This is a genomic window from Qipengyuania flavescens (assembly GCF_029688735.1).
GTDB lineage: Bacteria > Pseudomonadota > Alphaproteobacteria > Sphingomonadales > Sphingomonadaceae > Qipengyuania.
Map to the genome: position 1 here is coordinate 1 of NZ_JARULD010000002.1, position 57,671 is coordinate 57,671.

General features: G+C 63.1%; 44 protein-coding genes, 3 tRNA genes, 3 rRNA genes and 1 pseudogene (1 of these 51 running past the window's edge). 25 read left to right on the forward strand and 26 right to left on the reverse strand.

Going from position 1 to position 57,671, the window contains the following annotated elements; genetic code table 11:
* From P8R33_RS05215 to P8R33_RS05240, 6 genes and pseudogenes are all read right to left on the reverse strand, one after another.
* A pseudogene (locus P8R33_RS05215) lies at nucleotides 1-203 on the reverse strand (hypothetical protein); the annotation flags it as partial.
* A 17-nt stretch (nucleotides 204-220) separates the two neighbouring features.
* Entirely contained in the window at nucleotides 221-1,195 is a 975-nt protein-coding gene (ribD, locus tag P8R33_RS05220) for a bifunctional diaminohydroxyphosphoribosylaminopyrimidine deaminase/5-amino-6-(5-phosphoribosylamino)uracil reductase RibD (RefSeq protein ID WP_278327946.1), read from the reverse strand.
* Nucleotides 1,176-1,631 carry a hypothetical protein gene (locus tag P8R33_RS05225; RefSeq protein WP_278327947.1) on the reverse strand — a complete coding sequence of 152 codons (456 nt, stop codon included), beginning with the start codon at nucleotides 1,629-1,631 and terminating at the stop codon, nucleotides 1,176-1,178. The genes ribD and P8R33_RS05225 overlap by 20 nt, the downstream gene beginning before the upstream one ends.
* A gap of 41 nt (nucleotides 1,632-1,672) precedes the next feature.
* Nucleotides 1,673-2,395, reverse strand: a complete 723-nt coding sequence (locus P8R33_RS05230) for a M48 family metallopeptidase (protein ID WP_278327948.1) — start codon at nucleotides 2,393-2,395, stop codon at nucleotides 1,673-1,675.
* The gene (locus P8R33_RS05235; RefSeq protein ID WP_278327949.1) at nucleotides 2,392-2,853 is read right to left on the reverse strand and encodes a YcgN family cysteine cluster protein; all 462 of its coding nucleotides are present in this window, start codon (nucleotides 2,851-2,853) and stop codon (nucleotides 2,392-2,394) included. Before P8R33_RS05235 ends, P8R33_RS05230 begins: the two co-directional genes overlap by 4 nt.
* Complete coding sequence (locus tag P8R33_RS05240) at nucleotides 2,841-3,434, reverse strand: SCO family protein (RefSeq protein WP_278327950.1); 594 nt, start codon at nucleotides 3,432-3,434, stop codon at nucleotides 2,841-2,843. The genes P8R33_RS05235 and P8R33_RS05240 overlap by 13 nt, the downstream gene beginning before the upstream one ends.
* Nucleotides 3,435-3,521: 87 nt before the next feature.
* Between P8R33_RS05240 and P8R33_RS05245 the strand changes: the two genes are divergently transcribed.
* The 5 genes from P8R33_RS05245 (at nucleotide 3,522) to ssb (ending at nucleotide 7,677) form a co-directional block, all read left to right on the forward strand.
* Nucleotides 3,522-4,124, forward strand: a complete 603-nt coding sequence (locus tag P8R33_RS05245; RefSeq protein ID WP_278327951.1) for an ankyrin repeat domain-containing protein — start codon at nucleotides 3,522-3,524, stop codon at nucleotides 4,122-4,124.
* Entirely contained in the window at nucleotides 4,111-4,803 is a 693-nt protein-coding gene (locus P8R33_RS05250; RefSeq protein ID WP_278327952.1) for a COQ9 family protein, read from the forward strand. Before P8R33_RS05245 ends, P8R33_RS05250 begins: the two co-directional genes overlap by 14 nt.
* Nucleotides 4,804-4,966: 163 nt before the next feature.
* Nucleotides 4,967-5,206 (forward strand): FeoA family protein, encoded by a 240-nt coding sequence (locus P8R33_RS05255; RefSeq protein WP_278327953.1) that lies wholly within the window; start codon nucleotides 4,967-4,969, stop codon nucleotides 5,204-5,206.
* Nucleotides 5,203-7,065 (forward strand): ferrous iron transporter B, encoded by a 1,863-nt coding sequence (gene feoB, locus P8R33_RS05260; protein WP_278327954.1) that lies wholly within the window; start codon nucleotides 5,203-5,205, stop codon nucleotides 7,063-7,065. The genes P8R33_RS05255 and feoB overlap by 4 nt, the downstream gene beginning before the upstream one ends.
* Nucleotides 7,066-7,146: 81 nt before the next feature.
* Nucleotides 7,147-7,677, forward strand: a complete 531-nt coding sequence (ssb, locus tag P8R33_RS05265) for a single-stranded DNA-binding protein (RefSeq protein WP_278327955.1) — start codon at nucleotides 7,147-7,149, stop codon at nucleotides 7,675-7,677.
* A 50-nt stretch (nucleotides 7,678-7,727) separates the two neighbouring features.
* On the opposite strand, the gene P8R33_RS05270 is transcribed toward ssb, so the two are convergent.
* The 3 genes from P8R33_RS05270 to P8R33_RS05280 are packed head-to-tail and all read right to left on the reverse strand — an operon-like array spanning nucleotide 7,728 to nucleotide 9,809.
* Entirely contained in the window at nucleotides 7,728-8,705 is a 978-nt protein-coding gene (locus P8R33_RS05270; RefSeq protein WP_278327956.1) for an acyltransferase family protein, read from the reverse strand.
* Between the two features lie 52 nt (nucleotides 8,706-8,757).
* On the reverse strand, nucleotides 8,758-9,294 hold the full coding sequence (locus P8R33_RS05275) for a YceD family protein (protein WP_278327957.1): 537 nt from the start codon (nucleotides 9,292-9,294) through the stop codon (nucleotides 8,758-8,760).
* The gene (locus P8R33_RS05280; protein WP_278327958.1) at nucleotides 9,291-9,809 is read right to left on the reverse strand and encodes a ubiquinol-cytochrome C chaperone family protein; all 519 of its coding nucleotides are present in this window, start codon (nucleotides 9,807-9,809) and stop codon (nucleotides 9,291-9,293) included. Before P8R33_RS05280 ends, P8R33_RS05275 begins: the two co-directional genes overlap by 4 nt.
* A 174-nt stretch (nucleotides 9,810-9,983) precedes the next feature.
* Between P8R33_RS05280 and P8R33_RS05285 the strand changes: the two genes are divergently transcribed.
* From P8R33_RS05285 to P8R33_RS05305, 5 genes are all read left to right on the forward strand, one after another.
* On the forward strand, nucleotides 9,984-10,445 hold the full coding sequence (locus tag P8R33_RS05285; protein ID WP_278327959.1) for an outer membrane protein assembly factor BamE: 462 nt from the start codon (nucleotides 9,984-9,986) through the stop codon (nucleotides 10,443-10,445).
* Between the two features lie 48 nt (nucleotides 10,446-10,493).
* The gene (gene hslV, locus P8R33_RS05290; RefSeq protein WP_278327960.1) at nucleotides 10,494-11,054 is read left to right on the forward strand and encodes an ATP-dependent protease subunit HslV; all 561 of its coding nucleotides are present in this window, start codon (nucleotides 10,494-10,496) and stop codon (nucleotides 11,052-11,054) included.
* Nucleotides 11,055-11,061: 7 nt separating this feature from the next.
* Nucleotides 11,062-12,360, forward strand: coding sequence for an ATP-dependent protease ATPase subunit HslU (gene hslU / locus P8R33_RS05295; RefSeq protein ID WP_278327961.1), 1,299 nt, complete (start codon nucleotides 11,062-11,064; stop codon nucleotides 12,358-12,360).
* Between the two features lie 98 nt (nucleotides 12,361-12,458).
* The gene (locus P8R33_RS05300; RefSeq protein WP_278327962.1) at nucleotides 12,459-13,055 is read left to right on the forward strand and encodes a methyltransferase domain-containing protein; all 597 of its coding nucleotides are present in this window, start codon (nucleotides 12,459-12,461) and stop codon (nucleotides 13,053-13,055) included.
* Entirely contained in the window at nucleotides 13,052-13,897 is an 846-nt protein-coding gene (locus tag P8R33_RS05305; RefSeq protein ID WP_347569032.1) for a glycosyltransferase family A protein, read from the forward strand. Before P8R33_RS05300 ends, P8R33_RS05305 begins: the two co-directional genes overlap by 4 nt.
* Before the next feature lie 6 nt (nucleotides 13,898-13,903).
* Here P8R33_RS05305 and P8R33_RS05310 read toward each other — a convergent pair whose 3' ends face one another.
* Nucleotides 13,904-15,409 (reverse strand): SulP family inorganic anion transporter, encoded by a 1,506-nt coding sequence (locus P8R33_RS05310; protein WP_278327963.1) that lies wholly within the window; start codon nucleotides 15,407-15,409, stop codon nucleotides 13,904-13,906.
* A gap of 117 nt (nucleotides 15,410-15,526) precedes the next feature.
* Nucleotides 15,527-17,833, reverse strand: coding sequence for a tail fiber protein (locus P8R33_RS05315; protein ID WP_278327964.1), 2,307 nt, complete (start codon nucleotides 17,831-17,833; stop codon nucleotides 15,527-15,529).
* 396 nt (nucleotides 17,834-18,229) lie between these two features.
* Here P8R33_RS05315 and P8R33_RS05320 point away from each other — a divergent pair, with 396 nt between their 5' ends.
* On the forward strand, nucleotides 18,230-21,073 hold the full coding sequence (locus P8R33_RS05320) for a M16 family metallopeptidase (RefSeq protein WP_278327965.1): 2,844 nt from the start codon (nucleotides 18,230-18,232) through the stop codon (nucleotides 21,071-21,073).
* Here the strand turns inward: P8R33_RS05320 and P8R33_RS05325 are convergent, their stop codons facing one another.
* The 4 genes from P8R33_RS05325 to P8R33_RS05340 form a co-directional block, all read right to left on the reverse strand.
* Nucleotides 21,074-22,888 carry an ABCB family ABC transporter ATP-binding protein/permease gene (locus tag P8R33_RS05325; RefSeq protein ID WP_278327966.1) on the reverse strand — a complete coding sequence of 605 codons (1,815 nt, stop codon included), beginning with the start codon at nucleotides 22,886-22,888 and terminating at the stop codon, nucleotides 21,074-21,076.
* A 46-nt stretch (nucleotides 22,889-22,934) separates the two neighbouring features.
* Nucleotides 22,935-23,876, reverse strand: coding sequence for a retroviral-like aspartic protease family protein (locus P8R33_RS05330; protein ID WP_278327967.1), 942 nt, complete (start codon nucleotides 23,874-23,876; stop codon nucleotides 22,935-22,937).
* 61 nt (nucleotides 23,877-23,937) lie between these two features.
* Nucleotides 23,938-25,395: a lipopolysaccharide biosynthesis protein gene (locus tag P8R33_RS05335; protein WP_278327968.1), complete on the reverse strand. Its 1,458-nt coding sequence runs from the start codon at nucleotides 25,393-25,395 to the stop codon at nucleotides 23,938-23,940.
* Nucleotides 25,396-25,399: 4 nt separating this feature from the next.
* Nucleotides 25,400-26,299: a glycosyltransferase family 2 protein gene (locus P8R33_RS05340; RefSeq protein WP_278327969.1), complete on the reverse strand. Its 900-nt coding sequence runs from the start codon at nucleotides 26,297-26,299 to the stop codon at nucleotides 25,400-25,402.
* A 703-nt stretch (nucleotides 26,300-27,002) separates the two neighbouring features.
* On the opposite strand from P8R33_RS05340, the gene P8R33_RS05345 reads away from it, so the two are divergent.
* From P8R33_RS05345 to P8R33_RS05380, 8 genes are all read left to right on the forward strand, one after another.
* A 16S ribosomal RNA gene (locus P8R33_RS05345) occupies nucleotides 27,003-28,491 on the forward strand.
* Nucleotides 28,492-28,674: 183 nt separating this feature from the next.
* A tRNA-Ile gene (locus P8R33_RS05350) sits at nucleotides 28,675-28,751 on the forward strand.
* Between the two features lie 15 nt (nucleotides 28,752-28,766).
* A tRNA-Ala gene (locus P8R33_RS05355) sits at nucleotides 28,767-28,842 on the forward strand.
* A gap of 266 nt (nucleotides 28,843-29,108) precedes the next feature.
* Nucleotides 29,109-31,896, forward strand: a 23S ribosomal RNA gene (locus P8R33_RS05360).
* Between the two features lie 113 nt (nucleotides 31,897-32,009).
* Nucleotides 32,010-32,124 (forward strand): 5S ribosomal RNA (rrf, locus tag P8R33_RS05365).
* Together the 16S, 23S and 5S rRNA genes with 3 tRNA genes alongside form the textbook arrangement of a ribosomal RNA operon.
* A 112-nt stretch (nucleotides 32,125-32,236) precedes the next feature.
* Nucleotides 32,237-32,313: transfer RNA gene (locus tag P8R33_RS05370), tRNA-Met, on the forward strand.
* A gap of 108 nt (nucleotides 32,314-32,421) precedes the next feature.
* On the forward strand, nucleotides 32,422-32,910 hold the full coding sequence (gene moaC, locus P8R33_RS05375) for a cyclic pyranopterin monophosphate synthase MoaC (RefSeq protein ID WP_278327970.1): 489 nt from the start codon (nucleotides 32,422-32,424) through the stop codon (nucleotides 32,908-32,910).
* Nucleotides 32,903-34,555, forward strand: coding sequence for an acyl-CoA dehydrogenase family protein (locus tag P8R33_RS05380; protein ID WP_278327971.1), 1,653 nt, complete (start codon nucleotides 32,903-32,905; stop codon nucleotides 34,553-34,555). Before moaC ends, P8R33_RS05380 begins: the two co-directional genes overlap by 8 nt.
* Here the strand turns inward: P8R33_RS05380 and P8R33_RS05385 are convergent.
* Entirely contained in the window at nucleotides 34,552-35,187 is a 636-nt protein-coding gene (locus P8R33_RS05385; RefSeq protein ID WP_278327972.1) for a TetR/AcrR family transcriptional regulator, read from the reverse strand. The genes P8R33_RS05380 and P8R33_RS05385 overlap by 4 nt on opposite strands.
* 73 nt (nucleotides 35,188-35,260) lie before the next feature.
* On the opposite strand from P8R33_RS05385, the gene P8R33_RS05390 reads away from it, so the two are divergent.
* Genes P8R33_RS05390 through P8R33_RS05405 form a run of 4 tightly spaced genes read left to right on the forward strand, consistent with a single transcriptional unit; the run spans nucleotide 35,261 to nucleotide 39,537 of the window.
* A complete protein-coding gene (locus tag P8R33_RS05390) occupies nucleotides 35,261-36,397 on the forward strand; it encodes an ABC transporter permease (protein WP_278327973.1) in 1,137 nt (378 codons plus the stop codon).
* Complete coding sequence (locus tag P8R33_RS05395) at nucleotides 36,397-37,131, forward strand: ABC transporter ATP-binding protein (protein WP_278327974.1); 735 nt, start codon at nucleotides 36,397-36,399, stop codon at nucleotides 37,129-37,131. The genes P8R33_RS05390 and P8R33_RS05395 overlap by 1 nt, the downstream gene beginning before the upstream one ends.
* Before the next feature lies 1 nt (nucleotide 37,132).
* Nucleotides 37,133-38,131 carry an efflux RND transporter periplasmic adaptor subunit gene (locus P8R33_RS05400; RefSeq protein WP_278327975.1) on the forward strand — a complete coding sequence of 333 codons (999 nt, stop codon included), beginning with the start codon at nucleotides 37,133-37,135 and terminating at the stop codon, nucleotides 38,129-38,131.
* A complete protein-coding gene (locus P8R33_RS05405; RefSeq protein WP_278327976.1) occupies nucleotides 38,128-39,537 on the forward strand; it encodes an efflux transporter outer membrane subunit in 1,410 nt (469 codons plus the stop codon). The genes P8R33_RS05400 and P8R33_RS05405 overlap by 4 nt, the downstream gene beginning before the upstream one ends.
* Before the next feature lie 81 nt (nucleotides 39,538-39,618).
* On the opposite strand, the gene P8R33_RS05410 is transcribed toward P8R33_RS05405, so the two are convergent.
* From P8R33_RS05410 to P8R33_RS05430, 5 genes are all read right to left on the reverse strand, one after another.
* Nucleotides 39,619-41,277 carry a TonB-dependent receptor domain-containing protein gene (locus tag P8R33_RS05410; protein WP_278327977.1) on the reverse strand — a complete coding sequence of 553 codons (1,659 nt, stop codon included), beginning with the start codon at nucleotides 41,275-41,277 and terminating at the stop codon, nucleotides 39,619-39,621.
* Nucleotides 41,222-42,580, reverse strand: coding sequence for a TonB-dependent receptor plug domain-containing protein (locus tag P8R33_RS05415; RefSeq protein WP_278327978.1), 1,359 nt, complete (start codon nucleotides 42,578-42,580; stop codon nucleotides 41,222-41,224). Before P8R33_RS05415 ends, P8R33_RS05410 begins: the two co-directional genes overlap by 56 nt.
* A gap of 247 nt (nucleotides 42,581-42,827) precedes the next feature.
* Nucleotides 42,828-45,566 (reverse strand): TonB-dependent receptor, encoded by a 2,739-nt coding sequence (locus P8R33_RS05420; RefSeq protein ID WP_278327979.1) that lies wholly within the window; start codon nucleotides 45,564-45,566, stop codon nucleotides 42,828-42,830.
* 160 nt (nucleotides 45,567-45,726) lie between these two features.
* Nucleotides 45,727-47,763 (reverse strand): 3-hydroxyacyl-CoA dehydrogenase NAD-binding domain-containing protein, encoded by a 2,037-nt coding sequence (locus P8R33_RS05425; RefSeq protein ID WP_278327980.1) that lies wholly within the window; start codon nucleotides 47,761-47,763, stop codon nucleotides 45,727-45,729.
* Between the two features lie 10 nt (nucleotides 47,764-47,773).
* A complete protein-coding gene (locus P8R33_RS05430; protein ID WP_278327981.1) occupies nucleotides 47,774-49,009 on the reverse strand; it encodes a serine hydrolase domain-containing protein in 1,236 nt (411 codons plus the stop codon).
* A gap of 177 nt (nucleotides 49,010-49,186) precedes the next feature.
* Here P8R33_RS05430 and P8R33_RS05435 point away from each other — a divergent pair, with 177 nt between their 5' ends.
* Together P8R33_RS05435 and P8R33_RS05440 are read left to right on the forward strand one after the other, a co-directional pair.
* On the forward strand, nucleotides 49,187-50,923 hold the full coding sequence (locus P8R33_RS05435; protein ID WP_278327982.1) for a class I adenylate-forming enzyme family protein: 1,737 nt from the start codon (nucleotides 49,187-49,189) through the stop codon (nucleotides 50,921-50,923).
* On the forward strand, nucleotides 50,920-52,146 hold the full coding sequence (locus P8R33_RS05440; RefSeq protein ID WP_278327983.1) for a TetR/AcrR family transcriptional regulator: 1,227 nt from the start codon (nucleotides 50,920-50,922) through the stop codon (nucleotides 52,144-52,146). The genes P8R33_RS05435 and P8R33_RS05440 overlap by 4 nt, the downstream gene beginning before the upstream one ends.
* 19 nt (nucleotides 52,147-52,165) lie before the next feature.
* Here P8R33_RS05440 and P8R33_RS05445 read toward each other — a convergent pair whose 3' ends face one another.
* From P8R33_RS05445 to P8R33_RS05465, 5 genes are all read right to left on the reverse strand, one after another.
* Nucleotides 52,166-53,236, reverse strand: coding sequence for an acyl-CoA dehydrogenase family protein (locus tag P8R33_RS05445; RefSeq protein WP_278327984.1), 1,071 nt, complete (start codon nucleotides 53,234-53,236; stop codon nucleotides 52,166-52,168).
* A 19-nt stretch (nucleotides 53,237-53,255) separates the two neighbouring features.
* Nucleotides 53,256-54,467 (reverse strand): acyl-CoA dehydrogenase family protein, encoded by a 1,212-nt coding sequence (locus P8R33_RS05450; RefSeq protein WP_278327985.1) that lies wholly within the window; start codon nucleotides 54,465-54,467, stop codon nucleotides 53,256-53,258.
* Nucleotides 54,468-54,558: 91 nt separating this feature from the next.
* Complete coding sequence (locus tag P8R33_RS05455) at nucleotides 54,559-55,293, reverse strand: 3'(2'),5'-bisphosphate nucleotidase CysQ (protein WP_278327986.1); 735 nt, start codon at nucleotides 55,291-55,293, stop codon at nucleotides 54,559-54,561.
* 88 nt (nucleotides 55,294-55,381) lie between these two features.
* The gene (locus tag P8R33_RS05460; protein WP_278327987.1) at nucleotides 55,382-56,674 is read right to left on the reverse strand and encodes a sugar MFS transporter; all 1,293 of its coding nucleotides are present in this window, start codon (nucleotides 56,672-56,674) and stop codon (nucleotides 55,382-55,384) included.
* Nucleotides 56,675-56,798: 124 nt separating this feature from the next.
* Nucleotides 56,799-57,671: the end of a glycoside hydrolase family 3 protein gene (locus tag P8R33_RS05465; RefSeq protein WP_278327988.1), read on the reverse strand. Its footprint extends 1,497 nt past the window's final position; only the last 873 of its 2,370 coding nucleotides appear in the window; its start codon lies off the right edge, out of view — the gene reads right to left on this strand; its stop codon occupies nucleotides 56,799-56,801.

Genomic DNA, 57,671 nt, shown 5'->3' on the forward strand with positions numbered 1-57,671 from the left:
TCGCTGCCAAGCTGGCGCTGCTCGACAAGCGTCCAGCGGCCGTGCGCCTTGTCCAGCGATGCGAGGCCGATATCGCCACAGGCGATGGACGCGCCGATATCGATCGCCTCCGGATCGAAGGGGCAAGCGACCACGACGCGCAAATCGCCGCGCTGCTCGGCGCTTTCGATGGTGCCGATGGCGGTCACGATACCGGTGAACATGTGTGCAGTATCTCCTGTCAGCGCGTTCGGCTGTAGGCTTGGTAAGTGTCGCTGCCAAGCTGGCGCTGCTCGACAAGCGTCCAGCGGCCGTGCGCCTTGTCCAGCGATGCGAGGCCGATATCGCCCAGCGCGTGTTTGCCTGCGCCGATCATGATGGGTGCGCGGTAGAGTTCGATGCGATCGACGAGGTCCTCGGCGAGAAAACTGGCCGCGACCTGCGCACCGCCCTCGACATAGAGATATTGCACGCCATCCAGCCGGTCGATCTGGCCCGGAGCATTGATGACCTTGACCCCGTCGGGCGGGATACCGCGCGTCAGCAGGATGCGTTGCGGACTGCGGTGTTCCAGTCCGGACAGGCGCACGTCGAGGCGAGGCTTGTCGGCCCGCCAGGTCCCGCCGCCGACCAGGATGGCGTCAGCCAGCGCGCGGCGCGAATGGACATGCGCGCGCGCGGCTTCGCCGGTGATCCACTGGCTCTGCCCGTCGGCCAAGGCGATGCAGCTGTCGAGCGACGTCGCGAGTTTGAGTGTTACGTGTGGCCGGCCCTTGGTGGCGCGGGTGAGATAGCCCGCAAGGCTTGCCTTGGCCTCGGCACTGGGAAAAAGGGTAGCGGCGATACCGGCGGACGACAAACGGGCGATGCCCTCGCTAGCGGTACGCGGGTCGGGATCTTCGACACCGACCACAACTCGCGCAACGCCGGCCTCGATCAGGCGATCCGCGCAGGCCGGCCCGCGCGGCGATCGGTGGGCGCAAGGTTCCAGCGTGACATAGGCCGTCGCACCTCTCGCAGCCTCTCCTGCATGGTCGAGCGCCGCAGCCTCGGCATGCGGTCGGCCGCCTTCCCGCGTCCATCCGCGGCCGACGACGCGGCCGTCCTTGACGAGAACACAGCCGACTGCGGGGTTCGGGCGGCTCAGCGGGCGGCCACGCGATGCCAGCCGCGCTGCCGCCGCCAGCCAGCGTGCGTCATTCGGTTCCGGCTGCAACCGTCTCGCCCGCCTGGTAATATTCCCGCTGGCGCGCTTCGGCTTCCGCCGCTTCGCGCGCATTTTCGACTTCGGCCTCGCGCGCCATCTCATCGACATCGAGCCCGGTCGCGCGGCCCAAGGTCTTGTAAGCCTCGACCTTGCGCTCGAGCAGTTCGGCGCGCTCGGCTTCCCGCGCTTCCTTGCGCCGCTGATTTTCGATGTTGCTGAGACGGATTTCCTCGTCCGTCCGGCCTTCCGCGAAGGTATTGATGAAGGTCACCTTGGGCGGATCGGGCGGGCGCAGATGCGATTCCTGGGACAGCGCAAGAAGCGCGCCGGCCGGGATCATCGCCGACAGCAGCAACAGGGTCCAGCGGAAGGGGCGTGGTTCGCGGACATAGTCCCAGAGGTCGGTGACGCCGGATTTAACGTGGAATCTGCTCTTCAATCGCATGCGGTCAAGATAGGCATGTTTGCTGAACCTTGCCAGTACGCTCAGCCGAAGGCGGCGTAAAGGGTGCGTCCGTGCTGACCGAGCCAGGCGTTCGCATCCTCGATGTTGCCTTCGAACAGCTCGTCCAGCAGCGCGTGGAAGGCGGGCGAATGGTCGAAGTGGACAAGATGCGCGACTTCGTGCGCGACGACGGATCGCCGGACGAAACCGGGCGCTTGCACCAGCCGCCAGTTGAGGCGCAGCACGCCCTCTCTGGAGCAGCTTCCCCAGCGCCGCTTGGCCCGAGTCAGGCGCACGTCGGCGACAGTAAGATCGGCACGGCTGCAGTAGTCCTGCGCGTCTTGGGCAAACAGGCGCTGCGCCTCGGCCTCCAGCCAGCGTTGCAATCTTCTCGTGAGCGTTTCCTGTGGTCCGCCAACACGAACGCCGGTCGTGTCGAGCACGGGTTTGCGGGGATGATCGGCGGACCAGCCGATCCGCACCTCATGACCGCAATATGTGAGCTTCCCTTCGCCGAGTGGATCGCGCCGCTCTGGAACCTTGGCCAGCTGCTCGCCCAGCCAATCGGCGCGCGCATGGGCGAAGGCCAAGGCCTCCACGCTGCGGCACCAGTGCGGCAGGGTGATCCGCACCGCGCTGCCGTCGGGGGCAAGGCGCAGGGTCAGGCGCTTGGCGCGCCGGTTGCGATTGAGTTCGATCGGCAGGACGCGCCCGGCAATCTCGATCTCCGGCTCCAGCGCTTCGCGGCGAAGCCAGTCGATCACGCCGCCTGGTCCTCGTCCTCATCGCCCCAGTCGACGACGTGGTGTTCGAGCGGCCCGGCCTCGGTTTCCGGGATCACGCGACCGGCCACCGACACGCCAGCGCGCACCACATCCTCGCGGTCGCCGCTGATCAGATAATGCCAGGGCCGTAGCGGCTGTCCTTCGGCACGCAGGCGATAGGCGCAGGTCGGCGGCAGCCATTCGACCTTGTCGACGATCCTGAGCGTAAGCTGCAGGCAATCGGGCACGAAGGCCTTGCGCCGCTTGTAGTCCGTGCAGCGCGCGCTCTGGCAGTCGAGCAGCTTGCAAGCCACATTGGTGTGCTCGATCTCGCCCGTATCCTCGTACTCGACCTTGTGCAGGCAACAGCGTCCGCAGCCATCGCACAGCGCCTCCCACTCGGCCTGGTCGAGTTCGGCCAGCGGCCGTTCCCAGAAGCGGTCCCTCAGCGCACCCATTTGTCCAGTTCCGTGGCGACTGCTTCGGCTCCTTCGTCGGTCGGCAGGGTGGCGAGCGGTTCTCCTTCCGGTCCGAAGAGCAGGGTGACATTGGTGTGATTGACCAGATAGCCGCCGGCCTCGGTCTCCTCGCCCTTGGAGAAGCTGGCGGCGAACTGCTGCGCGACGCTCGTCAGCGTTTCCTCGTCACCGGTCGCCCCGATCAGGCGCGGATGGAAATTGTCGGTGAATTCGGTGAGCACCTCCGGCGTGTCGCGTGCCGTATCGACGCCGACGAACAGCGGTTGGATCTGAGCGGCGCGCTCCGGGTGCTGCTCTTCGAACAGCTTGAGGCCTGCCATCGCGCGCTGCACGTCGACCGGGCAGACGTCCGGGCAATAGGTGTAGCCGAAGTAGATCGTGCGGTACTGCCCGTCGAAATCGCTCCAGCTCACCGGATCGCCGTTCTCGCCTGTCAGGGTGAAATCGCCCCCGATGCTGGCACCCTCGAGCGGTGGTGGTTCCGTCGGAGCGCTACTGTCGGAGGAGCATCCGGCAAGGGCGAGGGCGATAGCGATAGATAGGGGATTGCGAGGAAGCATGGCATCCCGGTTCATGGTCTGCTAATTGCCTCTGTTCAAGAGACGACCCCGCATTCGCATGCGGAAAAATCAGGGGTAGACGACGAGATGAAACGGATTGTTCACGCGATCCTGGGCGCGGCGGCGCTGGCGATGGTGGCAGCACCCGCGCAGGCCCAGCGCAAGCGCGAGGGATACGAGTTCCTCGAGGCGGTCAAAGATCGCGACGGTGGCAAGGTGAACGAGCTGCTCGCGCAGCCCGGCAACGTCCTTGTCAATTCGCGCGATATCACCAGCGGAGAGACGGCCCTGCACATCGCAGCGCAGCGCCGCGATGCGGTGTGGATCAAGTTCCTGCTCGGCAAGGGTGCCAATCCCAATCTCGAAACACGCGACGGCGAATCGCCGCTGGAAGTCGCCGTGCAGATCGGCTCGCTGGAAGCGGTCGAAGCACTGCTGGACGGGGGAGCGTCGGCAAATGTCACGAACGCTGCCGGCGAAACGCCGCTCATTTCTGCCGTCCATCGCCGCGATGTGGAGATGATCCGCCTGCTTGTCGACAAGGGGGCGGATCCGCTGCGCACGGATAGCTCGGGCCGCACCGCGAGGGATTATGCCGAGCTCCTCGGCGGACGATCGCAGGTGCTGGCTGCACTCGACGCAGCGATTGCGGAAAAAGGAAAGGCGGCGCCGGTTTATGGCCCCAACTGACGCGAGACTCGATGAAGAGCTACTGGTCGAGGACCTGACGCTCGACGAGCTGCGGCTGGCGCTGGCGCCCGGCATTGCCGATGCGGCAGTGTTCGACGGCTGGACCGATGCTGCGCTGGAGATGGCGGCGGACCAGCTGGGCGCCGATCGCGACGTGGCCCGGCTCGCCTTCAAGGACCACGGCGCGATGGGCATGATCCGCGCATGGATCGAGACGATCGATCGCCAGATGATCCTCGACATGCCAGCGGAAAAGCTGGCCGAGATGAAAATCCGCGAACGCATTCGTAGCCTGGTGCAGTACCGGCTCGACTCTGTGCTTGGCCTGGAAGAATCACTGCGCCGCGCTCTGGCGATCATGGCTATGCCGCAAAACGTACCGACCGCGCTGAAGACCGGCTGGAACAGCGCCGATATCATGTGGCGGCTCGCGGGCGACACTGCGACCGATTACAATCACTATACCAAGCGTGCCATCCTCGCTTCCATCTACGGCGCGACGCTGGCCGTGTTCGTCGAGGACGAGAGCGAGAACAAGGCCGAGACCCGCGCATTTCTGGAACGCCGGATCGACGGCGTCATGAAGTTCGAAAAGGTGAAGGCCAAGTGGCTCAACCCGGATCGCGAGAGCTTTAGCGTCACGCGGTTCCTAGGCCGGCTGCGCTACCCTGCGCGCTAAATCCGGGCCGGCGGAGGCCCGGCAACAGCGACCGCTCGCCCGCAGCGGGTACAGCTTGCTGCACGTCTAGCGAAGACGCAGCCGCGGATGCGGCTGCTCAACGCAAACGCACGCTATTGATAATCGGTTGCAACAAGCGCGCGCTTCTGACAGGGCGCTGCGCATGACTCTCGACGCGTTCGAACATGAGAAATCCGCGCGCATTACCGCGGTGGACTGGGCTGCGCTGGCCGAGGACGAAGGCAAGCGCCTCAAGGCCCTGGGTGTGGACGAGGGAGCGGAAGTCTCCGTGATCCATCGTGGCGTCTTCGGCACGCGCGACCCGCTGGCCATCCGTATCGGCCGCATGACCATCGCACTGCGCCGCGCGCACGCGCTCGCCATCGAGGTGGAGCCCGCATGAGCCGCGACGATCCCATCCGCCACCACAAGGTTGCGCTGGTCGGCAATCCCAATTCGGGCAAGTCGGCACTGTTCAACGCGCTGACCGGCGCGCGGCAGAAGATCGCCAACTATCCCGGCGTCACCGTGGAGCGAAAGGCCGGACGCCTGGCGCTGCCGAATGGCGAAGCGCGCGAGCTGATCGACCTGCCCGGCGCGTACAGCTTCGATGCTGCCAGCCCGGATGAGGAGGTGACCCGGAAGCTCGTCCATGGCGAGTTCGAGGGCGAGGCCGCACCCGATGTGCTGGTGCTGGTGCTCGATGCCGCCAATCTCGAGCAACATCTCGTCTTTGCGCAGGAAGTGCTCGAGCTCGGCCGGCCGACCGTGGTCGCGCTCAACATGGTCGACCTTGCAGAACGCGACGGGCTGACGCTCGATCCGGAGGCGCTTTCCGAAGCGCTCGGCGTGCCGGTAATCCCGACAGTCGCCGTGCGCCGGAAGGGCCTGCCCGAACTGGCGCAGGCCATTGCCGAAGCCGATGCGCATGCCGATGAGGAGGCGCATAGCCGCTGGCACCTGACCCTGCCCGAGCGGCGGCTGGCGGCCAAGCACATGGCAAAAGGCGCGATCCTCTCCAAATCGACGCGCCACACGATCGAGAACGGCATCGACCGCGTGCTGCTCAATCCGTGGATCGGCCCGGTGATCCTGTTCGGCCTGTTGTTCGTGATCTTCCAGGCAGTGTTCGCCTGGGCGACCCCCTTCGCCGATGCGCTGGAGGGCGGGGTGGGCGCTGTCTCCGCGCTCGTCACCGACACCATGCCGGAAGGCTTCGTGCGTGATTTCCTCACCGAGGGCGTGCTCGCGGGTGTGGGGTCGGTGGTCGTCTTCCTGCCGCAGATCGTGATCCTGTTCTTCTTCATCCTGGTGATGGAGGCGAGCGGTTACATGGCGCGGGCGGCCTTCCTGATGGACCGGCTGATGGCGGGCGTGGGCCTGTCGGGCAAAAGCTTCATCCCGCTGCTGTCCAGCTTCGCCTGCGCCATTCCCGGCATCATGGCTACGCGCAGCATTCCCGATGCGAAAGACCGGCTGACGACGATCCTGATCGCGCCGCTGATGACGTGCTCGGCCCGCTTGCCCGTCTATGCGGTGATCATCGCGGCGGTCATCCCGCAGACCAGCATCGGGCCGGGCATCGGGCTTCAGGGACTGGTGTTGTTCGTGCTCTATGTCGCAGGGATCGTGGGCGCGATGGCGGCCGCGCTGGTGCTGCGACGTACGGTCGCGAAGGGCGCGGCGAGCGGCTTCATTATGGAAATGCCGCGCTACCAGCTGCCGCGCCTCAAGGACCTCGCCATCGGGCTGTGGCAGCGCGCTTGGGTGTTCCTGCGGCGCGCAGGCACGATCATCTTCGTGGTGACGATAGCGCTGTGGCTGATGCTGAGCTTTCCCAAGGCCGAGCCCGGCGAGAGCCAGATGGACGCGAGCGTCGCGGGGATGGTGGCGGACGGGCTCCACCCGATCCTCGAACCGATCGGCTTCAACCGCGAGATGAGTCTTGCACTGGTTCCCGCCATGGCTGCGCGCGAAGTCGCTGTTTCCGCGCTAGCCACGACCTATGCCGTGGACGCGGCGGACGAGGAGGTTGCGGCCGAGGGCGTGACCGACAAGATCGCCGCACTGTGGAGCCTGCCGACCGCGCTCGCCTTCCTCGCGTGGTTCGTCTTCGCGCCGCAATGCATCTCGACCATCGCGGTGGCCCGGCGAGAGACTAACGGGTGGAAATGGCCGACCTTCATGCTCGTGTACCTCTTCGCGCTGGCATACGTGTTTGCGGGCCTGACATATTGGGGCGCGGTGGCGCTCGGTCTCTGAGTGTGGGTAAGGCGGTGCGGGGGTGGCAGTTCGCCAACCCATCCGATAGGCCACGTGCAACAGACACGAAGGGACGATTCGATGGCCGGTAGCCTCAACAAAGTCATGCTCATCGGAAACCTCGGGGCCGATCCCGAGATCCGCAGCTTCCAGAACGGCGGCAAGGTCGCGAACCTGCGCATCGCGACCAGCGAGACGTGGAAGGACCGCAACACCGGCGAGCGCCAGGAGCGGACCGAGTGGCACACCGTCGCGATCTTCTCCGAAGGCCTCGTCGGCGTGGTCGAACGCTATCTGCGCAAGGGCTCCAAGGTCTACATCGAAGGCCAGCTGCAGACCCGCAAGTGGCAGGACCAGTCGGGCAACGACCGCTATTCGACCGAAGTCGTCATCCGCGGCCTCGGCGGCACGCTGACCATGCTCGACGGTGCGTCGGGCGGCGGCGGCGGCGGTGGCCAGCGCGGCGGCGGCAATTGGGACCAGGGCGGCGGCGGACAGAGCTCCGGTGGCGGCGACAACTGGCGCAGCGGCGGCGGCTCTTCGGGCGGCAGCTCGGGCGGTTCCGGCGGCGGCTCGAACTACGACGACCTCGACGACGATATTCCGTTCTGAGGGCTTGGTTGCCTTGCGCGGCGTTCTCCGATCTCTTGGAGCATCGCTCTCTACGCCCCGATTAGGTTGTGTCTGAGGCCAATGGGTAGCTTTCTAGCAACCGCGACCATCGCGACCATCGTCGCTGCCACGAGTGTGAATGAAGCCGTGAAGTAAATCGGTTGCTGCTCGAAAAGCGCTGTCCCTTCCAAAACCCCGCGCAAGCGGCTCAGCACGAACATGTGCGAGAGATAGATTGCGTAGCTCGAAAGCCCTAACCACGCGAAAGAGCGCAACTTCAAATATGGCCTCGCATTATAGATCAGCGCGATCACCGCTAGCGATGTAAAAAACGACGAACCCTTGATCTGCGAGACTGCGAGTCCGGTGTTGTCGCCAAGATAGCTTGCCTCCGCCAACGACAGCATAATCCCCAAGCTCACCGCGATTGCTGAGACTACCAATCCCGCTCGGCTCGGTTCGATTCCTTTCTTTCGTAACTCAATGCCGATCAGATAGAATGGCGCCCAAACGAAGAACGGCAAAGCGGAATACGGGAACCGCGACCACACGCTTGCCGTGTCGATCAGGCGGAAATAGTAAGCGAAGGTAAGCGAGGCGGCCGAGAATATCATGATCAAACCGGAGACGCTCCGCATTCGCCAGAACAAGGGCGATAAAAGAGTCAGGCAAAGCAGGACGACCACGAAATAACCGACGCCGATGATGGTGCCGTCGAAGAATGACAACGGTTCGAACGTCTGTCCCCGAATGAGACCCCACGCGGTATAGATCGCACCCCACGACACGTATGGTAGCAGGATACGCACAGAGCGGGAGCGGCGGTAGTCAGGTTTCTTCGGCTCAGAGAACAGGCCCGAGGTGAAGAAGAACACCGCGACCGGCCAATTGATAAACTGGCGAAGGACGACCCCGAACTTGTAGTTGAAGCTCTCGACTGGAAAGCTTGTCGCAGCCGTCGAAACATGGAGCGCGATTACTGCGAGAATTGCGACACCTTTGATTCCGTCCCAGTACGAATCTCTCATCGGGATGGATCGCGCAGCAAATGTGTAATCGTCAGTCTGGCCAATGCAATTGCTAGCTCTCACCACCCTTTAACGCCGCCAACGCCTCCGCCAGCGGCCCGCTCGGCGCTTCTTCTTCATCGCTGACGATCCCCGCAGCCTTGCGCGCGTCGTCCGCTCCAGGTCCTTCGCGGTAGGGGTCGATGGCCAGCGCCAGCGTCTGCGCGATGGCTTCGCCGAGGTCGAAGCTGTCGCCTTCATATTCAATCTCGTCGAGGTCCTCGCTGTCGAGTTCGATTTCCTCGTCGGGCGCGTAGTCCGGCACCGATCCGGCGGGGACGAAGCGCAGGGTCAACGGCTCCTCGACATCGTAGGTCAGCGGCTCGCGCGTCACGGCGCAGGGCTGTTCGATGGTGGCCAGGAGGCGGCCGTTCGCGAGCACCGCGCCATCCTTGGTCTCGAATTCGACATGGGCGTTGAGGGCATCGACCGCCGTCACGCCGAACCTTTCGGCCAGCGCCTCGCGCTCGGCCGTGTCGGCAGTAATCGTCATGGCTTCGGCAGGCAGCGCGCGCGGTTTGACGAGGCGGACGAGTTCGGGCGCGCTCATGCGGCGATTTCCCCCTTGTGCAGCGTCTCGAAACCTGTCCGCTCCAGCCGCGCGTGCAGCGCCGCCATGCGCTGGACAAGCGCCTCGGCCTCGTCGGGCTGAGCCATGGTGACATTGCGCCGCACCGCCTCCACCAGCACCTTGGGATCGCTGCGCAGCCCATCGCGATAGGCGCCGATGCGGCCGTTCATGCTGGCCATCACGGCAGCGAGCTTCTTGCCGACGGTCGGATCGCCGATCCCGGCCTCGCGCAGCTGGCCTTCCATATCCTCGGCGAACAGCTCGGTCAGGCGGGCGCTGGCGTTGCTGCCTTCCTCGCCCGCATCGTCCAGCCGCAGCATCACCAGCGCCAGCACCAGCGTAACCATGTCGTAGCGGCCCTCCAGCGAATCCGCGACGCCGCACATGCGGTACCAGTCGGGATCGCGCGCTTCCTCTACCACGCGGTGCCACAGCGGGCGCCATTCCTCGCGCGGATCGTTGGACAGGCCGAACAGGCGGGCGAAAAAGGACATGCGCATCTCCGTTCAGCGGCAATACAGGCCGCGATCTCCAGTCGCTGATCCCCAAGCGATCGGCAACAGTGACATTGCATGGGCCGATGCTTTGCGACTAAGGCGTTGGCCGAGCATATAGGGACGCACGCCCACGCGGCCAAGCGGACTTGAAGACGGAGATTTGCTGTTCCCATGAACAGGACCAAGATTGTCGGCCTCTGCGCCATTGCCCTTGCCGGTGTAGCTACCGCTGCGTGCCAGCCGATCCGCGAAACGCGCGGCTATATCGTCGATCCGGTACTGACCCAGTCGATCCAGCCGGGCATCGACAACCAGCAGTCGGTCGCCGGCACGCTGGGCCGCCCGACCTTCACCAGTCAGTTCGGCGAGCCGACCTGGTATTACGTGTCGAGCACCACGGGCCGCAAGCCGTTCGTGCGTCCGCGGATCGAACAGCACCAGGTGCTTGCCGTGCGCTTCGACGCGGCGGGCAATGTCGTGGCTGCGGACCGCAGCGGTATCGACCAGGTGGCGTATTTGCGCCCCGATGGCGACGAGACGCCGACGCTGGGCCGGGAGCGCAGCTTCCTCGAAGACCTGTTCGGCAATATCGGCGCGGTCGGTGCGCCGGGCGTTGGCGGCCAGCAGCAGTAATCCTTCCGGCGGCTTGACCCATTCGGCGCGCGCCCCATATCGCGCGGCATGAGTTCACACAGCGAAAGCCACGGCATCGTCCAGTGGCACTCCACCACCATCGTCGGCGTCAAACGCGGCGACCGGATCGTGATTGCCGGGGACGGCCAGGTCTCCATGGGCAACACGGTGATGAAGCCCAATGCCCGCAAGGTCCGCCGCATCGGCGAGGACGGCAAGGTCGTAGCCGGGTTCGCCGGCGCGACCGCCGATGCCTTCACCCTGTTCGAGCGGCTGGAGAAAAAGCTCGAGCAATACAACGGCCAGCTCCTGCGCGCCGCGGTGGAGCTGACCAAGGACTGGCGCACGGACAAGTATTTGCGCAATCTGGAAGCGTTGATGATCGTTGCGGACAAGGAGAACCTTCTCGTCCTCACCGGAAATGGCGATGTGCTCGAACCCGAAGGCGGCATCACCGCGATCGGATCGGGCGGCAATTACGCCCTGGCCGCGGCCAAGGCGATCGCCGAATACGAGGACGATCCCGAGCAGATCGCGCGGAAAGCGATGAAGGTCGCCGCCGACATCTGCGTCTTCACTAATGGCAATGTGACCGTCGAAGAGGTCTGAGAACACAATGGACAATCTGACCCCCAAGGCGATCGTCGCCGCGCTGGACGAGCACATCATCGGCCAGAAGGACGCCAAGCGCGCCGTGGCCGTGGCCCTGCGCAATCGCTGGCGCCGCCAGCGGCTCGATCGCGACCTGCGCGACGAGGTGACGCCCAAGAACATCCTGATGATCGGCCCCACCGGTTGCGGCAAGACCGAGATCAGCCGGCGTCTGGCGCGGCTGGCCGAGGCACCCTTCGTCAAGGTCGAGGCGACCAAGTTCACCGAGGTCGGCTATGTCGGCCGCGACGTCGAACAGATCGCCCGCGACCTGGCCGAAGAAGCTATCCGGCTGGAGAAGGAACGCCGCCGCGAGGCTGTCCGCGAAGCCGCGAGCGAGGCCGCGATGGACCGCCTGCTGACCGCGCTCGTCGGCGACAATGCCAGCGAAGCCACGCGTGAGGCCTTCCGCGCGCGCATCGTCGACAACTCGATGAACGACACGGAAGTCGAGATCGAGGTGAAAGACCAGCCGCAGTCGAACATGGAAATCCCCGGCATGCCCGGCAATGTCGGCATGATCGACCTCTCCGACATGCTCGGCAAGGCGATGGGAAAGTCCAACCTCAAGCGCCGCAAGCTCAAGGTGCCCGATGCGTGGGACCGGCTGGTGGAGGAAGAGGCCGAGAAGCGCATGGACCAGGACGACGTCAACCGCGTCGCGCTGGAAAATGCGGAGACCAATGGCATCGTCTTCCTCGACGAGATCGACAAGATCGCCGTCAGCGACGTGCGCGGCGGTTCGGTGAGCCGCGAAGGTGTGCAGCGCGACCTGTTGCCGCTGATCGAGGGCACCACCGTGGCCACGAAATACGGCCCAATGAAGACCGATCACGTGCTCTTCATCGCCAGCGGCGCGTTCCACGTCGCCAAGCCGAGCGACATGCTGCCCGAACTCCAGGGCCGCCTGCCGATCCGCGTCGAACTGCGCGCGCTGACGGAGGAGGACTTCGTCCGCATCCTCAGGGAAACGCGCGCCAACCTGGTGGATCAATACACCGCGCTGCTCGGCACCGAGAAGGTCGCGCTCGACTTTACCGACGAGGCGATCGCCGAAGTCGCGAAGATCGCCGCACGGGTGAACGAGAGCGTCGAGAACATCGGCGCCCGTCGTTTGCAGACGGTGATGGAGCGGCTGCTCGAAGACATCAGTTTCGAAGCCGAGGAGCATGAGGGCGAGACCGTCATCATCGACGCGGACTATGTGCGCGAGCGGCTCGACGATTTGTCCGGCGATACCGACCTGTCGAAGTATATTCTCTGACGCCGATATCGTGAGCGATTGATTTACCGTCCGCATCGCGCCAGCATGATCATGTGGACGGTAAATCGATTTTAGACATTCGGCGCTAGGGGGCCTGCATGAAGCAGCAAGCCATCGCCCTTGCAGAGCGTGTCGCGCGCGCGGTCGGTTACGACAAGACGCACATCACGCGCACGGTCGCCTATCGCACGATCGATGCATTTCTCGACACCCTGCCGGTGCAGGAGATGGACGTGCTGGAGATCGCGGCGGGCTGGAAATGGCGTGAGCGCGACTGGGGCAGTTACACCGAGATGAACTGGCCCGAATACGACATCTGCGACCATGTGCTCGATCGGCAATTCGATATCTGCATTGCCGATAATGTGTGGGAGCACCTCGTGCGCCCCTATCGCGCGGCCGAGCATGTGCTGCAGATGCTGAAGCCGGGCGGGATTTTCATCAACATCACGCCCTTCATGATCCGCCAGCACGCCGTGCCGGTAGACTGCACGCGCTGGACCGAACTCGGCATGCGCAACTTCCTAGCCGAGGTCGGGTTCGACGAGGCGAGGATCGAAACCGGATCGTGGGGCAATCGCAACGCGGTGAAGGCCAATCTCGACCGCTGGGCGCGGACCGGCTGGCAGCGGCGCTTGAAGAACGAACCGGACTTTCCCGTCACCGTGTGGGCCATAGCCCGCAAACCGGAATGAGCGAGACCCTGCCGGTCGCCATCGCGGTGATGGCGCATAACGAAGAACGGCGGATCGCGCGCTGCCTCGAAAGCCTGCCGCTGGGCGAGGCGGGCTACGACATCCATGTTGTCGTCAACGGGACGACCGATCGCACGGCTCAGATCGCCCGCGGCTACGACAGGGTCACGGTCCACGACTGGGAGCAGGGCGGCAAGTCGCGCAGCTGGAACCGCTTCGTATTCGACGATCCAGCGCCCGCCGGGCGACACTTCGTCTTCGTGGACGGCGACGCCCAGGTCCAGCCGGGTTCGATTGCCGCGCTGGTGGGGCGGCTGGACGATGGGGACGTGAATGCGGCGTCCGCGTTTCCCGGCAATGGTCGCCGCGTCGATGCTTATCGCGAGCAGATGCGGCGCGAGCACGGACTGTTCGGCGATCTCTATGCGCTGTACGGCGATTTCGTTGCCCGCATACGCAAAAAGGACATCCGCCTGCCGAACGATTTGATCGGCGACGATGGCCTGCTCTGCGCTCTCGCCAAAACAGATCTAGACAATGAAGACGACTGGCAGGACGAGCGGGTCGCTACGGTCGAGGGTGCTTCCTTCCTGTGCGATCCCGTACAACTGACACCAAGCGACCTGCTGCTACAGGCACGCCGGATGCGCAATTACAGCCTGCGCCATTTCCAGAACCGGATCGTCAGCGACATCATGCGCGGGCCGGGGCCGACGGCACTGCCGGACCGATTGGCGTCGCTCTACCCGCGCTACCTGCCGCAGTTCCGCCCGCGCCGCGATCCGCGCCTGTGGTGGTTCGACCGGCAGGCGCTTGCCGCAATGGCGCGCGCCGCCGGTTAGCTCGCCCTACGGATGCGGGGCGAGACCGATTTCGACGCCGGTCTTGTCGGTCAGCGCGAATTTATCGACCAGATCGCTGCTCGCCTTGTTGAGGCCGCGCACCTGCACGCTACGCCCGTTCCGGCGCATGCGCTCGACCACCTTGTCGAGCGCGCCAATGGCCGAGATGTCCCAGAAATGCGCCTTGCGCACGTCGATGATGACGTGGTCCGCCGGATCGGGCTGGGTGCTTTCGGGGCCGAGCGCGGCTTCGAACCGCTCCACGCTGGCGTAGAAGATCTGGCCCTTCGCGCGGTAGATCGCCGTATCGCCGTTGCGTTCGCGTACGACCTCGAACATGGTCATCACCTTGTGGGTGAAGAACACGCCCGACAGGATGACGCCCGCCAGTACGCCCAGCGCGAGATTATGCGTCGCGACGACCACCACGACGGTGGCGACCATAACGACGCTCGACTGCCACGGATGCTTGGTAAGGTTGGGAATCGAGTTCCAGCTGAAGGTTCCGATCGAAACCATGATCATGATCGCCACCAGCGCGGGCATCGGCACCTGGCCGACGAGATCGCCGAGCAGGGCGAGCAAGATCAGCAGCGAAAGGCCCGCCGTAAAGGTCGACAACCGGCCACGGCCGCCGCTGGTCACGTTGATGACAGACTGGCCGATCATGGCGCAGCCGCCCATGCCGCCGAACATTGCGGCGACGACATTGGCGACGCCCTGGCCCGCGCTCTCGCGGCGCTTGTCGCTGCCGGTATGCGTCATGTCGTCGACGATCTGCGCGGTGAGCAGGCTTTCCAGAAGGCCGACTGCCGCCATGGTTGCCGAATAGGGCGCGATGATGCGCAATGTTTCCCAAGTCAGCGGGACATCGGGCAGGGCGAAATAGGGCAGGCCTTCGGGCAGCTCGCCCATGTCGGCGACGGTATTGACCGGAGCTTCGATCCAGATGCTGAGCGCGGTCAGGATCACGATGGCCACCAGCGGGCTGGGGACAGCGGTGGTCAGCTTCGGCAGCAGGTAGATCACCGCCAGCGCAGCCGCGACCATGGCATAGGTCATCCAGGTCACGCCGGGATTGCCAAGCGTGAGCTCGGGCAGCTGCGCCATGAAGATCAGGATCGCCAGCGCATTGACGAAGCCGGTGATGACCGAACGGCTGACGAATTGCATCAGCAGGTCGAGCCGCAGCAGCGCCGCGATGCCCTGGAAGATCCCCATCAGGATGGTGGCGGCGAACAGGTATTCGATCCCGTAATCGCGCACCAACGGGACGACGACGACCGCCACCGCGGCAGTCGCGGCGCTGATCATGCCGGGCCGCCCGCCGGTGAAGGCAATCACCATGGCGATGGCGACCGAGGCATAAAGGCCCACACGCGGATCGACACCCGCGATGATCGAAAAGCCAATCGCTTCGGGGATCAGGGCAAGCGCAACGACGAGGCCGGCCAGCATGTCGCCACGGATGTTGGAGTACCAATCGCGCTTGATGGCCGCGAGGTTGGGCATGATGTCAGTCCGTCAGATGTCAGGGGCGGGCGCAAGAAAAAGGGCGCCCGGATGATCGGACGCCCTTTGGCTCATGTTGCAGCGCAGCACAACCCCAGGTGGCTGCACTGGGTAAGGCTAGAGGCTGAAGTCGGTGAGGGTCAGGTCGACCAGCCCGTCGAGCCGGATTACGAAGTCTGCGAGGCCATCGCCATCGATATCGCCTTCGACCACGGTCTCATTACTAGCGACATCCTGTTCGAACCGCAATTCGCCTGCAGTGTTCGAAAACGCGTCGGTTCCAATAAACGCAAAGGCGTCGGATTCGCCATTGTTAACCGGGTCGATTGGGGCCAGATCTATTACGTCCCCTTGGGCCTGCTGGAAGTCTGTAATCCGGTTGCCAGCGGCTTCCAGATCGCCCGCGAAGAAGATGAAAACATCGGCTCCGTCCCCACCAGTCAGAGTATCGACGCCAGCGCCGCCCGAAACAACATCGTTTCCAGCGCCGCCATATACCATGTCGTCCCCAGCTTCGCCGATCAGCTGATCCGCACCATCACCTCCAAACAATACGTCATTGCCTTCACCACCGCCGATCGAATCGGCGCCAGATCCGCCATGGATTGTGTCCCATCCGTTCTCGCCCCACAATTCGTCGTTACCGATGCCGCCATAGATCTCGTCGCCAGCATTGCCGCCGTAAACGATGTCGTTGCCGGAGCCTGCGAAAATGGTGTCCTTTCCGCCGCGGCCGTTGATCGTGTCGTCACCGCCAACCCCGTAAAGCGTGTTGGCGTAGGAGTTGCCGGTAATCTCGTTGGCCATGGCGTTTCCGAAGCCGTCGGAGCTTTCCCAGCCGGCAAGGATCAGATTTTCGACATTGGCCCCCAGTCGGGCGAACGACATGACCGACTGCACCGTATCGATGCCTTCTCCGGCGTTTTCGATCACGACGTCGCCGGGATCGACCAGGCGATAGAAATCATCGCCGCTGCCACCGCGCATCGTATCATTGCCGAAACCGCCATCCAGCATGTCGTTATCGGCTCCGCCATCGAGAATATCGTCGCCGTTGCCGCCGTAGAGCGCGTCCGCGCCGCCGTTCCCGGTCAGCGTATCGGTTCCAGCAAGGCCGCGGAACGTGTCGGCAAAGTCGCTTCCGAGGATGGCATTGTCGAATTCATCGCCATCCTGGGTGCGGCCGGGTATGTTGGAGGGGGACAGATTGAGGTCTTCATTGCCTGCCCGGACGCCGGGATAATACTCCACCCCGGTCATGGTACGACCGCGCAGGTCCGGAAGTGCGAAAGTCGTCCTTCCGTCGCCGCCATATGTTGTGCCCAGAAGGCTGAAGAGCGCCTGGTTCTGCGCAATGCTCAGCAACTGCCCGCTCGCTGCCACCCAGCCGTCGGGGATATCCGTGCCGGCATAGTAGATCATCTGCCCAAGGAACGGGACGTCCCCCTCGAGGCCATCGGCCTTCCCGATATCCTCCATGTTTCGCGAGGGAAAGATACCGGTCATGCAGATCAGTACCTGCATGACCACGCCTGGCTGCATGTTATCGGCCGATGCCCCGTTCCCTCCGACATAGGTCGGGAGGTTAATATCATCGAGCCGGATCGAGTCGCTTCCGACGAGATCCCCCACATCCCGCGCGGTGAGCCCCGGTCCCTGACCCGCGCCAACGATGTTCCGTCCTGTCAGGTCGGGGATATTGAAGGTGGTTACACCGTCTCCGCCATATGTGGTGCCGATCGCGGCGAAAAGCTCGGGATAGTCGGCGATGGCCAGTTCGCGGCCATCGCAGATCATGGCGCCATTGGGATCGAAATTGCCGATGAAACCATGGACCGATCCGGCGATATTGGCGCCCGTCCCGCTACCCGCATGGATAACATAGTTCAGCGCGAGACTGGTTTCGTAATTCGAAATCTCCATACCCCCACCGCCGAATGACGTAGGAAGGTTGGCTTCGGTGATCGAGAAGGTATCGCTTCCATGATACGAACCAGCTCCGAAAGAGGTTGTCCCGTTAAATCCTGCCCCGATCGCCACATGCCCATCGAGGTCGGGAAGGGCGAAGGTCGTCCAGCCGTCTCCACCGAAAGTGGTGCCGACGATGGAAAAGAGCGCGGTGTTTTGCGAGATGGGCAGGAGCTGGCCGCTGGCAAATGCCGTCTCGCGTGGAGCGAAATTTCCGGCGAACTGGAGGACATAACCCAATGAAATTTCGCCGCCCGAGCCTCCATCACGTGAGGGATATAAGCCGTACAGGTTGATGAGTTGGTTGACCGACAGATACGGCTGAACGTTGGAAACCGGATTGGCTACCTCGGCAGCATGCGTTTTTTTCGACGCATCTGCAAACTCGCTCTCTGATGAACCGAAACCATTGCTGTCCCACGCACGCAGCATGGAAGCGTCGTATTTTGAATGCATGATTCAACCCCACTTTACCCCGCGGCATTCGATCCCGTATCGGCCGCGCGCGGGTCGCACTATATACGGGTCCAATTCTGCTGCAACGTGATAAAAATCGTGCATTGTCCATCATTGTTCGATTTTCGGAGCCGAAACTTGCGGGTCGTAATTCCAGCATAGAATCATTTGGTTTCGACGTGCGATCGGGTGCGTCTTGTGGCGTAGGGCAACGGGTAGTCGGGTAAGGATTGGTCCTGCGGGCCATGTTGCAGGACAAGGCGTGACATGTTCGGCGTTGCGGATCTTTGGAGGCCAACGCTGTCGTCCGTTCACAGGCTAGGGCGGTTGTCCTATTGGCCGATCGCGTCCAAGGTGTTCGAACGTTTTGCGTAATCGAGACGAGGGGTCCGTTTAATGTTCCGTCACATCCTTGCCGCCGGTGCGGCTTCGCTTGCCATCATTGCCGCGGCGCCTGCCGTTGCCGACGATCACATTGCCGACAGCACCGGAGCGGTCGTCGCCCCCGAAATCGAGTACGAGCGCTGGACGCTCGACAACGGGCTTCAGGTCATCGCCATCCCGGACGCCTCGACTGGCACGGTGACGACATCGATGTGGTACGAGGTAGGCTCCAAGTCCGACCCCGAGGGGCGTGGCGGTTTCGCGCATCTGTTCGAGCATATCCTCAGCCGCAAGACGCTGAACATGCCGTACAACCTCATCTACGGCCTCACCGCCGATGTCGGCGGCACGCGCAATGCGACGACCAATGCCGATCGCACGAATTATTTCGAGATCGTCCCGGCCGAGTATCTCGAGGCGATGCTCTGGACCCACCGCGAGCGGATGGCCTTTCCCGTGATCGATCAGGACGTGTTCGACAAGGAACGCGACGTGGTGAAGGAAGAATTGCGCCAGCGCGTGCTTGCGCCGCCCTATGGCCGCTTCGGCAGCTTCGTCATTCCCGAAGCCGCCTATGACGTCTCGCCCTATCGCCGCCCGACCATCGGCAGCATCGAGCAGCTCGAGTCTGCCGAACTCGACGATGCGCGCGCTTTCCACCAGGCCTATTACGGACCGGACACCGCCACGCTGATCGTGGCCGGCAATTTCGAAGTTGCCGACCTGCGCAGCCTGGTCGACGAATATTTCGCCGACATTCCGCGCCGCGAGAACCCGGTGGAGATCGCCTTCGACCTCGATATCCCCGAACGGACCGAACCGCGCAGCATCACCGCAACTGCGCCCAATGTCCCGTTGCCGCTGGTCGGCACTGTGTGGAAGCTGCCCGCAATCACCCATCCCGATGCGCCCGCGCTGCAGGTGCTCGACGCGATCATGTCGCGCGGCGATAACAGCCGCATGGCCGCGGCCCTCGTCCGCAGTGGCAAGGCCGTGCAAGCGATCCACCAGGTCGGCATGCAGGAAGAGGGCGGGGTGCTGGCGCAGTTCGCCGTCATCAATCCGCAGGCCAATGTCGACGAAGTGCGCGGCATTCTCGTCGCCGAGCGTGAGCGGATCAAATCCGAAGGCGTGACCGAGGCGGAAGTCGCCGAAGCGAAGAACGAACTTCTCGCCAGCGCCCTGCGGTCGCGAGAAACCGCACGCGGCCGGGCCTTCGAGCTCGGTGAAGCGCTCCTGACGACGGGCGATCCCTCCTTCCCGGACAAGCGGCTTGCCGCGATCGCGGCGGTGACGGCCGCCGATGTCCAGCGCGTGGCGCAGACCTACTACAATCCGAATGCGCGGACCGACATCGTCTATACGGCGGGCGAGGACGATCCTTCGGCCTATGCCAATCCCTATCCGATGCCGACCTTCAAGACCCTGCCCGACGCGGTGGGTGAGCCGCTGTCGGTCGCTGCCGAAGACGTGCGCGAGACCGTGCCCGGTCCCGGCCAGCGCCCGCAACTCGAAGCCGCGCGGATCGTCGAGCAGACCTTGTCCAACGGCATCGAAGTGGTTGCTGCCCAGACCGGCGACGTACCGCTGGCGACGATGACGGTGCTCGTTCCGGGCGGTTCGATCAGCGACGAGCGCGCCAAGGCCGGCGTGGCCCAGCTGACCGCGCAATTGGCCGACAAGGGCGCGGGCGGTCTCGATGAAACCGAAATCGCGCGCCGCCTCGAAAGCCTCGGGGCGAGCTTCGGCGCGACTGCCGGATCGAAGGGCGCCTATTTCAGCTTGACGGCGCCGGTCGCCAATATGGAGGAGGCGGGCAAGGTGCTCGCAACCATCCTGACCTCGGCAGATTATCCGCAGGCCGCCTTCGAGCGCGAGCGCAAGCGGGCGATCGACGGGCTGGCGGCTACGCTGAAGGACCCGGGCGGTATCGCGAGCATGGCAGTGCGGCCTGTGCTCTATGGCGACTCGCCCTTCGGCACGCTGCCGGGTGGCACGCAGGAGAGCCTGGCGCAGATCACGCGCGAGGATCTGGTCGAGCATCGCCGCACATACTGGCATCCGGCACGCGCACAGGTGATCGTCAGCGGCGGAATCGCTCCCGAACGGGCGATCGAGCTGACGCAGACCCTGCTTGGCGACTGGCAGGGCGTGGGCGAACCGCCGGTCGAGATCGCCAATCCCACCGGCGAGGCGCAGCCCGTCCGCACAGTCGTGATCGATATGCCCGACGCTGGGCAGGCCGCGGTATATGCCGGCATGCGTGCGCCATCGCGGACCGACGGCAATTACTACGCAGCGGAGCTCGCGAACGCGATCCTCGGCGGCGGGTCCAGCGGACGCCTGTTCGAGGAGGTCCGCACGAAGCGCTCGATCAGCTACGGCGCCTATAGCGGCGTCGGGTCGGACACGCTGGTCGCTTCTGCGCAGACCCAGAACTCGACCGCCGACGAGGTGGTGCAGGTCTTCCTCGACGAATTCGACCGGCTGGGCGACGAAGCGATCGCGCAGGAGTTGCTCGACAAGCGTCGGCTCTACCTCGGCGGCAATTACGCCCGCTCGCTGGAAAGTTCGTCGGGCTTCAACAGCATCGTTGCAGGCCTGCTGTTCGACGGACTCGAGCCCGGTGAAGCTGCGCGCTATGCGGACCGCCTTGCAGCGGTCTCGCCCGAAGCCGCCACGCAGGTTGCAGCGGATTATGTGGGCTCGGAGAAGGCGACCATCCTCATCGTCGGCAATGCGGCCGAGTTCCTCGACGATCTCAAGGCAATCCGCCCCGATGTCGAAGTGGTCGATGCCGATGCGCTGGATCTTTCGACCAGCGCGCTGGTGGCGGCTGCCGCTACGGGCGACTGATCAGACGGGCTCTACCGCCTGGCGGTCTTCCGCCTGGCGGGCCCACATGTCGGCGTAGAGGCCGCCTGCGCGCAGCAGCTCGCCATGCGTCCCGCTTTCGGCGAGCCGTCCCTGGTCGAGCACGAGGATGCGGTCTGCATCGGCGATCGTCGACAGGCGGTGCGCGATGGCCAGCGTCGTGCGGTGCTCCGATACGCGGCGTAACGTCTGCAGGATTTCCTGTTCGGTACGGCTGTCGAGGGCGCTGGTCGCCTCGTCCAGCAGCAGGATCGGCGGATCCTTTACCAGCGTGCGAGCGATAGCGACCCGCTGCTTCTCGCCGCCAGAAAGCTTAAGCCCGCGCTCGCCGACCTCGGTGTCGAAGCCGTCAGGCAGTCGCTCGATGAACGGAAGGATCGCCGCCGACCGCGCCGCGCCGACGATATCGTGATGCTCCGCTTCGCGGCGGCCATAGGCGATGTTGTAGCCGATCGAGTCATTGAACAGCACGCTGTCCTGCGGGACGATGCCGATGTTTTCGCGCAGCGATGCCTGCGTGACCTGCGCGATGTCCTGCCCGTCGATCAGGATGCGGCCCGATTGCGGATCGTAGAAGCGGAACAGCAGCCGCCCGATCGTGCTCTTGCCTGCGCCCGAAGGTCCGACGATGGCCACATGGCTGCCCGCCGGCACCTCTAAGCTGAGGCCGTGAAGGATCGTGCGGTCCTTCTCGTAGCCGAACACGACATTCTCGAAAGCGACAGTCGGCCGGTTCACGATGAGCGCGGGCGCGCCGGGCACGTCCTCGACCTCGACTTCGCTGTCGATCAGGCGGAACATCGCGGCCATGTCGATGATGCCCTGCCGGATCGTGCGATAGACCCAGCCGAGCATATCGAGCGGGCGGAAGAGCTGCATGAGGTAGGTGTTGACCAGCACCAGGTCGCCGGTGGTCAGCTCGCCCCGGCTCCACCCCCAGACGGTGAAGGCCATGGCGCCGCCCATCAGCAGGTTCATGATCAGCGCCTGCGTGATGTTGAGCAGGCCGAGCGAGTTCTCGCTCTTCACCGCTGCCTCGGCATAGGCATGCGCGGCGCGACCATAGCGCTCGCGCTCGCGGCCTTCCGCGCCGAAGTATTTCACCGTCTCGTAATTCAGCAGGCTATCGACCGCGCGGGCCAGCGCCTGCCCGTCGAGATCGTTCATCTGCCGGCGCAGCTTGGTGCGCCATTCGGTAATCCAGCGCGTGATGGCGATATAGGCGACCACGGTCGCGCCGGTCGCGGCGACCAGCTCCCAGCCGAAATTGATGTAGAAGATCACGCCCACTGCGATCAGCTCGAGGATCGTCGGGGCGATGTTGAACAGCAGGAAATAGAGCATGGAATCGATGCTCTTCGTGCCGCGCTCGATCGTCTTGGTGACTTCGCCTGTCCGCCGCGAGAGATGGAAGCGCAGGCTCAGCTGATGCAGGCGAGCGAAGGTGTCTTCGGCGAGATTGCGCGTCGCTTCCTGCCCGACCCGCTCGAAAGTGATGTTGCGAAGATTGTCGAATGCCACGCCGGCGAAGCGGCCCGCCGCATAGGCGATCACGAAGGCCAGCGCGACCATCGCCGCTTCGTTCGCGGGTGTGGTCATCGCATCGACGGCGCGCTTGTAGGCGAAGGGCAGGGCGAGGGTGGTCGCCTTCGCCAGCAGCACGAACATCATCGCGCCGACGATGCGGCGCTTCAGCTTCGGATTGCCCTCCGGCCAGAGATAGGGGAGGAAGCGGCGGATCGTCGCCCAGCTCTCGGCATCGTCGCGCTGGTCGGAAGTGGCGGTATCGGGGGGCATTGCCGCGCCCATCTGGGGTAGCGGCCTGCACTAGGCAAGGTCCGTGTCAGCCGGGCATGTGTTCGCGAGGTTCGTCTCGCTCAGCCCGGCGGCTCGGCATGTCGAACAGGATGCGCTTGGTGCTGAAGTCGATCGCGACCCGGTCGAAAACGCGCAGGTTGTTCATGCCGAGCACCAGTGCGGGGCGACGCGACAGGCCGAGTGCGGCAAAAATCGGGCTGTCCGCGAAGCCGATCTGGACATTGGTCATTTCCGCGCGACCGATCTGAAGGCTGCGCAGGAATGTCGCGCGGCTGGTCAGCTGGGTACCGAGGACGTCGACGCTGACGATCTCGTGTCTTTCCCGCGCACGCAGTTTGCGCAGCAGCACCGGATTGGCGATGCTGTTCTGGGCGCCGGTGTCGATCACCACGGCGGCACGCACACCGTCGATCCGTGCATCGGTGATGATCATCTGGCCCAGTTTCTTGCGCGCCCGCACGATGATCTCGTAGCCGGAATTGCTCTCTTCGTATTCGGCATCGGCGATGGACATGCGGCGCTCGCGGAAATCGATCAGCACGCGGGTGTCCTGCAGGCTGTCTAGGCCGAGGATGCCGTCGGCGCCTATATTGCTGGTGTGCAGAAGCGGCGAGATCAGGCCGCTGACACTTCGATTGGCGAATTCGAGATCGTCGAGCTCGACCGTCTCGACCTGCCGCGAACTGCCCATGGCGACCAGCGTGGCCGTGCCACTCCGGCGCAAGGCGAGGTCCTCGACCAGACGATGCGTTACCACCGTAGCCTGCGCGCCGGTATCGATCAGGAAGCGGTATGGGCCTTCGCCGGCGATGGTGACGGGCACGGTCATGCGTTTGTGGCGGTCCGCTGTCAGCGTGGTCTCGTCGCCCGGCGCGTCGCCGATGACATCCTCGACCTGATCCGGCTGCGCGCTGGCAGTGGTGGCGAGGCCCAAGGCCAGAATTGCGGCAAGGCTGCGGTGTGCCATGCGGTCTCTCCCGTATCCGTAGATAGAGTAATACCACGCGGGCGGGACAGGCTCCAGATGCCTAGCGATTGCGGACGAGCGCGATGAACTCGAGCAACCGCTCGCGCGCGAACAGGAAAAGCCAGCCACAGTAGATCGTCGCGCCAAGCGCAACTAGCGCGACGAGGCGCAGGACAGGCTCGGCATCGGCCAGCGCCTTGTCCGCGAGATATACCGCGAGTGCCATGACCATGCCGGCAAGGGTCGCGGGCAGGATCGCGGCGAGCAACCGGGCCGGCGACACACCGATGGCGGGCAGCGAAGTGGCCGCGGTGATCAGCGCGATGACCGGATATGCCGCGAGCCACGCCCAGGCCATCCCCTCGATCCCCCACTGGACCGCCAAGATGAAGGCGAGCGGCATGACCAGCGCCCCGATGGCCGCATTGCGCACCGCGATGCCGGGGCGGCCCGCGGCATTGGTGGCCGGAGCGAAGAGCACTTGCAGTACCATCCACGGCATGGCGCAGCCAAGCACCTGCAACAGCGGGACGATGCCGAGCCATTTCTCGCCCAGCAAGACGCGCACGAAAGGTTCGGCGGTCACGGCCAGGCCGAGACAAAACGGAATGGCGAGCAGCATAATACCGTGTACCGAGATCAGGAACCCGTTGGCGAAGGCCTCGCGGTCTGCTTGCGCCCGCGACAGCGCCGTGAAGGCGACTTCATTCAGCGGCGGCACCACCTTGTTGACGAAGATCTGCGCGAGGAACAGCGCGGTCGTATAAAGGCCGACCGTCGCGGCATCGAAATTGCGACCGGCGATGACGACGTCCGATTGCGTTTGCAGGAAATAGAAGATGCTGGACAGCGTCACCGCCCCGCCGAAACTCGCGATGGCACCGGCCCCGCGAAAATCGAAGCTCGGCCACATGAAGGCGCGCGCGACGATCGTCATCGCAACCGCCCGCGTGACGAACACCGAAAGCGGCGCGAGCACCAGCGTCCATACGCCTAAACCTGCCAGAGCGCCGGCCAGAGCCACCACTGCACCCAACATGGCCGTGGCAAGGTTGACCTGCGCCTGCCGCTTGAAGTCCATCGCGCGCGAAAGGATCGCATAGCCCAGAGCGAGGAAGGGGTTCGTCAGGAAGACCAGCGCAAGCACTCGCAGAAGGTCGGCCACCTCGGGCTGATCGTAGAACCGGGCGATGACCGGCGCGGCGATCGCCTGCGCAACGGCCAAAAGAATGTTGAGCACCAGCAGCATGCCGAATAGCTGGCGAAGCTCCTTGCGGTTCACCTCCTCGCGCTGGATCAGCGCATTGGCAAGGCCATAGCCATTGAGCAGGCCGAGCAAGGTCAGGACAACCGCTGCCATCGCATACAGGCCGTAATCGGCCGGATCGAGAATGCGCAGGACCAGGAAGGTCGAAGCCCAGGCGATCAGCTGGCTGACGATCTGCGAGCCCGAGCGCCAGATCACTGCCTTGCGCACCAGCATGCGCAAACCTTGCGTGTCGATCTTGGCCGCGCTCATCGTGTCAGCCTCTGCCCAGCCTGACGCTCAGCGCGAAACGAAGCCAGCCTGCCACCTTGCGCAAATTGCCCATGACGGTCGGCGGGTGGTCCCGCCACGCGCGCCGCAGCAGGCCCCACCGCAGATGGTACGGGTCGCGTGTCGCCAGGTTGAGATAGGCGAAGGCGCGCCAGGGGGACTTCGGCAACTGCTCGATCGATTCCAGCATGATCGGACCGGACAGCCCATATATATGCTTCGCGCGCGTAGAGGTCAGGCTGCCGCCATGGCGGCGATAGCTGTAGAGTTCCTCGTGGATCGTCTCGAAGCGGAAGCCGGCGCGTTCCGCACGCAGCCAGAAATCGTAATCCTCTACGCCGAACAAGGCTTCGTCATACCCGCCGAGGGCTTCGTCCACCTCTCGCCTATAGAGGAAGCAGCACCCGATCGGGTTGCCCACGACGATCTCGTGCGGCTCGCCGGCGCGGCACGACCCCGTCACCTCGCCGTCCGCATCGATGAAGCGGAAGTCGGCATAGTATATGTCGGCATCGCCCGCTTCGGCAGCTGCATGGAGCCGCGCGAGCATATCGGGATCGAGCGTGTTGTCGTCGGACGTCCAGCTGAACCATGCACCGCGCGCCTCGCGAAAACCGTTGTTGAGCGTCGCCGGAAGCTTGGCGTTCTTTGCGTTGCGGATAACGCGCATGTTCGGATGGCGCCCGGCATAGTCTGCCAAAATGCGAGGCGTGGTATCGCTCGAACAATCGTCGACTGCGATCAGCTCGAAATCGGTGAAGCTCTGCGCGAAGATCGAATCCAGTGCCTCGGCCAGATACCGCTCTCCATTATATACGGGCAGGACGAGTGAGACGGCGGGAGCGGGCAGGCTGCCTTTATCGGCGTCTACCATATCGTCTGTCATGCGAACCCAATCCCCGTCGTGCCCCGTCCAGCGGGGCGGCTGGGAAGTGCTTAGCGGCGAATCCTTATGAAGGCGAGAATCGGGTTTCGAAGGTGAATCGGTCGGCGGGATCGAGATTCGCAGGTGAATCGATGACTGAATCGGCTGTTGGAAGGGCGTGAATCGGCTCGCACCGCTCGCTTCTTCCCGGCCTGCGGTTGAAAGTTACCGCAGGCCTCCTATCTCTGTTTGGCGAGACGGGGCGCAAAACCCGCGGAATTCCGCGGTTCTGCAAAAAAGACGCAATAAAATTGCAAAAACCCGTTGACCGAATCCGAGGTCACCCCTAGATGGCCCTCACCGACGCGGCGCTGGCGGCTTCCACCGCCCACCGCATCGGTCGCCAACATAGAGAGACAGCCGGTCCCCCCGGTATCAATCGGGGGAACAAAAGCTGTCCCCTCTGACATTGTTGAGCGGCTCTTTGACATTGTTGGTTTTTGATGAAGGGACATGTGGGCGACGGCGCCCGGTCCGGGGACCTCAAGGCTCCGGTAACCGGTTAACTCAAGCCGACGCCACATCCTGATCGCCTCCACAGGCGGTCTGCGATGATGCATGTTCATTCGTATCCATTACGTTTGACAGTGCAGGTATCGGCTCCTTGAAGCTCATGCCAAGCAGGCTGGCGGGGTTATCCCCGTGCTTGATTGGTGTGTGACACAAACTTGAGAGTTTGATCCTGGCTCAGAACGAACGCTGGCGGCATGCCTAACACATGCAAGTCGAACGAACCCTTCGGGGTTAGTGGCGCACGGGTGCGTAACGCGTGGGAACCTGCCCTTAGGTTCGGAATAACAGTTAGAAATGACTGCTAATACCGGATAATGTCTTCGGACCAAAGATTTATCGCCTTTGGATGGGCCCGCGTAGGATTAGGTAGTTGGTGGGGTAAAAGCCTACCAAGCCGACGATCCTTAGCTGGTCTGAGAGGATGATCAGCCACACTGGGACTGAGACACGGCCCAGACTCCTACGGGAGGCAGCAGTGGGGAATATTGGACAATGGGCGAAAGCCTGATCCAGCAATGCCGCGTGAGTGATGAAGGCCTTAGGGTTGTAAAGCTCTTTTACCAGGGATGATAATGACAGTACCTGGAGAATAAGCTCCGGCTAACTCCGTGCCAGCAGCCGCGGTAATACGGAGGGAGCTAGCGTTGTTCGGAATTACTGGGCGTAAAGCGCACGTAGGCGGCTTTTCAAGTCAGGGGTGAAATCCCGGGGCTCAACCCCGGAACTGCCCTTGAAACTGGATGGCTAGAATACTGGAGAGGTGAGTGGAATTCCGAGTGTAGAGGTGAAATTCGTAGATATTCGGAAGAACACCAGTGGCGAAGGCGACTCACTGGACAGTTATTGACGCTGAGGTGCGAAAGCGTGGGGAGCAAACAGGATTAGATACCCTGGTAGTCCACGCCGTAAACGATGATAACTAGCTGTCCGGGCTCATAGAGCTTGGGTGGCGCAGCTAACGCATTAAGTTATCCGCCTGGGGAGTACGGTCGCAAGATTAAAACTCAAAGGAATTGACGGGGGCCTGCACAAGCGGTGGAGCATGTGGTTTAATTCGAAGCAACGCGCAGAACCTTACCAGCCTTTGACATCCTAGGACGGTTTCTGGAGACAGATTCCTTCCCTTCGGGGACCTAGTGACAGGTGCTGCATGGCTGTCGTCAGCTCGTGTCGTGAGATGTTGGGTTAAGTCCCGCAACGAGCGCAACCCTCGTCCTTAGTTGCCATCATTTAGTTGGGCACTTTAAGGAAACTGCCGGTGATAAGCCGGAGGAAGGTGGGGATGACGTCAAGTCCTCATGGCCCTTACAGGCTGGGCTACACACGTGCTACAATGGCATCTACAGTGAGCAGCGATCCCGCGAGGGTTAGCTAATCTCCAAAAGATGTCTCAGTTCGGATTGTTCTCTGCAACTCGAGAGCATGAAGGCGGAATCGCTAGTAATCGCGGATCAGCATGCCGCGGTGAATACGTTCCCAGGCCTTGTACACACCGCCCGTCACACCATGGGAGTTGGATTCACCCGAAGGTGGTGCGCTAACCTGCTTGCAGGAGGCAGCCAACCACGGTGGGTTCAGCGACTGGGGTGAAGTCGTAACAAGGTAGCCGTAGGGGAACCTGCGGCTGGATCACCTCCTTTCTAAGGATGGTCACGAAAGCGCCGAACCTAGCGTTCGGAAGAGCTTCGCGGCTTCCAAAGAACATTGCCGTCGTCCTCATGTCCTTTCATCACTGGAGATTGCCTCACAGGCGTAAACTTGTGCGGCATGACGCCTGAGCCGGCTCACGCCCCTCGCGGCTTAATTGCCGTCGATGGCGGTGTAGGTCCGTAGCTCAGTTGGTTAGAGCGCACCCCTGATAAGGGTGAGGTCGGTGGTTCAAATCCACTCGGACCTACCATTTCGAAATTGGTGCGGGGCCTTAGCTCAGCTGGGAGAGCACCTGCTTTGCAAGCAGGGGGTCATCGGTTCGATCCCGATAGGCTCCACCAGCTTTCGACATACTCCAGAGATGAAACGAAACGCTATCCGGCTTCGGTCGGTAGTAAGCGGATTTGCCGCTTGCGATCTTTGACATTGTGAATGGGTTTTTAAATCGATGCCGTGGCGCATTGATTGTCTGGTTGGCTTTGGCCGATCGTGCGATCGATGCATCACAACAAGATCAATCAAAATGATTATCTGGCTGAGATATTCCTCCGCATCATCTTAAGACTGCAGACTTTTATGCAGGTCTGTCGTTGATGGTGTGGATTCTCAAGCGTGAGGTAAGAGCATTTGGTGGATGCCTTGGCATGTGCAGGCGATGAAGGACGTGGCACGCTGCGATAAGCGTCGGGGAGATGTGAGCAATCTTTGATCCGGCGATTTCCGAATGGGGAAACCCACCTTCACCATTTCTTCCATCATCCGTTCGCGGGTGGCGGGAGAGGTGGATAAGGTATCACCAGACTGAATATATAGGTTTGGTGAAGCGAACCCGGGGAACTGAAACATCTCAGTACCCGGAGGAAAAGACATCAACAGAGATTCCCGTAGTAGTGGCGAGCGAACCGGGACCAGGCCAATGCTTCTTCGTTAATTAGCGGAACACTTTGGAAAGAGTGGCCATAGCGGGTGACAGCCCCGTACGTGAAAATGACCGAAGAAGATTCGAGTAGGGCGGGACACGTGTAATCCTGTCTGAACATGGGGGGACCACCCTCCAAGCCTAAATACTCGCACATGACCGATAGCGAACACAGTACCGTGAGGGAAAGGTGAAAAGCACCCCGATTAGGGGAGTGAAACAGTACCTGAAACCGGATGCTTACAAGCAGTTGGAGCCCCATAGGGGGTGACAGCGTACCTCTTGCATAATGGGTCAGTGACTTAATCTACCATGCAAGCTTAAGCCGTTAGGTGTAGGCGCAGCGAAAGCGAGTCTGAACAGGGCGACAGAGTATGATGGATTAGACCCGAACCCCGGCGATCTAGGCATGGCCAGGTTGAAGGTGCGGTAACACGCACTGGAGGACCGAACCGTTGAATGTTGAAAAATTCTCGGATGAGCTGTGTTTAGGGGTGAAAGGCCAATCAAGCCGGGAAATAGCTGGTTCTCCGCGAAATCTATTGAGGTAGAGCGTTGGATGTATGCCGATGGGGGTAGAGCACTGGATGGGCTAGGGCTGCGCGAGCGGTACCAAACCTAACCAAACTCCGAATACCATCGAGTCTTGTCCAGCAGACAGACGGCGGGTGCTAAGGTCCGTCGTCAAAAGGGAAACAGCCCTAACCTACAGCTAAGGTCCCCAAGTCATATCTAAGTGGGAAAGCATGTGGGAATCCCAAAACAACCAGGAGGTTGGCTTAGAAGCAGCCATCCTTTAAAGAAAGCGTAACAGCTCACTGGTCTAAATAAGGGTTCCTGCGGCGAAGATGTAACGGGGCTAAAGATATGCACCGAAGCTTAGGGTTGCAGTTTACTGCAGCGGTAGCGGAGCGTTCCGTAAGCGAGTGAAGGCGAAGGGTAACCGACGCTGGACGTATCGGAAGTGCGAATGCTGACATGAGTAGCGACAAACAGGGTGAGATGCCCTGTCGCCGAAAGACCAAGGGTTCCTACGCAATGCTAATCAGCGTAGGGTTAGCCGGCCCCTAAGACGAGCCCGAAGGGGGTAGTCGATGGGAACCACGTAAATATTCGTGGGCCTGGAGATGTGTGACGGATCGTGGACGTTGTTCTCACTTATTGGATTGTGAGGGCAGCCAAGCGGTTCCAGGAAATAGCCTCTCCGTATAGACCGTACCCGAAACCGACACAGGTGGTCAGGTAGAGTATACCAAGGCGCTTGAGAGAAGTATCCTGAAGGAACTCGGCAAATTGCCTCCGTACCTTCGGAAGAAGGAGGCCCCATATCGACGCAAGTCTTTGTGGGGGGCACAGGCCAGGGGGTAGCGACTGTTTAGCAAAAACACAGCACTCTGCTAAGTCGGCTTCAAGACGACGTATAGGGTGTGACGCCTGCCCGGTGCTCGAAGGTTAAGAGGAGGAGTGCAAGCTCCGAATTGAAGCCCGAGTAAACGGCGGCCGTAACTATAACGGTCCTAAGGTAGCGAAATTCCTTGTCGGGTAAGTTCCGACCTGCACGAATGGCGTAACGACTTCCCCACTGTCTCCAGGATATGCTCAGCGAAATTGAATTCTCCGTGAAGATGCGGAGTACCCGCGGTTAGACGGAAAGACCCCGTGCACCTTTACTGCAGCTTCAGAGTGGCATTAGGAAAGAGTTGTGTAGCATAGGTGGGAGGCTTTGAAGCGACGGCGCCAGCTGTCGTGGAGCCATAGGTGAAATACCACCCTGCTGTTTTCTGATGTCTAACCTCGCACCGTTATCCGGTGTAGGGACCCTCTGTGGCGGGTAGTTTGACTGGGGCGGTCGCCTCCTAAAGAGTAACGGAGGCGCGCGATGGTAGGCTCAGGACGGTTGGAAACCGTCTGCAAGAGTGCAATGGCATAAGCCTGCCTGACTGCGAGACTGACGAGTCGAGCAGAGACGAAAGTCGGTCATAGTGATCCGGTGGTCCCTCGTGGAAGGGCCATCGCTCAACGGATAAAAGGTACGCCGGGGATAACAGGCTGATGATTCCCAAGAGCTCATATCGACGGAATCGTTTGGCACCTCGATGTCGGCTCATCACATCCTGGGGCTGGAGCAGGTCCCAAGGGTTTGGCTGTTCGCCAATTAAAGTGGTACGTGAGCTGGGTTCAGAACGTCGCGAGACAGTTTGGTCCCTATCTGCCGTGGGCGTCGATTGTTGAAAGGAGTTGCCCCTAGTACGAGAGGACCGGGGTGAACGTACCTCTGGTGTACCTGTCATCCTGCCAAGGGTGCCGCAGGGTAGCTATGTACGGACGGGATAACCGCTGAAAGCATCTAAGCGGGAAGCCTCCCTTAAGATAAGCAATCTTCGAACCGTCGTAGACCACGACGTTGATAGGCCGGGTGTGGAAGCGCAGTAATGCGTGTAGCTAACCGGTCCTAATAGTTCTTTTCGCGCTTGTAGGATCCATACCATCAACGACAGCCCTGCTGTCTGCGATCGGAGGAAACTTCGAAGCCGGATAAGCCCAGAAAGCTCAACAGCATCGATTTAAACCCGCCCGCCTGCTTTATTGCTTGGTGGCTATAGCGTCTGTGACCCACCCGATCCCATCTCGAACTCGGCCGTGAAACCAGACAGCGCCGATGGTACTAGTGCTCAAGCACTGGAAGAGTAGGTCGTCGCCAGGCATTACAGCCGGCGGGCGCGGTATAAACCCATTCACGATTTCAAAAGCCGCTGCCGGTGCAAACCGCGCGGCGGTTTTTTCGTCTCTGGACTCTGTCCACGAGATCACGGTGCCGCGGGGTGGAGCAGTCCGGTAGCTCGTCAGGCTCATAACCTGAAGGTCGTTGGTTCAAATCCAACCCCCGCAACCAATATCACCCGATAGACCCCGCTAGCTCCCTCCGGAGCGGCGGGGTTTTGTCGTTTACAGCGGCACAAAGGCTTGGCGCGGAGCGCAAGGCGAGGCAGGGTACGTGACGATGAAAGGGCTCACTCATTTGGACGAAACTGGCAGGGCACGCATGGTCGATGTCTCCGCCAAGCCGACGACCCGGCGCGAGGCCAAGGCCCGCGCTGTGCTAACTTGCCAGCGAGAAACCGTTGATGCGGTCGTTGCTGGCCGCACGCCCAAGGGCGCAGTAATAGCGACTGCGGAACTCGCGGGCATGATGGCGGCTAAGCGGACTGCCGAACTCATTCCGCTCTGCCATCCGCTTCCTTTGGCGAAAGCCGAAGTGACGGTCCGGGCAGATTGTGATCTGCCAGGCTTCCGTATCGCTGCGAGCGTGGTCACCACCGGGCCAACCGGGGTCGAAATGGAGGCTCTGACGGCTGCGACGGTCGCGGGTCTGACGGTCTACGACATGCTCAAGGCGATCGACCGCGGCATGGTGATGGGCGAGGTCCGAGTGGACAGCAAGACGGGCGGCACAAGCGGCGACTGGCAGCGGGAGTCTGGCGATGAATGACGACAATCTCCTGGCCACAGCGACCGACGCGTATACAGCTATGGGGCATTACATCGGAACATTGCGGGAGCTGGTCGGCTCGGCTGTGCGCGAGGACGGCCGGCTATCGCCTGCACTGCTCGAGGCAGAACAGCGCCGGGCGCATGGCTACGCTTGGGCTGCGACCCTCGTCGCAGCGCTCGAGGCGGGTCTCGACTGGGCACGGCGCGCGCACGCTTGCGAGTCTTTCGGTGAGGTCGAAGAGCTGGTGCTGTCCATCGCGTTCGGCGAATATTGCGGCCAGCTCGTCGGCGGCCTTCCGATGAGCCAGACCGAAATCGTCAGGCCGGAGGACTTCGGCGCTGGGGACGCGGCAGCCAAGCTACGCGACGATCCCCATGTCGCGTGGTTCTTGCGCGAAGGGAATACCGCAGCAAAGCGCGCCCGGCTTGCTGCGCTTGCAGCGGACGGCTCGCGACCCGACGAGGGGCTGGGTGATGCGACGCTCGACCTGATCCGTACCCAGTTCCGCACATTCACTGCCGCCAAAATTACGCCGAACGCTCAAAGCTGGCATCTTGCGGACGAACTGATCCCATTGAAGACTGTCGAGCAGATGGCCGAACTCGGCGTGTTCGCGATCTGCATCGACGAGGAGTACGGTGGTCTCGGCCTCGGAAAACTCGCGATGTCGGTCGTGTCGGAGGAGCTTTCGCGCGGGTGGATTTGTGCCGGCTCGCTCGGCACGCGCTCGGAAATTGCGGGGGAGCTGATCGGGAAGAACGGTACGACAGAGCAGAAGGAGCGCTGGCTGCCGGGCATCGCCGACGGTTCGCTGCTGCCGACTGCTGTATTCACCGAACCCGACACGGGCTCCGACCTCGCGTCGGTGCGGACGCGAGCGACGCGGCTCGACGATGGCAGCTGGAAGGTACACGGCGCGAAGACGTGGATTACCCATGCCGCCCGCGCAGATCTCATGACCATGATGGTCCGCACCGATCCCGAAGAGCCTGGCTATGGCGGACTGTCGATGCTGATCGCCGAGAAAACGCGCGGGGCACAAGGCCTCGACTTTCCCGATCACGGCCTCTCGGGCGAGGAAATCGAGGTCCTCGGCTATCGCGGGATGAAGGAGTACACGCTCGGCTTCGATGGCTTTCGCGTGCGCGCCGAGGGGCTGCTCGGCGGCAATGAGGGCGAGGGATTCAAGCAGCTCATGCGGACTTTCGAAGGGGCCCGCATTCAGACGGCCGCGCGGGCGATCGGGGTTGCATGGAACGCCTTCGACCTCGGCCTGCAATACGCGCTCGACCGCAAGCAATTCGGCAAGGCGCTGATCGAGTTTCCGCGCGTGTCCGACAAGCTGGCGCTGATGCTCGCCGAAATCGTGGTGGCGCGCGAACTCACTTATTCCGCCGCGCGGCACAAGGACAAGGACGAGCGCTGCGATATCGAGGCAGGGATGGCGAAACTGTTGGCCGCGCGCGTCGCTTGGAGTGCTGCCGACAATGCAGTGCAGATCCACGGCGGGAATGGCTACGCGCTCGAATACCCGATCAGCCGGGTCCTATGCGACGCGCGCATCCTCAACATTTTCGAAGGCGCTGCAGAAATCCAGGCTCAGGTGATTGCGCGGGGCTTGCTCCACGAGCAGCGCGGCTAGCAGTCGCCCGCAGTCGCATAGGCGCGGCAGAAAACCTCGACCGCGCCCTCGATCCTCTCACGATTGCGCTTCTGGTCGATGGGCTGGCCGAAGCGCCTTTCGAGGTCGCCCATGCCTTTGCACATGCTCGCGAATTGCTCGGCCGCTAGCTCTGGATCATCGGCCTCAAGCTCACCCGCGTCGTTGAGTGCGGCGATGAGGGCGCTGAAGGCTTTCTTCATCCGGTGCGGCCCCGCAGCGAGGAAGGCCTTGCCGATCTTCGGCTCGTGCTCGGTCTCGGCTGCGATGCGTCGTTCGAACTGCACCATCTCGTCGCGCGAGAGGAAGGCGACCATCGCCTCGCCGATGGCGAGCAGGCGTTCGCGCAAGGTACCGCGCGGCATTTCTCCGATCGAGAAATGGCCGCGCATTATCTCGCACTGGGTTTCGACCGAGGCGACGAACAGCCCGCGTTTGTCCCCGAAATGGTTGTAGACCGTGACTTTGGACACACCCGCATCGGCGGCCACCTGCTCGATCGAGGCGGCGGCGAACCCGCGATTGAAGAAGGCGCGCGTCGCGGCGGCGATAATCGCTTTGCGCTTTGCGGTATCGACGGGCCGCCCCCCTCTTCTATTAACGTCGCTTGACAAAGTGAACGGTCCCGTTCAGTTGAACGCCTCCGTTCAGTAATGGACGAGTCGCAAAGGGAAGGCAAGCAAGCGCATGATCTGGATCGCGATCCGCATGCTGACCGGGGACGCGCAGAAGTTCTACGGGCTCGTCTTCGGCATCGCTTTTTCCACCCTGCTCATCACGCAGCAGCTGACCATCTTCGTCAATTTGATCGAGCGCGGGGCGAGCGGGACGTATAATGTGTCGAGCGCCGATGTCTGGGTCATGGACCCGGTCAGCCGCACGACCGATGTGAACTTCCCCATGCCGTCGACCGCGCTGGACAAGGTGCGCGGCGTGACGGGCGTCGAATGGGCGGTGCCGCATCTTCGCGCCGGGGCCAGCGTCCGCACCAGCGAGGGCGATCTGGAAGGCGTGTCGGTGATCGGCGTGGACGATGCGACGCTGATCGGCCTGCCCAAGCGGATGACTGTCGGCAGCCCCGATGTCCTGTCCCAGCCCGATAGCGTCATTATCGACGATGTCGGGCTGACGCGTATGTTCGAAGACGGCCGCTCTCCCATCGGCGAGCGGCTCGAGCTTAACGACCAGCGCGCGGTGATCCGCGGCGTGGCCGATGCCATCCCCAGCTTCACCAGCCAGGTCACGCTCTATACCAAATACAGCCAGGCGCTGCGCTATGTCCCGGGCACGCGCAATCGCCTGTCCTTCGTGCTGGTCGGGGCGGAGCATGGTGTCTCGCCCGAGGAGCTGACCCGGCGTATCGAGGAACAGACCGGCCTGCGCGCCCGCACCCGCGACGAGTTCGCGCAGGACGGGGTCGATTTCATCATCCAGAACACCGGGATACCACTCAACTTCGGGATTACGGTGCTGCTCGGCTTCATCGTCGGTGTCGCGATCGTCGGCCTGACCTTCAGCCTCTTCATCCGCGACAATATCAAGCAATTCGGCGCGCTGAAGGCGATTGGCGTAACCAATGGGAAGATCCGCAAGATGGTGGCGGCACAGGCGGGGCTCGTCGGACTGATCGGCTATGGGCTGGGCGTGCTGGGTACGGTGTTCTTCATTTGGGGTTTCTCGGGCAACCCGACCTTCAAGGGCTTCTACATCCCCTGGCAGATCCCCCTTATCAGCATGGCGGCGGTGTTCGTCATCCTTGCGCTGACCGGCTGGCTGGCACTGCGCAATGTGCTCAAGACAGAGCCTGCTTCGGTGTTCCGCTGATGGCCGAGACCGATATCCAGGCTGCTACCACGGCAAAGGCCGCGATTTGCTCTCGCGGGGTGACGCGCGACTTCAAGGCGGGCCAGCAGACGATCACCGTGCTGCACGGCATCGATGTCGATATTCGCGCCGGCGAGCTGACCTATGTTGTCGGCGAAAGCGGATCGGGGAAGACGACGCTGATCTCGATCATGTGCGGCATTCTCTGGCCGACCGAGGGCGAAGTGAAGGTGTTCGGCACCGACATTTACGATCTCTCCGATACCGAACTGGTCGAGTTCCGCCTCAACAACATCGGCTTCATTTTCCAGCAGTATAATCTGATCCCGTCCATCGATGCGGCCAATAATGCTGCCGTCCCGCTGATCGCGCAGGGGATGGACCGGCTGGAGGCGCGCGAGAAGGCGGTCGCCATGCTGGAAAAGCTGAATATCGGCAATCAGGCGGGCAAGCTGCCGAGCCAGCTTTCGGGCGGCCAGCAGCAACGCGTCGCCATCGCCCGTGCCTTGGTCCACGAACCGCGCTTGGTGGTCTGCGATGAACCCACCGCCGCGCTCGATGCCGCCTCCGGGCGCAGGGTCATGGACCTGCTGCGCGAAGTTGCAGTCGCCGAGGACCGCGCCTGCATCATCGTGACTCACGACAACCGCGTTTTCGATCTCGCCGACCGCATCCTCGTGCTCGAGGACGGCCGCATCACGCATGACGGCAGCGAGATGCCGGAAGGACACTGACATGGCATTCGACTTCAGGAACATGAGCTTCTCGCGCCAGATACTCCCGGTGATCGCGATCATCGGGCTGGTGGCGGCCGTGATCTTCATCTTCTTCGGCCTGCCCGACCGCGAACTGACCGAACCCGATCGCGAACCGCCGCGCGCACCCGATGCCATGGCGGAATCCTCGCGGGTGGCAGGGGCGGGCATCGTCGAGCCGTCGAGCGAATTGGTGCAAATCGGCTCGGCTTTGTCGGGCCTCGTGACCGGTCTGTTCGTGCAGCCCGGCGACAGGGTGAGCGAGGGCCAGGTGCTCTTCACTGTCGATGACCGCGCAGCCCGTGCATCCTTGCAGGAAGCGCGTGCGGCCATTGCCGAAGCGCAGGCCTCCATTGCCGAGGCGAACACGGCCCGCGCGACGGCGAGCCGCCAGCTGGCGCTCTATCGTAATATCGACGATCCGGCTGCCGTCAGTCGCGCGGAAGTGATCCGGGCGGAGGGCGAGGCGGCGTCGGCGAACGAGCGCCTGCGGCTGGCGCGCGCACGGCTGGAGGCCGCGCAGGCCCGAGCCAATTCGGCGCAAACGGAGATCGCCCGCCTGACCGTCCGCGCCCCGATCGCCGGCGAGATCCTGGCGGTGAACATTCGCAAGGGCGAGTATGTCTCCACAATGGGCGGCGGCGGCAATGCGCAGCCCTTCATCGAAATGGGCCAGACCCAGCCCCTCTATGTCCGCATCGATATCGACGAGGAACAGGCGGCGCGCGTCGCCATGGGGGCCGACGCCATCGTCAGCCCGCGCGGGGCGGCCGAGCGCCGGGTCAAGGCCAGTTTCGTTCGCGCAGAGCCGCTGGTCGTTCCCAAACGCTCGCTCACCAATTCGGCGCAAGAACGCGTCGATGTGCGCGTGCTTCAGGTGCTTTACGAACTGCCGGAGAGCAATGGCCTCTTCCGCGTCGGCCAGCAGGTCGACGCCTATATTCCGGCAGGCTCCGGAGCGCAGGGTGACGCGGAATGATCTGCCGATCGCTTTTGTGCGCGGCGAGCGCGCTCGCGCTGGCTGGCTGCGTGGCGGGCCCGCCGCCCGAAGTTGCGACACCTGCGCCGGTCTTGCCCGAGGCATACTTCTATGCGCCGGACGCGACGACAGAGGTGGCGCCTTCGGCACTACTCCCGGTCGAGGACCCGGCATTCGACACGCTCGCCGCGCAGGCGCTCGCCGGCTCGCCGACCTTGGGTGAAGCGGCCGCGCGGATCGAACAGGCACGTGCAGGGGCCGACCGCGCCGGGGCCGAGCGACTACCGTCCATCGGCGCAAATGCTTCGGTCGCCGGGCAACGTACCAATACATCGCAATTCGGTGGCAACCTTCCGCCTGGCATCGCCTTCGATACCGAGCGCGTGTCCTATGCCGCCAATCTGACCGCCCGCTGGGATCCCGACATCTTCGGTCGTCTACGGGCACAGGAGCGCGCGGCACTGGCGCGGGTGGATGCCGCCAGCGCCTCAGCGCGGGGTGTCCGCAATGCGCTTCTGGCGGAGATCGCAGCGAGCGTTATCGACTGGCGCACGTTGTCGGGTCGTGAGGACGCGATCCGCTCCGACCTTGCCGCCGCCGAGGAACTGGCACGGCTGGCAGGCGTGCGCGAACGGGCGGGCATCGCACCGGGTTTCGACCGCGTGCGGGCGGAAAGCGCCGCGAGTGCTTCGCGCAGCCGCCTGGCCGCGCTGGCAGGCGAACGCAGTCGCCTGGTCGGACGGCTGGTGACGCTGACGGCCCAGAGTGCGCAGCAGGTCCGCTCCGCGCTTGTACAAGCGGCACTGCCTCCTCGCATTGGCGCAGTGCCGGCCAGTCTCCCGTCGAGCCTCCTGATCAATCGGCCGGATGTCCTCGCAGCGGCCTCGACCCTGGCGGCGGAAGATGCCGAACTCGCTGCGACAGCGCGGCGGCGGTTTCCGACATTCGACCTGTCCGCCGTTGTCGGGCTGCTGACGTTCAATCTCGCCGATCTGTTCGACGAGGACTCGCTGGTCGGTTCGCTGGCCGGCTCCGTGGCGGGCCCGCTGCTCGACTTCGGCAGGATCGAGGCGGAGATCGACGGTGCGGCGGCAGAAAAGCAGGCCGCGTTCCAGGCCTATCGCGGCGCGGTCTATACGGCACTGGGCGATGCCGAGGCGGGCTATGGCGTAGTATCCGGTGCGGCGGCAGAGGCCGAGGCTGCGGCACGTGAAGCCGCTGAGCTGGCGCGTGCCGCGCGCCTCGCGAACACTCGCTACGAAGCTGGTCTGTCGGACTTCCTGACTGTGCTGGAGGCGCGCCGCGCTGCCGATGCGAGCGGCGAGCGTGCGGTCGCGGCTGCGGGCCGGGTCCAGCGGGCGCGGGTGTTGCTGTGGCAGGCGCTCGGTGGCAGCGACCTTCCCTGACCGCGGTTATTTAGCCACGAGAGAATAAAGGGCCCGAGGCGTTGCGCCCCGGGCCCTTTATTGTCGCTATATCGGCGTCGCTTAGAAGCGGGCGCGGATGCCGACGCGGTAGTTGCGGCCGATCGCATTGCCGATGAACGGGTTGAAGCTCAGCGGCAGCTGCGCCTCGGCCGGTTCGGCATCGGTGAAGTTTTCGATCGCAGCCTGCAGCTGCAGGTCGGCACCGGCCAACACCAGATCGTAGGTCACGGCGATGTCATGCTGGGTATAGGATCCGCTCTCGACACCGAAATTGGTGCCCTGTCCGTCTGCCGTGGTGAAGCACGGATCGCGGAGGGAGCCGTCCGCATTCACGCAGCGGTCGTCGGTCACGCCATCGATATGCACCAGCGAGTAGCGCGCAGCGACCGGCCCGAACCGCAGGTTTGCGAAGGCGTTCGCGCGCCATTCCGGTACGGTGTTCGGATCGCGGAAGTAGTTGCCGAGACCGACCGCATCATAGGGCTGCAATACAGTCTCGCCCTGGACCACGAACTCGTCGAACTTGTAGTCGAGATTGTAGACTGCATTCCCGCCGAACGAGAAGGTCGCATTGTCGCCGATCGGGAAAGACGCGTTGAGCGCGAAATCGAGGCCGGAAATCTTGACGTCCGGACCGTTCACGAAGTCGGATCGAACGCGGCTGATGTCGATACCCGTCGTCACGCCCTGGATACACTGATTGCCCGAGAAGGTGATCAGATTGGCCAGCGGATCGGAGCAATTGACCGGTTCGTTGCCCGAAGTCTGGAAATTGCCCACCCGGCTGGCGATGGCGTTCGCCGGAGTGATGGTGATGCGATCTTCCAGATCGATGGACCAGTAGTCGACGGAGAAGGTGACATCGGCGCCGCCGATCGGCGCATTGAAGATCGCGCCGATGTTATAGGTGAGGGCGGTCTCCGGCGAAAGATTCGTCGGATTGCCGTAGATGTCCTTCGACTTGTAATTTCCGCCTGCCGCCGTGAAGCCTTCCAGCGCGGTCACGAAATTCGGCGACACGTTGGAAGCGAGCGGACCGCGGAAGGTCGTGCCGACAGAGCCGCGCAGGGTCACCCAGTCGGTAACCTCCCAGCGTACCGAGCCCTTCGGATTGATGGTCGAGCCGATCGGATCGCCGTAATCCTCGAAACGGATTGCCGCAGCGAGTTCGATCGAGTCGGTAATCGGGGCGTTCAGTTCGGCAAAGAACGCATAAACGCTCTGGTTGAGCCGGGTCGGACGTGAGCCGCCGAGGAAGATGAACGGGCCGACGCCTTCGGTCGTCGTGCCGACGCAGCTCGTGTCGCCTTCCACGAAACACGGATTGATGTCGAGGTTCGACTCGTCGTTGAGCGGCCGGCTGCTGAACTCGTTGTCACGCACCTGCGCGCCGACCGCGAAGGCCAGCGGCCCACCACTGAACTCGATGCCGGTTTCACCCGAAAGTACGAGATCGAGCACAACCTGCTGCTCGTATTCGCGCGTGCCATTGGGGACCTGCAACCAGGCGACCAGCTCCTCGCTGTTCTCGGCTCCGGGAACGTAGAAGGGGTTGGCAATATTGTAAGTGCCATTCCCCGGCCCGGCGTTCACGAAGGGGTTGAAATACTGGCAGCCGTTTGCGCCCGGCGTGGTACCGGTACAATCCGGTCCGCCGAAGCCATTAAGCGCGGCCTGCAGGCGCGAGCCGACGATGCCCGGGGCGCCAGTAGGTGCCATCCACTTCCAGGCGCAGCGAGGGGTTGATATCCCAGTCGAAGCCGCCGCTGATGCGCCATGCGTCGTTCGATGCGAAGCCGGTGCCGGCGCCGCGATCGGGATCGCGCGGATTGCCGAGGAAGCCGAACGGGCGATAGAGCACATTCGTTACAGCCACGAGCGGTAGCGCCGCGGAGCTCTGCGGCAGGCCGACCTGGTCGAGGAAGGCCGAAACGCCGGGGTTGTTGGGCGAGGTAGTGAAAGCGTTTACAAAGCCCGAGCCGTTGGGACCTTGGGTCGGCGGAAAAGACGGCGAGTAATTCAGCGACTCCAGGTCGCTGCGCGACCACATCCCGTCCACTTGGAACCGGATATTGTCAGCTAGATCGGCAGTAAGCTGACCGAAGACCTGATAGCGGTCTTCGTCTTCGGTGATATTGTCGAACGGGACGTATGTGAAGTAGCAGCGGCCGATGGCAATCGTGCCGCCCAGTTCCTCACACCCCACGTCGCGCGCGATGCGCGTATCGAGCGCACCGGTCGTCGTGTCGAAATAGGTCGCAGCGAAGAGGCCGGGCGTTGCGAGCGCAGAGTAGGCCGAGGGATTGGTTTCGTAGCCGACATTGACGAAATCGCGTTCGAATGTGCCGAGTTCGGAGCGGTGTTGCCAGCCCGCACCGAACACCAAATTGGCGTCGTCGCCAAGCTCCAGACCGACGAGGCCGCTGATGCTGTAATTGTCGTCCGACCCGTCGATGAAGTTGTAGTCCGCCTGGACTTCGAAGCCGGTGAAATTGGAGCGGGTGATGAAGTTGGCCACACCCGCAATCGCATCAGAACCGTAGGTTGCGGCCGCGCCGTCCTTCAGGATCTCGATCCGTTCAAGCGCGAACAGCGGGATGAGCTGGGTATCGACGAAGCCCGAGCCAGGCGACTGGATCGTACGCTTGCCATTGACGAGGACCAGCGTGCGCTGGGGGCCGAGGCCGCGAAGGTTGAGAGAGCCGACGCCCTGGAAGCCTTGCGCATCGGTCGAGAACTGGTTGGTATCGCCGAGCGAAGCACCGACCGAAGGCAGTTCCTTGATGAATTCGAGCGGGCTGTCGACGCCCTGTTCGGCGAGATCGTCGGCAGTGAAGACATCGACGGGCAGAGCTGCATCTTCGGGCGTGCCGCGAATGAAAGAGCCGGTCACGACGATCCGGTCATCCGTCTCGTTCGCACCGGCGGTTTCGGGGGCCTGCTGCGCGATGGCGGGCGCTGCTGTCAGAGTGGAAATTGCAAGCGCACCGAAGGCGCACGTGTGGCGCAAACCAAGCTTCATGATCTCTCTCCCTCTCGGGTCGCACGTTTTGCACGTACCCTCCACTCGAAAGTGAATTATGAATTCTTTCGGGAGTCAATCTTTCAGCGTAACTTTCTTTCATTTCAGTTTCAGTTGACATACCTATATTTCAAAGCAAGACACCGAGTAGACCAGTTCTCAGTTTGCCCTGCGCCGGGCGCTGGGTAAAAGAAAAGGCCCGGCATCGCGTGATGCCGGGCCTTACAAGTTTTTCGGGCTGGCTTGGTCAGAAACCGGCGCGAACCGTGATGCCGTAGGTCCGCGGTTCGGCGAGGAAGGCCGAATAGGTCTGCTGCGGCGCGACGAACGGCGTGTTGAAGGCAACCTGCGTGTAGTCGACGTCGAACAGATTGTTCGCCCAGACTTCGACACCCCAGGCCCGGTCCGGTCCGGTGATGCCGATCCGGCCGTTCACCAGCGTATAGCTGTCCTGTTCCTTGCCGTAGAGTAGGTCCGAACCGGTGTTGTAATCGCCGGTCGTGCGGGCATTGACGAAGAACAGGCCCGACAGTCCGGAATTGCCGATCGGCGGGGTCCAGCTGAGCGACGCGGTCGCGGTCACTTCGGGCGCGTTCGACATATTGTCGCCCGGGAGCAGGCGCAGGGCCGGATCCAGCGGGGCGCCATCGTCGGTACCGACGAGGTTGTCCTCGTAGCTGGTATCCGAATAGGTGATGCCCATGGTCATGGTCAGGTCGCGGATCGGGCTGAGCGAGGTTTCGAATTCCACGCCCTGCGCGATCACGCCCGGTGCCACATTGTCCGTCGCGCAGGCGCCGGTAGCAGGATCGCCGTCACGGTCGCCGCCGCCAAGATCATTGTCGCAGCCATTGAGGTTCTGGACCAGGTAGACCGATCCGTTGAACGTGTTCAGCTGGAAGTTCGAGAACTCCTGACGGAACGCAGCGAGGCTGAAGCCCCACTTGCGCGCGGCATACTTCAGGCCGATTTCGTAGGCATCGACGGTTTCGGCATCGAATTGCAAGGCAGTCGGGTCGAGTGTGTCGACATTGAACGCCACGGGCACGGCAAGGGCCGAACGGTCGAGGTTGAAGCCGCCGGCCTTGTAGCCCTTGGAGTAGGAACCATAGACCAGCAAGTCGTCGGTCGGCTTGTAGCTGAGGATGGCAGTACCGGTCAGCTCGTCCTCGTCGCGCGTATCGCTCAGCGTCACACCGTCGAGTTCGCTGGTCGAGTTGCCCTGACAGCTGAGCGAGATCAGGCCGCCTGCAAGACCCGCCAGCGGGGTTGCGAGAAGGCCGCTCAGCAGCGCTCGGTTCTGCGGGCAGATGACATTGTCATTGCTGAACGCGGCATCGAAATCCTTGGTCTCGTTCGTATACCGAAGACCCAGGGTCAGATCGAGGCGATCGGTAATGTGGAAGATGTTGTGCGTGAATACAGCGAAGTTTTCGCTGGTCTGGTTGTACACATCGCCCGTGCTGCCGAGATCGCGAACCTGAGCCAGATTGTTGATGCCGGCAAGGATGAGCGGCGTCGCAGGGCCGAAAGCCGGCGTGCCGGTCAGCGTGCCGTCCAGCGCGGCGACATTGGCGCCCAGGCAATTGTCCGCAGCCGGGTTCGCGAGCGCCGGATTTATGGCGATCGCGATGCGGCAATTGGCGAACGTGCCGTAGTCGTCGCCGAAGCGCAGGTTATCGCGCGTTTCCAGCTTCTCGTTGGCGTAATAGGCGCCCACGAGCCAGTCGAGCCGGTCGTTGAACACCGTGCCGTTGAGGCGAAGCTCCTGCGTGAAGGTCTTGAATTCACGCGCGCCGGCATTCGGTCCCGGTGCGCGGTAGATCAGGTCGGCCTGGGTGTAGTCGGTATCCGAACCCTGGAAGTTGGAATACTCGCGATAGCCGGTGATCGAGGTGAGGGTGACGTTGCCGAATTCCCAGTTGAGTTCGCCGGAAATGCCCCAGTCCTCGGTCTCGCCCTCGTAGCTGCGACCGGGGGTCACGTAAATATCACGGTCGAAGGTCGACTGTGTAAGGGCGCGCGGATCCTGACCCAGGCCGAGCAGCACACCGATGATCGGGTTCGCCGGGCTGGTCAGCGCCGGGCCGCCATTGGGGCGGGTGAACGGGCTGAGGTCCGGCGCGACGCGTGCGAGCGGAGCGAATTCCGGCTGCACGAAGGTGGCGGCGCAGCACGCCTCGTCCTTCTTCGAATAGTCGCCGACGAGGCGGAAGGTCAGGCCGTCGCGCGGCTCGAACAGCGCCTGCGCGCGGACAAGGTAGCGGTCGCGGTCGTTGACGCGCACGTCGTTGACGACATCGTTGTAGAAACCGTCACGCTCGAAATAGACGCCGTCGATGCGGGCAGCGATCGTGTCGCTGAGCGGCGCATTGATGCCGGCTTCCACCTTGATCGCATCGTAATTGCCGTAAGTGAAGGCGCCATAGCCGGAGAAGGTGAACTCGGGCGGGGCGGTGTAGATATTGATCAGGCCGGCCGAAGAGTTACGACCGCCGAGCGTGCCCTGCGGGCCGCGCAGGATTTCCACACGGTCGAGCGGGCCGAGTTCGGACAGGGCGTTGCCCGAGCGCGAGCGATATACGCCGTCGACGAACACCGCGACCGAGCTTTCGAGGCCGGGGTTGTCGCCGACGGTGCCGATGCCGCGAATACGCGCCGAACCGTTCGCTTCGTTACCGGTCGAAGAAACCAGCAGTGAGGGGGCAACCTGGTTGAGGTCGCGAATGTCGGCCACGCCGGATCGCTCGAGCGTCTCGGCAGATACTGCGGAAACGGCGACGGGTACATCGGACAGGACCTGCTGGCGGCCCTGCGCAGTCACGATGATGACATTGCCATCTTCGACATCCGCATTGTCGACCAGGTCGGCATCATCGGTGCTGGTGGTTGCCACGTCCTGCGCCAGCGCTGCCGCAGGCATGCAGGCGAGCGCTCCGGCAATCGCACCGAAGGCACAATGATGGCGTAAACCGAACTTCTTCATAGGTTTCCTCTCTCTTCATGGCGCATTCGGGGGCGCGCCGCTCTCTCGTGGGTGAAAAGCTTCCTTCGCCAGCGATGTCAACGAAAGTCGGACGAACGGCGTTATCCATCGACCGATTTACGTACCAGCGTTTCAAAAATGTCGCAGAAGTGCTTTGTGTCTAGTCGAATTTGCCGGAGCCGGCGGATCGCTCGCGCAAATAGTTGCTGACCGGCAAGTCGTGCTTTTCCAGCCCCTCGACGACCTTGTCGAGGCCGATAGTCTGAGCCCAGAACATCGGCCCGCCTGTATAGAGCGGCCAGCCATACCCGTTGATCCAAACGACATCGATATCGCTGGCGCGCTGGGCCATGCCCTCCTCGAGGATTTTCGCCCCCTCATTGACCATGGGATAGAGCAGGCGCTCGCGAATTTCGTCCTTCAAAATCTCGCGCTGTTCCTTACCTTCCTTGGCCGCGAAGTCGGCGATGATTTGTTTCACTTCGTCCGATGGGGTCCGCTGGCGTGCTTCGTCGTAATCGTAGAAACCCTTGCCAGCCTTCTGCCCGAAGCGGCCGACGGCGCATAGTGCTTCGCGCACGGTCGTGACCTTGCTCGGGTCGCGGTGCCAGCCGATGTCGATGCCGGCGAGATCGCCCATCTGGAACGGACCCATGGGGAAACCGAAATCGAGCAGGACCTCGTCGACCTCCCAATAGTTCGCGCCCTCCATGATTAGCGCATTGGCCTGTTCCTGCCGCTTCGACAGCATGCGGTTGCCGATGAAGCCCGGACATACGCCCGAAACTGCTGCGACTTTGCCGATCGTCTTGGACAGCTTCATCACCGTGGCCAGCACATCGTCGCGGGTCTTTTCGCCGCGCACCACCTCCAGCAGCTTCATGATATTTGCTGGCGAGAAGAAGTGCATCCCGACCACATAGCCCGGGCGCTGCGTCGCTGCCGCGATCTCGTTCACGTCGAGATAGCTGGTATTGGAGGCGAGGATCGCGCCTTGCTTGACCACTTCGTCGAGCTTGCCGAACACCTCTTTCTTGACGTCCATGCTCTCGTACACCGCCTCGATCACGAGGTCGCAATCGGCGAGGTCGTCATAGGAAAGCGTCGGGGTCAGAAGGCCCATCGCCTGCTCGACCTGATCGGCGGTCATGCGGCCCTTCTTGGCGGTGTTCTCGTAATTCTTGCGCATCGTCCCGGTGCCACGGTCGAGCGCGTCCTGGCTCATCTCGAGGATGGTCACCGGGATGCCGGCAGAAAGAAAGTTCATCGAAATGCCGCCGCCCATCGTGCCGGCCCCGATGACGCCGACTTTCTTGATCGGGATCAACGGCGTGTCCTTCGGCACGTCGTCGATCTTGTTGGCAGCGCGTTCGGCGAAGAAATAATGCCGCATCGCCGCGCTTTGCGTGCCCGACATCAATTCCGTGAAAAGTTCGCGCTCCTTCTTCACGCCCTCGGCATAGGACATGGTGCCCGCCGCTTTGACTGCCTCGATCGCCGCATTGGGCGCATCGAAGCCGCGGATCTTGCGCGCCTGACTGGCGCGGAAGCGATCGAACAGGTCGGGATCGCGCACGCCGTCTCCATTCGCGGTGCCCTCCGAGGCGCGGGGGACCGGCTGGCCGATTTTCGATTTCGCGAAGGCGATCGCGTCGGCTTCAAGACTGTCCTCGCCGACGATTTCGTCGACCAGTCCGATGCCTTGCGCTTTCCTGGCCGAGATCGGATTGCCGCCGACCACGAGGGGCAGGGCGGCTTCGGCGCCGACCAGCCGCGGCAGGCGTTGGGTTCCGGCTGCGCCCGGGATCAGGCCGAGCTTCACTTCGGGCAGGCCCAGCTTCGCGCTCGGCACGGCGACGCGGTAGTGGCAGGCCAGCGCGACTTCGCAGCCGCCGCCCAGCGCCGTCCCGTGGATCGCGGCGACCACCGGCTTGTCGCTCGCCTCCATTGCATCGAGCGTTTCGGGAAGGTTGGGGCCGACCGGCGGCTTGCCGAATTCGGTAATGTCCGCCCCGGCAAAGAAGGTGCGCCCGTCGCAGCGGATGACGACCGCTTCGATCGCATCGTCGGACATGGCTTCCTCGATGGCGTCCTTGAGGCCGGCACGCACGGCCTGGCCGAGTGCATTGACTGGCGGGTTGTCGGAGATGACGACGAGGACGTTGTCATGGCGTTCGGTGCGGATGGGGGAGGTCATTCGGGTCTCCTCAGGCATAGGTTTCGGTGAGGGCGGAATAGATCAGCGTCTTGAGCTGGCGCCGGATCGGGTAGGTGGACGAGGGATAGACCTGCGTCATGAAGACACACGTGATCCGCTCTACGGGATCGACGAAGAAGGCAGTCGAATAAGCGCCGCCCCAGTAGAACTCGCCTCGGCTGCTGGGCATCAGCGTCTTAGCCGGATCGATCACCATGGCAAAGCCAAGGCCGAAACCGGTCCCGGCATAGTTGGCTTCGGAGAACAGGCTGCTCGACATCTCGGTGAGGTCGGCATTGTTCGGCAGATGGTTCGTGCGCATCAACCTCAGCGTCTTGGGGCTGACGATCCGCGCGCCATCGAGCGCGCCGCCATTCAGCAGCATTGTCGCGAAGCGGTGATAGTCGGCGATCGAGCCGACGAGCCCGCCGCCGCCGCTGTCGAACGTGCCGGGCAGCGCGAGCTTGCTGGTCTTGCCCGCGCTGATCATGCGCGGCGACTGGCCGGGGCGGTAGGCATAGGCATCGACCAACCGGTCGAGGTCGGCTTCCTTCACGCCGAACCGCGTGTCGGTCATGCCGAGGGGGGCGAAGATGTGCTTCTCGAAATAGTCGCCCAGCCGCATCCCGCTGATCCGCTCCACCGCGATGCCGAGCACATCGGTCGATACCGAGTAATTCCAGCCCTGGCCCGGTGCGAATTCGAGCGGGAGCTTCGCCAGCCGCGCGATGAACTCGTTGCTGTCGAGGTGGTCGCGGGCGAAGTCGAAATTGTGCTCGCGATAGGCGGCGTCGAGATTGTTGCGGTTTTGCAAGCCGTAGGTGAAGCCCGACATATGCGTCAGCAGGTCGACGAAGCGCATCGGGTGCGCCGGAGCGCCCGGCGCGAAGGGTATAGAACCGCCGCCCCCAGCATAGACCTTGAGGTCGGCAAATTCCGGGAACACCTTCGTGACCGGGTCCTCCAGCGCGACTTCACACTGCTCGACCAGCTGCATGAAGGCGATCGAGGTGACTGGCTTGGTCATGCTGGCGATGCGGAACAGCGCATCGTCGGGCAGGTCGCGCCCGTCCTCGCCCATTGCGCCAAGCCGCGTATAGTGGACCGGCGTGCCGCCACGCGCGACGACCAGCTGGGCATTCGGCAGGCGCCCATTGTCGATATAGGTCTGCTTCAGGAAATCGGGTATCCTCGCCAGCCTGCCAGCATCGAATCCCAGAGAACCGGCCTCGGCCAGATCGAACATGCGCCTCTCCTCTCTTGCATACCTATCCTTCCGTTTTGCCCGCATAGCGATTCTGTTCTCTCTTGCCACCCTCATACCTGAGCTTCGAACCGCGCTTGCGTCGGAAGGGGAGGCAGGTTTAGTAAGATGCTCTGGAGAGGGAGTCGCGCGACAGACGCGGCGTACGAGAGGGATGTAATGAACGATCTCGCGACCGCGATCGGCTGGACCACGCCTGCGGGCTGGCCGGCCATGAGCCGGGAGGATGCCACCGCGCGATTGACCGCGCCGGGCCAGCGCTTCGAAATGGATACGGTCGATATTCGCGGCGTGCAGACGCGAGTGTGGAAAAACGCGCCGCCGAACCTGCGTGCGATCGCCGAAGTCGGGCGCGCGCACGGCGAGCGTTTGTTCACGATCTACGAGGACGAGCGGGTCACCTACGATGCGTGGTTCCGGGCTGTCGCGCGACTGGCGGCGGAGTTCCGCGCGCGCGGAGTGGAGAAGGGCGACCGGGTCGCGCTGGCGATGCGCAACCTGCCCGAATGGCCGGTGGCGTTTTTCGCCGCCACCTGCATCGGCGCGATTTGCGTGCCGCTAAATGCCTGGTGGACCGGGCCGGAGTTGGCTTTCGGCCTCGCTAATTCGGGAAGCAAATTGCTGGTCTGCGATGCCGAGCGCTGGGAGCGGATCGCAGAGCACCGCGACGAAATGCCCGAACTCGCGACAGTGTTCGTGTCGCGCTGCGATGCCGACCCCTTTGGGGCCGAGCGTCTGGAAGATATTATCGGCAAGCCAAAAAGGTTTGCAGACTTGCCTGCAGCGGACCTTCCCCAGGTCGAGATCGCGCCCGACGACGAAGCGACGATCTTCTACACCAGCGGCACCACCGGCCAGCCCAAGGGCGCGCTGGGCACGCATCGCAATCTCGCGACCAATATCCTGTCGGGCGGATGGAGCATTGCGATGGCGGCCCTGCGCCGCGGAGACGAGCCGCCCGAACCGGCGCAAAAGGTTAGTCTGGTCGTCATTCCGCTATTTCACGTAACCGCCTGTTCGGCAGGCATGATGGGTGCGGTGATGGCAGGACATACCCTTGTGTTCATGCATAAATGGGACCCGGTGGAAGCCTTCGGCCTCATCCAGCGTGAGCGGGTAAACACTGCGGGCGGTGTGCCGACCATCGCCTGGCAGTTGATCGAGCATCCCGAGCGCGAGAATTTCGATCTCTCCAGCCTCGAGACGATTTCCTACGGCGGTGCGCCCGCTGCGCCCGAACTGGTCCGCAAGATCTATGAAACCTTCGGCGCACTGCCGCACAACGGCTGGGGCATGACCGAAACCATGGCAACGGTCACCGGAAACAATTCCGAAGACTATCTCAATCGCCCGGAAAGCTGCGGCCCGCCGGTGCCCGTGGCCGACCTCAAGATCATGGCCGAGGACGGCTCGCAGGAATTGCCTGCCGGAGAAGTCGGCGAGTTGTGGGCGCGCGGGCCGATGGTGGTGAAGGGCTACTGGAACCGGCCGGAGGCGAGCGCCGAAACTTTCGTGGACGGCTGGGTGCGCACCGGCGACCTTGCGAAGCTGGACGAGGACGGCTTCTGCTATATCGTGGACCGGGCCAAGGACATGATTATCCGGGGCGGCGAGAACATCTACTCCTCCGAAGTCGAGAATGTGCTCTACGACCACCCCGCGGTGACCGATGCCGCGCTGATCGGCATCCCGCACAAGACTCTGGGCGAAGAGCCCGCCGCCGTAGTCCACCTCGCCCCCGGCATGTCCGCAAGCGAGGAGGAACTGCGCGAATGGGTTGCGGCTCGGCTCGCCAAGTTCAAGGTGCCGGTGCGCATCGCCTTCGTAAAGGATACGCTGCCGCGGAATGCCAACGGCAAGATCCTGAAGCGCGACCTCGGGACATTTTTCGCGTGATCGCGCCTGCTTCCACCCGCAAGTTCGACGAGAAGCGCGAAGCGATCATCCACGCCGCTTCGGTGCTGATCAACGAGGTCGGAGTGCAGGCGACGACGCTGGCCGAAGTTGCCCGCGCCATCGGGCTCAATGCCACCAGCGTGACCTATTATTTCCCGCGCAAGGAGAAGCTCGTCGTCGCCGTCTATGACGAAACGCTGACGCTGATGGAGGAGATGGCGCAGGCAGCGCTGGAGCAGGCCGATCCGGCGGCGCGATTGCGGCATTTCATCGCCGGGCAGATCGCCTTGCGCAAGCGCATCCGGGCAGGCGAGCGCGGGCTGACGACGGCGCTATCCGAAATTCGTACGCTGGACACCGAAGCCTACGACACGCTGATGGCGCATTACCTTCGGGTGGTGAGCATCGTGCGGCGTTTTTTCGGCGAGTGGAGCAGCAACGAACAGCGCGCGCTGTTCTCCGCGCGGGCGCATATCCTGCTCGAGGCGATGATGTGGTGGCCGATCTGGTCGCTGCGTTACTCGGTACGCGATTTCGATCGGATCGAAGCGCGGCTGTTCGATGTGCTCGCCAATGGCTTGCCGTCGCAGCGTGGGCGTTTTGCACCGCAGGACCTATCGGGCGACTGGCGCACCGGAGAGGATGAGGAGAGCGGCCAGAACGAAGCCTTCCTGCGTGCGGCGACCGTGATGATAAACCGGCTCGGCTATCGTGGTGCATCGGTCAACCGGATCGCCGAGAGCCTCAATGTCACCAAGGGCAGTTTCTACCACCACCACCAGGCGAAGGACGATCTGGTGCTCGCCTGCTTCCAGCAAAGCTACGACCGGCTTTCTGCCGCGCAGATCGCCGGGCTGGACCTGGATGCGGATTACTGGACGCGGATTTGCAGCGTGCTGCGCGAGCTCATCGATGTGCAGTTTTTCGACGCGACCCCCTTGCTTCGGACCACGGCGCTGCAGGCGCTGGAGGCCAACCAGAAGGAGGATGTGGTGACCCGATCCAACCGGCTGGCGCGGCGCTTTTCCGGCATGCTGATGGACGGCGTCGCCGATGGTTCGGTGCGCCCGGTCGATCCGCTGATCGCAGGGCAAGTAATCATGTCGACGGTGAACTCGGCCTATGATGCGCGCCATTGGGCAGAGCGGTTCGCAGACCGCGACGAGGCGATCCGGACCTATTTGTCGATTCTGTCCGAAGGAATGCTGGCGGACCCGCGATAGGCGGATCCGCCACTATGCATCAATAACTCGACAGCTTCGCGAAGCGGTCCTTGAGGTAGCTCGACGAACCGAAGCTCTGCTCCAGCACGCGGGCGCGTTTGAGATAGAAGCCCACGTCGTATTCGTCGGTCATGCCGATACCGCCGTGTAGCTGGATGCCCTCGTTCGCCATGGTGTGCATGACGCGATTGGCCTCCGCCTTGGCGATCGTCGCCGCACGCGCCACACCGAAGCCGCCATCGACGGCCTGCAGCCCTGCCTCGACAGCCGAACGCATCTGCGCAAGATCGGCGAAGAGGTCGGCCATGCGGTGCTGCAGCGCCTGGAAGCTGGCGAGCACCTGGTTGAACTGCACACGCTGCTTCAGATAGGCGAGCGTATCGTCGAACACCTGCTGCGCCATGCCGAGCATCTCGGCTGCCGTCAGCACGCGCGCCCGGTCGAGCACATCGTCGAGCAGGCCGTCGCCGCCGTTCGCAAGCTTGTCCGCGGCCGCGCCGTCGAAAGTGACATCGGCATGGCTGCGCTGGTCGGTCAGCTTGCGCGTGGCGAGCGACACGCCATCGCCCTTCTCCACGAGGTAGAGGCCGTCCTTCGCGGCGACCACGAACAGATCGGCACCATGCGCTTCGTGGACGAAAGCCTTGGTGCCGCTGAGCTTGCCCCCCGAAACACTGGTTTCGATCTTCGAGGGATCGTGCGTTGCGCCTTCGTCGACGGCGATCGTCGCGATCGCCTCGCCGCTGGCCAGCTTCGGCAGCCAGTTCGCTTTCTGCTCGTCGCTGCCACCCAGCACGATGGCGCTTGCGGCTACCGTGTTCATCACCAGCGGGCTGGCAGTCAGCGTCTTGCCGAGTTCCTCGACCACAAGGCCTGCCGACATGAAGCCGAAGTCGGACCCGCCGTGCTCTTCGGGAATGATGACCCCGGCCCAGCCCATCTCGGCCATCGTCGCATAGGCATCGCGATTGAACGCTTCCGGCTCGCCGCTGGCGCGGACCTTGCGGAATTCGGTGACCGGACTTTCGTTGACGGCCCATTCGCGCGCCATGTCGCGCAGCATTTCCTGTTCTTCGTTGAGAACTGCCATTGTCTTTGTCCCTCTCGCCTTACTGATGGTCGAGCATGCCGAGCACGCGCTTGGCGATGATGTTGTTCTGGATTTCGGTGGAGCCGCCATAGATCGTCGTGGCCTTGCCGAAGAGCCAGCCGCGCACGGCTTCCAGCTCGCTGTCGCGGAAGCCATCGCCTTCCCAGCCGAGGCCCTGGAGCCCACGGATCTCGATCAGCAACTCGCTGCGTTCCTGGCTGAGCTTGGTGCCGAGCTTCTTCAGCACCGAACTGATTTCGGAGACGCCGCCCTGCGCCTTGCTTTCCTCGACGGCGCGGCGCGCGGTGAGGAGGAAGCTGTTCCAGCGGATCTCGAAATCGGCGATCTTGTCGCGCAGCACGGCATCGGCCAGCTCGCCATCGTCGCCGGTCGGCTGGTACTTCTTGGCGATTTCGCCGAGGCTCTGACCCATCAGGCGAGCGAGGCTGCCGCCGCCCGAGATATTGGTGCGTTCGTGCTGAAGCAGGCGCTTGCCGATGGTCCAGCCCTGGCCTTCCTCGCCGACTAGGTTCTCCTTGGGCACCTTCACATCGGTGAAGAAGGTTTCGCAGAAGGGGCTCGTGCCGCTGATCATGGTGATCGGCCGGACTTCGACGCCGGGCGAATCCATGTCGATCAGCATGAAGCTGATGCCCTTGTGCTTGTCGCTCTTGTCGGTGCGAACGATGGCGAAGCACTTGTCCGCCCACTGGCCGCCGCTGGTCCAGGTCTTCTGGCCGTTCACAAGGTAATGGTCGCCCTTGTCCTCGGCGAAGGTCTGCAAATTGGCGAGGTCGGAGCCGGCATTGGGTTCGCTGTAGCCCTGGCACCAGCGGATCTCGCCGCGGGTGATCGGCGGGATGTGCTCTTTCTTCTGCTCCTCGCTGCCATATTCCAGCAGCGTCGGGCCGAACATCATCACACCCATTCCGCCGATGGGATTGTAGGCCCCGGCCTTGCCCATCTCCTGCTCGAGGATCTTGGCCTGCGCCTTCGTCAGGCCGCCGCCGCCATATTCCTTGGGCCAGGTCGGCGTGCCCCAGCCGCGCGCCCCCATGGCTTCGCGCCATTTTTTCTGTGCGGGGGTTTCATTGGTCGGGCCGTCGACGCCGGACAAGGCGTTGTTGGTGCCCTTGAGTTCGTCGGGAAAATTGTCCGCCAGAAACTGCTGCACTTCCGCGCGGAAGGCGTCTTCGTCGGTCTGGGTTGCGGGCTCGAGTTGTGTGGCCATGGGCGCTGTCCTCTCTATCTGCGGCGACTCCCATACCGCAAATAGGAAGCAAGCGAAAATCCGCTAGAGCAAGGCCGCTTGCCGCGCGTCCCTAGGATGCGAGTGCGGCGACTTCCGCAAGGACTCGCTCGGCCCATTCGGGGCGGCAGATGAGCAGGTCGGGCATGTAGGTGTCGGCCTGGTTATAGGCCAGCGGGCTGCCGTCGATCCGGCTGGCGTGCAGGCCATGGGCGAGGGCGACGGCGGCAGGGGCCGCGCTGTCCCATTCGTACTGGCCGCCGGTGTGGAGATAGATTTCCGCTTCGCCGCGGACCACGGCCATCGCCTTGGCCCCGGCCGAGCCCATGCCGACGAGCTCTGCGCCGATGGCTTCGGAGACCTTCACCGCCTCTGCCGCAGGGCGCGTGCGGCTCACGACCATACGTGGCTTCTCCGCAGGCGCAGGTACGTCGATCGGCGCGTCGGTCCGGAGCACGCAATCGAGGCCGGGCAGGGCGACAGCGCCGATCTCCGGCTTGCCATCGATGCAGAGCGCGACATGGACGGCCCAGTCGGTCCGCGCTTCGCCATACTCGCGCGTGCCGTCGACCGGGTCGACGATCCAGACGCGTTTCTTGTCGAGGCGAGCGGCGTTGTCCTTTTCCTCTTCGGAAAGAAGGCCGTCTTCGGGGCGTTGCTGGCGCAGGGCGTGACAGAGGAACTGGTTGGCCGCTTCGTCGCCCGCCTTGCCGAGGCCTTTGCCCTCGAACACGCCGCTCTCACGCACCTCGATCAGGATTTTGCCTGCCACTTGGGCGAGGTGGGCGGCGAGTTCGGCATCGGTCATGGGGCGGTCCTATCGGGTAAAAGAGTTCGGGGGCCGCATGGCAGAGCGAGCCTGCCTTGCGAACCCCCGAATTTGTGCAGGTGCGAGATCAGGCAGGTCGGCGTGCGAAGATGCCGAAGCCAGCGATGATCGCATAGCAGGCGATCGGCAGGATCATGGCGAAGGCGAGGCTGCCGCTCACATCCGCCAGTACGCCGTAGAGCAGCGGGACGACGGCCCCGCCGAAGATCGCCACGTTGATGATGCCCGAACCGTCTGCAGCGCGCGAACCCAGCTTCTCGCAGGCAAGCGAGAAGATCGTCGGGAACATTATCGAATTCATCAGGCCGACTGCGAGGAGGCTGTAGGCTGCGACTTCGCCCGTCGACATGGCGCTGATGAGTATCAGCAGGATCGAACCCGTCGCATTGAAGGCGAGGATCTTGCCCGGCGAGAAGACGCGCAGGAAGTAGGAGCCGATGAACCGGCCGATCATCGCGCCGCCCCAATAGAGGCCGATCATCCAGCCGATCACGCTTTCCGGCTGGCCGAGCACACGGTCCTGCGCAAGGTAGTTGATGATGATCGAGCCAATCGAAACTTCCGCACCGACGTAAAGGAAGATGCAGAGCGCCCCATAGCCGAACCGGCTGCGCTTCAGCAGGTCGAGACCGGCGAGTCCGGAGGATGCTTCGTGCTTCTCGCCTTCGAGGCGGTTGCGGAACATCCACACGGCGGCAGCGACGAGCGCGATCAGGATGGCGACGCCGAGATAGCCCTGCCAGATCGCCTCGCTCTCCGCCTGGCGATAGGCCTGCAGTTCAGCGCCGGACAACTGGTCGGCCGTGACATTGGCGAGGCTGCCAAGGATGACTGCCGCGCCGACAATCGGAAAAATCGTCGTGCCGAGGCTGTTGAAAGCCTGCGCGAAGGTCAGGCGGCTATGCGCCGTCTTCTGCGGGCCGAGCAGCGAGATCAGCGGATTGGCGACAACCTGGACGATCACCACCCCGCTCGCGAGCACGAACAGCGCCAGCAGGAACACCCAGTATGTCGCCGTCTGGCTGGCCGGAATGAACATCAGGCAGCCGACCATCATGGTCAGCAAACCCGCTACCGCCCCGCGCATGTAGCCGATGCGCTTGACCAGCTTCGCGCCCGGGATGCCGATCACCAGATAGGCGGTAAAGAAACAGAACTGCACCAGCATCGCCTGCGTGTAGTTGAGCGTGAACAGCTCTTTCAGCTTCGGGATTATCACGTCGTTGAGCGAGGTGATGCCGCCGAAGATGAAGAACAGGCCGAAGACGAAATACTGCAGGCCGGGGGCATTGATGCCGGTACCCTCATCCTCGACCGGATGCGGGTCTGTGCTCGACGCGACGTCGGGTGCTAGTGCCATAATCTCAATTCCTCCCAAGCACGCGCCCTGCCGGGCGGCGTGTCATCCCTGCGCGATGCCTGCGCCATTATCTTCTGGCATTCCAGAGCAAATACGAATTCACGAATGCGAACCACGATCAGACCTAGAACGAGCAATCGGTCCCTTCGGGCACATCCTGCCGCGCGATACCGGCGATCTGCATCGTCAGCGGTCCTTCGGACGTAATCGTGATCGTGTCCGCGAGGTCGGCGAAGCAGTTTTGCGTCAGCACCATTTCGCGCCAGCCCTTGCCGCCGCCGACGCGGAATTGGTCCGTCACGTCCAGCACGATATCGCCGATCCTGACCGTAACCGGCGCTGTCGGTGCGGCGGGTAGCGAATAGGCGATGCGGTATGCGGCACCATCCGATGCCGGACCGCTAAGCTGCAGCGAGGCGCCGGGTGCGAATTCGATCTCGCGGGCGTCTTCCTGTCGCAGGCGGTCGAAGCCGCGCGCTGCAATACCGCCGGCATTCCCGCGCAGGCCAACTAGCCCGGTACCGTTGGCGCTGGCGGTAACGTCCTGAGCAAGGCGACCATTGGCGAACCAGTCGGCCGACGGTGCTTCCTCGAGATAGGCGCATTCCTCCGACAGTCCCTGCGGAGCAGACTGCTGCGCGAGGCCAAGTCCATAGCCGACTTCGAACAACGCACCCTGGGCGCCGTTGACCGGCTTGCCGCCGCAGTCGGTGGGCCAGCTGAAGGACAAACGCCCGGTCGCCTCGCGCTTGCCGAACAGCACATCTGCCACGCCGGCACCTTCGCCCCCTGGCAGCCAGCTCGCCACGAAGGCGTCGGCAGCGTTGATTTCGCGGTTCATCCACATGGGGCGCCCGGAAAGATACACTGCGACGGTTGGAACACCTGCAGCGTCGAACTTGCGCAGCAATTCCAAGCCCTCCTCGTCGCGGAACACCAGTGTTTTCCGGTCGCCGTAGAACTCGGCGTAGGCTTCCTCGCCGAAGACCACGATCGC

Coding starts and splice junctions, on each gene's coding strand:
- P8R33_RS05225 (WP_278327947.1), bottom strand. CDS start 1,631: ATGCGATTGAAGAGCAGATTCCACGTTAAATCCGGCGTCACCGACCTC.
- P8R33_RS05235 (WP_278327949.1), bottom strand. CDS start 2,853: ATGGGTGCGCTGAGGGACCGCTTCTGGGAACGGCCGCTGGCCGAACTC.
- P8R33_RS05240 (WP_278327950.1), bottom strand. CDS start 3,434: ATGCTTCCTCGCAATCCCCTATCTATCGCTATCGCCCTCGCCCTTGCC.
- P8R33_RS05245 (WP_278327951.1), top strand. CDS start 3,522: ATGAAACGGATTGTTCACGCGATCCTGGGCGCGGCGGCGCTGGCGATG.
- P8R33_RS05250 (WP_278327952.1), top strand. CDS start 4,111: ATGGCCCCAACTGACGCGAGACTCGATGAAGAGCTACTGGTCGAGGAC.
- P8R33_RS05255 (WP_278327953.1), top strand. CDS start 4,967: ATGACTCTCGACGCGTTCGAACATGAGAAATCCGCGCGCATTACCGCG.
- feoB (WP_278327954.1), top strand. CDS start 5,203: ATGAGCCGCGACGATCCCATCCGCCACCACAAGGTTGCGCTGGTCGGC.
- ssb (WP_278327955.1), top strand. CDS start 7,147: ATGGCCGGTAGCCTCAACAAAGTCATGCTCATCGGAAACCTCGGGGCC.
- P8R33_RS05270 (WP_278327956.1), bottom strand. CDS start 8,705: ATGAGAGATTCGTACTGGGACGGAATCAAAGGTGTCGCAATTCTCGCA.
- P8R33_RS05275 (WP_278327957.1), bottom strand. CDS start 9,294: ATGAGCGCGCCCGAACTCGTCCGCCTCGTCAAACCGCGCGCGCTGCCT.
- P8R33_RS05280 (WP_278327958.1), bottom strand. CDS start 9,809: ATGTCCTTTTTCGCCCGCCTGTTCGGCCTGTCCAACGATCCGCGCGAG.
- P8R33_RS05285 (WP_278327959.1), top strand. CDS start 9,984: ATGAACAGGACCAAGATTGTCGGCCTCTGCGCCATTGCCCTTGCCGGT.
- hslV (WP_278327960.1), top strand. CDS start 10,494: ATGAGTTCACACAGCGAAAGCCACGGCATCGTCCAGTGGCACTCCACC.
- hslU (WP_278327961.1), top strand. CDS start 11,062: ATGGACAATCTGACCCCCAAGGCGATCGTCGCCGCGCTGGACGAGCAC.
- P8R33_RS05300 (WP_278327962.1), top strand. CDS start 12,459: ATGAAGCAGCAAGCCATCGCCCTTGCAGAGCGTGTCGCGCGCGCGGTC.
- P8R33_RS05305 (WP_347569032.1), top strand. CDS start 13,052: ATGAGCGAGACCCTGCCGGTCGCCATCGCGGTGATGGCGCATAACGAA.
- P8R33_RS05310 (WP_278327963.1), bottom strand. CDS start 15,409: ATGCCCAACCTCGCGGCCATCAAGCGCGATTGGTACTCCAACATCCGT.
- P8R33_RS05315 (WP_278327964.1), bottom strand. CDS start 17,833: ATGCATTCAAAATACGACGCTTCCATGCTGCGTGCGTGGGACAGCAAT.
- P8R33_RS05320 (WP_278327965.1), top strand. CDS start 18,230: ATGTTCCGTCACATCCTTGCCGCCGGTGCGGCTTCGCTTGCCATCATT.
- P8R33_RS05325 (WP_278327966.1), bottom strand. CDS start 22,888: ATGCCCCCCGATACCGCCACTTCCGACCAGCGCGACGATGCCGAGAGC.
- P8R33_RS05330 (WP_278327967.1), bottom strand. CDS start 23,876: ATGGCACACCGCAGCCTTGCCGCAATTCTGGCCTTGGGCCTCGCCACC.
- P8R33_RS05335 (WP_278327968.1), bottom strand. CDS start 25,395: ATGAGCGCGGCCAAGATCGACACGCAAGGTTTGCGCATGCTGGTGCGC.
- P8R33_RS05340 (WP_278327969.1), bottom strand. CDS start 26,299: ATGACAGACGATATGGTAGACGCCGATAAAGGCAGCCTGCCCGCTCCC.
- moaC (WP_278327970.1), top strand. CDS start 32,422: ATGAAAGGGCTCACTCATTTGGACGAAACTGGCAGGGCACGCATGGTC.
- P8R33_RS05380 (WP_278327971.1), top strand. CDS start 32,903: ATGAATGACGACAATCTCCTGGCCACAGCGACCGACGCGTATACAGCT.
- P8R33_RS05390 (WP_278327973.1), top strand. CDS start 35,261: ATGATCTGGATCGCGATCCGCATGCTGACCGGGGACGCGCAGAAGTTC.
- P8R33_RS05395 (WP_278327974.1), top strand. CDS start 36,397: ATGGCCGAGACCGATATCCAGGCTGCTACCACGGCAAAGGCCGCGATT.
- P8R33_RS05400 (WP_278327975.1), top strand. CDS start 37,133: ATGGCATTCGACTTCAGGAACATGAGCTTCTCGCGCCAGATACTCCCG.
- P8R33_RS05405 (WP_278327976.1), top strand. CDS start 38,128: ATGATCTGCCGATCGCTTTTGTGCGCGGCGAGCGCGCTCGCGCTGGCT.
- P8R33_RS05410 (WP_278327977.1), bottom strand. CDS start 41,277: ATGGCACCTACTGGCGCCCCGGGCATCGTCGGCTCGCGCCTGCAGGCC.
- P8R33_RS05415 (WP_278327978.1), bottom strand. CDS start 42,580: ATGAAGCTTGGTTTGCGCCACACGTGCGCCTTCGGTGCGCTTGCAATT.
- P8R33_RS05420 (WP_278327979.1), bottom strand. CDS start 45,566: ATGAAGAAGTTCGGTTTACGCCATCATTGTGCCTTCGGTGCGATTGCC.
- P8R33_RS05425 (WP_278327980.1), bottom strand. CDS start 47,763: ATGACCTCCCCCATCCGCACCGAACGCCATGACAACGTCCTCGTCGTC.
- P8R33_RS05430 (WP_278327981.1), bottom strand. CDS start 49,009: ATGTTCGATCTGGCCGAGGCCGGTTCTCTGGGATTCGATGCTGGCAGG.
- P8R33_RS05435 (WP_278327982.1), top strand. CDS start 49,187: ATGAACGATCTCGCGACCGCGATCGGCTGGACCACGCCTGCGGGCTGG.
- P8R33_RS05445 (WP_278327984.1), bottom strand. CDS start 53,236: ATGGCAGTTCTCAACGAAGAACAGGAAATGCTGCGCGACATGGCGCGC.
- P8R33_RS05450 (WP_278327985.1), bottom strand. CDS start 54,467: ATGGCCACACAACTCGAGCCCGCAACCCAGACCGACGAAGACGCCTTC.
- P8R33_RS05455 (WP_278327986.1), bottom strand. CDS start 55,293: ATGACCGATGCCGAACTCGCCGCCCACCTCGCCCAAGTGGCAGGCAAA.
- P8R33_RS05460 (WP_278327987.1), bottom strand. CDS start 56,674: ATGGCACTAGCACCCGACGTCGCGTCGAGCACAGACCCGCATCCGGTC.